This window comes from Parachlamydia sp. (assembly GCF_050255895.1).
GTDB classification, from domain to species: domain Bacteria; phylum Chlamydiota; class Chlamydiia; order Chlamydiales; family Parachlamydiaceae; genus Parachlamydia; species Parachlamydia acanthamoebae.
The window spans coordinates 1-42,584 of the sequence record NZ_JBFWIR010000023.1 but is presented as its reverse complement, the minus strand read 5'-3'; the positions used below and the strand labels follow the sequence as shown (position 1 = coordinate 42,584).

Sequence of the window (42,584 nt, the reverse complement as noted above, 5' to 3'; positions counted from 1 at the left end):
CGATCTAGGAAAAATTCATACAAAATTTAAAATGACAAATGCATCTTTAAATTCGACCAAAACAATATGGCAACGATTCGTTTCTCTATTTTCTTCTTCTGAAGAAGAAAAAGAATTTCACAAAGTATGGAAAGACGTCATCGCCGCCAAAAAGCATGAAGTCAACACTGAACGCAAGTTGTGGTGTCATTTCAAGCTTTCCTCTTCCGAAGCAAAAATTTTTAAGTTTTTTACTTCCACACTCATCATTCCTTTACCTCTGACACGACCAGCATGGACTCAATATATTATTTCCGAAAATAAAGAAAAACTTCGTTCTTCAGAGGGCAAACTCAAAGAAGCCTATTTTCGCACTGTAGGCAACCAACATTTGCCCAGTAGTTTAGAGGGATCAAGTTTAGGTAAAAGTTTGCAAGAAATCAAAAAAGAAATTAAGGAGTTTACCAAATATTTCGGTTCTTCCCTGAACATGGAAGCAAGACAAGAGCTAGAGGATGCACAGCAACACCTGACGTTTGCAATAAAAATAAGCACAGAAATTGATGCCATCAGTCGCTTAGATAGGATTAATAAGTCTTCTGAAAAAAAAGAAGAACTGCGAAACCGTTTGTCAGATATTTCCTATGAAATTCAATCGAAAATAACACTTCTGGAAAAAGGAAAAGAGTTACTTCTCCCTGGGGGATATACCAATATAAAAGAGGTAAATGGAGTTCAAACAATCACAGGTCATGCGGTCAAATACGTCATAAAGAAACAAGAAAATGACAAATTTTCTTTTACGGTGATTAACACAGGAGCTGGAGCTGGTGATTACAGTGGCACATTCTCTTGGCTAAAATATTTGCTCCATGATGGGAAACACAGTGATTATGTCTTTGACGATTTAGCTAAAGATCAATTAAGCACAGCTTTTTTTGTTTCTCTTTTAGAGCAAAATGTTAGCACAAAGGGAAATGACCATTCCATTTCTCATATTTTCAATATCTTAATCTCAGGCCTACTAGAAGGAGATTCCTCAAAAATTAAAGAGGGTAGACGCCATGCTGTTCAAACAAATGGAACGTGCACGCATGATTCTGTATGTTCTTGGCTAGAAACTCAACTAAGCCCCGAATTGTTTGATGCCTTTAACCTTTATATGACTGGATCGGGCTTGTATCGCCTTCAAAAAATCAGAAAACGACACTCAAGTGCTCACACAATTTCTAAAATCACAGGAACGTGGCAAGAAAGGACTTTAAGCGGGCAAGAATTGATTGATGTATTGACAGAGCTGGGAAAAAGCCGGTTTAGTGAACAACGTCTACAACTTCTAGGTCTTGGATCTTCAATTGACAGAAAAATTCTTCTCACCACAGACAAGCAAAAAAAAATGTTAGAGAAAAGAGATCTCCTCCTTGCTAAGCACAATAAAAAAATCTTAAAAAAAGAGCTTCAAATACTAAAAGGGCAAATTGCACAGTTAGAACATCGGGTTCAAGCTGAAGAAAAAGAAAAATCTAAAGCGACGATTCTTTCACGCATTTACACGGCATGTCTTGGTCAATCCTCTACTTTTGTAACCAACCTCAAAAAAGCGAATGAAGATCGAGAGAAAATTGAAAAAAGATTAACTCAATTAAACAATCCAGAAGTTAAACAAAAATTGATACAAAAGATCACAACAATCAATGATGATATTAAAGCTTCAGAACAAGAAAAAAGTCGCTTGGAACAGCAAAAGGTTTATTTATTACAACTTTCTTTTCTGCCACAAATAATTGAGCAACACTTTAATATCGAAGTTTAGGATTTTGAATCTCTAGTTTCATCCTAAAAATCTCCAAAACCTCCAACCTTCCCGAAGGACTTCCTCCCAAGTCTAACGAATAAGCGTCTTAGCTTGCCATTGTCCATTTGCATCGGGATAAAAATGAACGGGAAGACAATTATCGATCATCCAAGTGTGACCTGAAATTTCCATTAGACAACAGATAGCCCAGTGGATTCCTCCATGAGCAACCACTAGAACAGCCCCTTCTTTAGAAAGAGATTGATTGATTCCCCTTAACGCTTGTTCCATAAATCTTTTGACATGTATATGTGGGCTTTCAATTGCCTGATAACGGTTTGTCGTCATATCGTTCCAGATCTGCATAGAGCATTCGCCTAAATTAGGGATTTCGTAGTGCAACGCTTGCAAACGTGAAGAGATGATTTCCTTCGTTTCTTTGGCTCTTTTAAAGGGACTATAACAAACTGATTTAATGGGAAGCTGAGCCACAATCGCTTCGATTGCCTGCGCTTGCTTCAAGCCCATGGCATTTAACGAAACATCTTCATGATCTATTTTAGCATTTGAAATATTATAATCGGTTTGGCCATGTCGAATAAAATAAAACTCTTTTTTAGTAATCATTTATTACATCTCCAAATGTAGATGCCTTTTTGTATGGTAGAAATCCAAGGCTTTCTTCGCTCCCTTCATTAAAGGCAATTTCTCCACATCTTGCTTAGAGACCCATTTATAACGAGTATGCTCACTAGATAGCTGAATAACGGGCTGTTTATCTAAGACAATTTCAAAGAGATGATAAGTATAATCCATTTCAGGCTTGCGTATATAAAGTTGACCAATAGAGCAAAATAAACTCTCACAGCTAACTTGAATGCCTGTTTCTTCAAATAACTCTCTAAACGCACCTTTTACAACGGTTTCATTAAATTCAATTTTTCCAGCTGGAACTCCCCAAAATCCAGGTTCCTGCTTGCCTTGGGCCAACTCCAAAAGTAAAAGCTTATCATCCACAATGACATAAGTTGCTGCGACCTCTACTTTAGGAGAAAAACCTTCCGGCTTCTCTTCGTAAACGTGTGTTTCTAAGTTCATATTGCCCATACTCTTTTTAGCTTTAAGTATTTGCATTATATTAGATGCGTAATTTCATTGGTATGCAAAATTAAATTTTCAATTCCTCGAAAACACACCCCACAAAAAATCGTGAACTTTAAATTCTCGAATCGAGAAAATAAAATGGAAAAGATTGGTTTAATACAAGGTCGGCCTCGCTTTTAGAATTAGTCTTCCAATTCATTTTATGAGCCGCATTCATAGTCAATATGCGGGATTGACTATCCATTTAGCAGATCACTTTCATCAAATTCATTTTAAACTTTATGCAAGGTCCAAAAAGCAAAAAACTCGCTATGAAAATTTTCCAAATCATTCTTAAAATGCGATCTCAAGCTTCATTTGTCAAATCACTAATGGAAATTTTGTTTTTCAAAGTAATGATTGTAGGAAAAATTGGCGACGGAAGATTCTCCCACTCGAACCATTCCCATCCTTCACATTTATCCGGTTCTAACAGTTGAGGCTCTCCACTAAAACTATCCACAAATACGAATAGCGTAATATAATGTTTTTTGCCGGCATCCATGATATTTTCGACCCAGGGACCAATTTTTAAAGAAATAGCCTGTAAGCCAACTTCTTCCATTAACTCTCTAGAAGCACAGCCTTCGACACTTTCTCCAAACTCTAGGTGTCCACCAGGAAAAGCCCATTTTCCTTCCTCATGCGAGTTTTTTCTTTTACCTAACAAAACTTTATTATTTTTAAAAACAACTACAGCCACACCAATTAAAGGACGTTTTTTGAAATTTTGAAGTTCATTAATATCTAAAATTTGCTCATCCACATTGTCCATTGATTCCTCCCTCAACCATTCAAATAAAAAAATACCATTGACATTGCATTTCCTTACTCATAGATTAATTTTTGATCATATTTGCAAATCCCAAATATGATAGCATTTTTCGCTAAGTCGTCATAACAAAACTCCTAACCTTAACAAGGAAGGCAAAGATGGCATCTTCTAACAAACCGACTGTCCTAGTACTTGGTGCTACAGGTCAGTTAGGAAAAATCATTGCTGATGGTCTCAAAAAAAAGGATTCAGTCACACTTTCAGTGGCAACCAGAAAACGAGAACAATTACCAACGCTTAAAGAAAAATACGGACATGCTGTTTATCTAGATTTTGACGATCCGCGAACTTTTCCTGAAGCTCTGAAAGGTGTAGAAAGACTTTTTTTACTCACAGGCTATACTGTTGATATGCTTGTGCAAAGTAAAGCCATTGTAGATGCCGCTAAAAAGGCCCATGTCAAACATATCGTTCATCTAGGTGTATTTACACCTGAAGAAGACTGCTACGATCCTCATTTCGCTTGGCACCAGATGATTGAAGTGTACATTAAGGCAAGCGGGATTTCTTACACGTTTCTGCATCCGAATTGCTTTATGCAAAATCTTTCAGGATTCTATAGCATGGTTAAGAATGGTAAAGTTCGTTTTTATGCCAATGATAAAAAGTTAGGATGGATTGCCTTAGAAGATGTTGCGGAAGCTTCTGTCAAAATTTTAACTGAAGGTCCAGCGAAACACCACGGAAAAGATTATTGGTTTTCAACAGAGTCTTTAAATTTAGACGAAATTGCCTGGATTCTGACAGAAGTCACAGGCAAAAAATTCATTGCTGACTCACAACCACCCGAGCAATTTATCAAAGATTTCAGCGTTAATGTGACCTACGTAGACCCCTATTTTATTGGAGTACAAAAATTTTTCGAGCAAGTTGTGGACGGTAGAATGGCCTATATTGCTGAAGTCCGCGATGATGCCCCTCTACTCATTGGACGCAAAGGAACGACGCTCAAAGAGTGGGCAAAATTGCACAAGGACGAACTGATTGCATTAGCCTAGGCTCAAGAGATCGTTTTTCTTAAAGCAATATACAATTGGAAATTTTCTCTAAAGGCTGAATAATTTAAAAACGTTTTTATTCTCTCAGCTGGTTCCAAATATTTCGCATGTGATTTTGATAGAAAAATTTTTCTATTCCTTTTATCATATACCGAAAGGCCTTTAACCTAAAACAACAATCAACTTAATACCCACAAGAGAAAAATGTCTCATAAAGTTGAAACTTTTCCAAATGACACCCTTTCATATGTAGTTCACGACAAAACAGGCGAAGAGATTCTCATCGAACTAAAACAAATCGATCCGCAATCCACATTTCTTTCAGAACAATTCAATGAATATAGCGAAATTTTGGCCGAAGCTTATATGCCCGTAGAAAAGCAATTTGCTATGCAGTTTCCTGAATCAATCGGTAAAGACATGTTTTTAAATACACTTGAACCACTTTTTAAAAATGGTCTCAGCAACGTCAACTGGAATTTTGCCGAAGAGAAAATAAGAGCAATTTTAAGACTTTTTTTTGCAGAGGGCTTTGCAAAAAGCATGGTCGTAAATAAAGAAGTATGCGCCGCTTATGATCATCTAATTGTAACTGCTAAAAATAAAGAGACAAAAGCACCTCTTGGAATCATCTATTTCTTTATTTCTAAAGAACAACCTCAAAGCAACGTACGAGTTCCTGTTTTTGGAATTGCTCCAAAAAATCAAAATCGGGGCCTAGGTAAATTATTAATGAGTTCGATTTTAAATCAATTTCCTGAAACCAAAAAAATTCTTCTTTCCACTCGCATAACGAATGAAAAGGCCCTCAATGCTTATCGCACATGGGGCTTTGCAGAAACACAAAATATGATGGAATATTGGGTGAATATGGAATGTGAGATAGAAAAATCGCCTGCTCTAAAAAAACTACAGAACCATACCCCGTTTAAAAGATAAATTAAACTTGTTTTGAATTCTCTTTTTCAGAGAAAGCCTGTTTAATTTTTTCTATATTTTCTTCTAAGCTTTGAGCGTGCGTATCAATTTCCAGATCATAAGCGACGTTTTCATGAACTTTAAAATACTGTCCACGAGCCCCTCCCGCAAATCGATTTCCTCGCAAACGTTCACGTTTCTCCAAAATATCTAGAGGAGTAGTCACTCCTACATACAGAACAGGGTAATCTTTGAGAGCTTGCTTCCATTCACCAACTTCAAGAATACCAAATGCCACGTCATCGATAATCAGATTATATTGCTGGGAAACAAGAAGTATGGCGACATCCTTGAGAGTTCTTGAGATCTTATCAGCGAAAGGACCTGCATGAATTTTATAGATGGGATGGCCTGTCGGATCTACGGCAGGCCTCCAAGAAAAACCGAGAGGAGCAGCCCCTCCTTCCCAGTTATTGATCTTTTCTGGCATAAAACCAATCATTTTATCGAGACTGATATGAAGATACGGTTCTATAAATGCATTTTGAAGGGCCTTCGCCACCGTCGTCTTACCAGAACTCGAAGGCCCGTTAAGATAAATAATCTTAGACATGCATGCCCCACATTGTCTTTAGAAAGAGTCTTAATTATTTAATGGTTTTGTCCCATTTAAGAAATTGACCCAAAGAGCAAGATCTTCTTTGCTTGGACTATTTCCAAAATCTTTTTTAGTTGGATAAATAAGATGAAACACGAGAACATTTCCAGCTCTATCATTAAGACCGACATAGGCCATATGCACAACATCTTTTCCAACAATCATTTTAATTGCAACGAGTGGATAATTTCCCCATTGAGAAAAAGCTGCTTCAAATCCTTTTGGGAACTCTTTCTTCATTTGTGCAATCATTTGCTTCATATCAACAGAAAAGGATTTAATTCCATCTTCTTTTGCCACATGAATCACAGGCTTTGTAAGTAATCGTGGATTTTCTACAAAATTTTTACCTAAATCATTTGGCCCTAAAATATACTCATCGCTAGGCATGCCTTCAGACCTAATGGAAACATAATTTTTTGGGAGATAAAGTGCGACTGCAAAAGGTGCTCCAAGATTGGGCAATAAATGTGTATGCAGCGCATTTTGATTATATCCCGCAGCATTTATTTGAAAAGAGCCTGCTAAAAAGATTGTCCACGCTATAGCGAAACATAATTTTTTCATTATATTCTCCCGATGTGTATGCTGATTGAGTGGTCAGAATAATCATTTTTGATACGAAATAAGCAATTCAATTGCTTGAAACACAAATTGTCATATAACAATTTTAATATCCAATCATTTTGTGCTTCTTGATAATTCGTTTTATTTTTAATCATGCATTTTAAAAAAAGGTAAAATGATGGAAGATAGTAAAAGCATCATCAAAACTAAAATTGAAGAAATCGAAAAAGAACAGAATATACACATCCTGTTTGCTTGTGAATCTGGAAGCCGTGCATGGGGCTTTCCATCACCTGATAGCGATTTTGATGTGCGATTCATCTATAAACATCCAAAAACCTGGTACCTGTCTTTACGTGAAGAATCGGATGTCCTGGACTTTCCCATCAATAGTATTCTTGATATTAATGGATGGGATTTAAAAAAAGCACTTCGGCTCCTGATCAAACATAACGCTATTCTCTACGAATGGATTCAATCCCCTATTGTTTATGTCGAAAACACAACATTTAAAAAGGGTTTTGCAGAAATATCCACTTCTTGTTTTTCGCAAATAGCAACCATGCATCATTATCTAAGCTCATCAAAAAAATATTATGAAAAATGCATCAGTGAGAACATGGTTAAGCTAAAGACCTACTTTTACTGTCTGCGGTCAACTTTGGCAGCGCTATGGCTACATCGTTTTAAAACCATTCCCCCAATGGAATTACACAAACTTATGGATGTAATAAATGAAAAAAAGCTTCTAATTGAAAAAATCCATGTTCTTCTTCAACTCAAAGCCACTCAAAATGAATCTTATTTACATCCGCGTGAAACTGACCTAAATCACTTTTTTTATGAAACAATCTCCTTATGTGAATCTACAGCCTCTTCCTTACCAAAAGGCTTTCTTGATTACAAAGTGTTAAATACGTTTTTTCAGAATACAATCGAAGGATAATTGAAAGATGGATCTAAAAGAGCTTAAAGAAAGTAATTGCATTATTTTTGAGTGCATTAGCGGCAGTAAAGCCTATGGGTTATCCACTGAAACTTCTGATGAGGATATTAGAGGAGTTTTTATTTTGCCTCGAGAAAAGTTTTATTCTTTTGACTACCAAGATCAAATCAATGATGAACGTCAGAATATTATCTATTATGAACTTAGAAAATTTCTCGATTTATTAGCAAAAAACAATCCTAGCATGCTGGAATTGCTTAACATTCCAGAAGATTGCATTCTCTTTAAACATCCTTTATATGACAAAATCAAATCTCTAGATTTTCTCTCTCAATTATGCAAGGATACCTTTCTAGGTTACGCTGTAAGCCAGTTCAAAAAAGCTCGAGGTCTCAAGAAAAAAATCCTACACCCTGTTGATAAAAAACATAAAAGTGTTATGGATTTTTGCTATGTTTTAGATAATCAGCATTCTATTCCTTTATTGAACTTCTTAAAAAATCAAAGTCTTTCCCCCCAAAACTGCGGATTATCCGTAATTCCTCATATGCGGGATCTCTATGCCATTTTTTATGACCCAGACAACGGCTACAAAGGGATCATACATCATGAAAATTCAGGCGATGTAGCTCTCAGTACCATTCCAACAGGCGAAATACCTATTGCAACAATGTCATTCAATAAAGATGGGTATAGCACTTATTGCAAAGACTATAAAGAATACTGGGATTGGGTTGAGAATCGCAATGAAGATCGATTTCATAATACCCTTGAACATGGCAAAAACTATGATTCCAAAAATATGATGCACCTATTTCGCTTATTAATGATGACTGAGGAAATAGGGCGTTCTGGAATGCTTGTCGTTCGCCCTCCTGCACGAGAAGAACTTTTAAATATTCGAAAAGGTATTTTAAGCTTCGCTGAACTTGAGGAACAGATGAACGATAAAGTGCAAGAAATCGAAAAGATTTTTCAATGCTCTCTTTTACCTAAAAAACCAAACTTGGAATACATCAATCACTTGTTAGTAGAGATACGTACAGAATTTTATCAATCTTGCGAACAGCAAAGTTTATAACACAAAAAAACACATTTTATAAGTCGGAGAATTTATGAAAAACCTTATTTTTTATTTTTTTATGTTGTTTAACATCTTTCATTTAGAAGCTTATATGGCTCACCGAGAAGCCCCCTTTGAGCAAGAATGGAAAGAAGAAAACTTAAGTCCTTTTGATGAACTCATATTATCTTGGAATGGCATGCGCCCCACCGAAGGAAAATTGCTTTTTTATGTAAGTGCTAAGGTCAATGAATGGTCTCCTTGGCTCTTATACGCCTCATGGGGAAGTGACGGGCAATCAAGCTTTTCAAACTCGGCTCCAGAGAATTTTGTTAAAGTTTACCAGGATACTTTTGAAGTATTGGAAGGGAAAAAAGCCACAGGTTTTAAAATAAAAATAGTTCCTGAAGATTGTGTCTTGTATAACATCCATCATCTCCATGTTTATACAAACGGGAATACCCCACAATTATTACCTGAGCGACTCCCTTCATCAAACTTAATCCATATCGATGTACCAGGGCTTTCACAAATGACAATTAATCATGCTCGACATAATGCTCTTTGCTCCCCAACTTCCACAACTGCTGTCATACGCTACCTTTCGAATAATGATGCTATTGACCCTATTTATTTTGCACAAAACGTGTGGGATCGTGGTTTCGATATTTTTGGAAATTGGGTGTTTAATGTCGCACAGGCCTCTTCTGAATTAGGCTCATCTTGGAGTTGTTGGGTAGAGAGATTGAATGGATTTGATCAGATACATCAACGGTTAATCCAAGGGACCCCCATCATTGTCAGCGTGAGAGGCCCTTTACATGGAAGTGCTCTGAGTTATTCCGCGGGACATTTGATGGTGGTTATCGGATATGATTCTTTAAATCAAAAAGTGATTTGCATGGATCCAGCATTTCCCTCCGATGATCAAACACATGTTTCTTATGATCTCTCAAACTTTATAGAAGCTTGGAGTCGCAGAGGAAAGGTTGCTTATATCTTCAGTAAGAACCTTTAAGATCTATTAGAAATAACTTCTCTCAATCTGCAACTGTTGGTGCTAATTGAGAGAAGCCAAAAAAATGAGTTCTGATATTGAGTTGTCCTGCTAGCAATTATGAAAGATTTTTATTTGATAAATTTAAACAAAAAAACTGATTGGAAGTGAGTTATGACAAAAAATTATAAAGAGATTACAGCAGATATTTCCATGTATTTATCAAAAATGCGTAAAGAAATTCCAGATGTCATGAATGGATTTTCCCATTTAGCCCAAGCTGCAACAAAAGATGGAGCACTTAATAAAAAGACAAAAGAATTAATAGCGCTTGCTCTTGGCATTGCGGCACGTTGCGATGGTTGCATTGGCTTTCACACCCAATCCTTGGTCAGATTGGGAGTAACTCGTGAGGAATTTCTCGAGACATTAAGCATGGCTGTTTACATGGGGGGTGGACCTTCATTAATGTATGCAGCAGAAGCCCTTAAAGCATTTGAAGAATTTAGTATGGTGTAATGCTCGAGAAATTGCTATTTCCTGCGGTTTTGTGTACACTTTGACAATCAGGAATAATCTGCGGTATTTTCTCTTATAGTTAAAAAATAATTTTAAATGCATCAACACACTTAATTTCAGATATTTACATATTAAAATAGAAGAAAGCAGTTTGACAAGATAGATTCTATCGTTTTAGCATATTTATATTGGCCTAACAGCATTGGCCTTGAAAAGGAGGTTTTTATGAACAGGGATGTACTAGAAACTAACTGGGTTCAAGTCCGTGAAATCTTGAGAGAAAAATTCAGCAATTTGTCTGAAGATGACATCAGACAAATTAACGGACGATATGATCAACTTGTCGCTAAGCTACAGCAAAAATATGGCTATTCGAAAGAAGAAGCTGAAGATAGAATCCGATCTTGGAATTTTGATAGGATGGCAGCAGGACCTAGAGATGCTATCCGTGATGAAAAGCTAAGAAGAGAGGATGCAAATACGATCAGAAGAGAAGATACTGCTAGAAGAGAAGATAGAGTCAGAAGAGAAGAAGATAATTCGACTCTTTTCAAATGGCTTCTAGGTTTGGGAATCCCCCTTCTCTTATTGGCTACATACTTTTTAAGTAGTGGCACTAGAACTCCTGAAGTAACAAGAACACCAACGGCTACGCAAGAACAGTTTGTGGTGGAAACACCTGCGGATCGTGCTATTTCGAGTAGCCTGCGTAATGCTTTTCTTTCTCAGCCAAATTTGGCATCTGAACTACAAACCGTTCAAATAACCACACATAATGGTGTTGTTACATTGTCCGGATCGGTATCTAGTAGAGAAATAAGTGATTTTATGACAACTTCAGCTCAAAATGCTTCTGGAGTTAATCAAGTTATCAACAATCTTCAAATCAGATAATTGAACTTGTTAAAGGATCCAAAGGTTATCTTTGGGTCCTTTTAAGGATATGCAATTTAACAAAATCAACATGAATTATCATCTCGTCACTTTTTTTCAACAACACCTTAATCTTCAACATGCCGCTTTCATCCTCATAGATCATGAGGATGCAATGGTTGCAACCGTTTATAAGGTGATGCTTTCTAATGGCACCAAGCTCATTTTAAAAATACATGAACGTTTAAACGATTATTTCAGAGAAATTTATTTTTTGAAATATTTCGCAGATAAATTACCTGTTCCTCGCATTGTCGAAGCCGTACAGCCAGATAGAGGCACCTGTGGAGCTATTTTAATGGAATACCTACCTGGGGCTTTACTTAAAGAAACGAAATTTACAACCAGCCTAGCTTACGAATTGGGCTCTCAGCTTGCATGTATTCACCTCAATCGGATCCCTACCTACGGTGATCCAATTCAACGAGATCATTTGAGTAACAATCCACGCGCCTATTTTACATTCAAATTTAAAGAGGGTTTAGATGAATGTAGAAACCATCTGCCTAAAAAACTCATTGAACAATGCCAATCCTATTATGATGCACATCTCGATCTCTTAAATTCTGTAGACGGTCCTTGCATGGTCCATCGTGATTTTCGTCCAGGGAATCTAATTATTTATAATGGCAAACTGCAAGGAATTATCGATTGGGCTGGAGCACGCGCAAGTTTTGCAGAGGAAGATTTTTGCCTTCTAGAGCATGGAGGATGGCCAAATAACCCAAATTGCAAAAAATCTTTTTTAGAGGGTTATGCAAGCATACGCCCTATTCCTGATTACAAAGATCTCATGCCATTTTTACGCGTGAATATAGCGATTGCAACGATTGGCTTTACAGTCAAACGCGGAACTTGGAAAAACACTCACAAGCGCATATACAAGTTTAATCGACACTTTCTCGAAGTTTTTCTTCAAAACGTCTCTTTTTTCTCAAAATAACAATCTCAGGAGCATTCACCAACTACCAGAGTTTTGGTAAATCCCTGAATCATTCATTGAGACCATGCAACAACACAGTGAAAAGCTCTTTTAATATCAAAACATACACAGAAGTCTCTTGTAATGAATCAATTTTTTTGTTAGGAATAAAACGATTACTTTTTTTAAAACTTAGCTAGATGATTGCTTGCAGTGATGCTCTCAATGGAGATTCAATGGCTTTTTCAAAGGTACTTTACTTCATGACGATGTTTTTCACAACCACCTCAATGATTGCAGAAAGCAAAACACCCAAAATTGCTGTTGTAGGAGCTGGATTGGCAGGATTGACAACCGCATATCGTTTGCAACAAAAAGGCATGGATGTTGATGTTTATGAAGCTCGCAGCCGAGTTGGTGGAAGAATTCTCACTGCAAAGGTTAGAGGCCACATTGCGGAATTAGGTGGACAAAACATCACAGACGGTGGAGAAGCAAAGAATATGCGCCGTTTAATTGAAGAATTGGATCTTGAATTAATAAGTGATACAGTTTCTCTAAATTATGCCTATTACACAGGAAAAGAACTCATATTTGCAGAACAACTTTTAAGAAACAATCCATTTGATCCAGAAAACCTCAGAATAAAACTAAATAAGCTTATGCAAGAATCGACGACAATGCGTGATGTATTGCGTGGAATCCTTGAAGAAGAAAATCCCCTTTATAAAACTTTAGCTGTCAGATTAGCGGGTTATGAGGGGGCCACAATCGAAAAACTTTCCCCTATATATACAGAGACATTGTATCATATGCTTCTTGGTGGCTTGTCAGCAGTTCATCAAGGGGCTGGGACAGAAACCTATATTGATCTTTTGAGCATTAAAGGTGGAAATGCATTACTTCCAGAAAAACTTGCCCAAAAACTAGAAGGCAAACTCCATCTCAATACCCCTCTAAAAAGAGTCTCAAAGAACTTAGACCATACCTTTGCTTTAACATTTCAGGATGATCGAATCGTAACAGCAGATATTCTTGTATTAGCAATCCCCTGTTCAGTCTATCAAGAGATCATTTTTGACCAAAATATTCTACCCCTAACTAGACTTCAAGACATACAAAAGGTGCAATATGGCACGAATGCCAAAATCTTGATCCCTTTTTCCGCTCCCCCTCCAGCAAGAATAGGATTCTTTAATGACCGTCTGGGCTGCTTCTTCGATGTAAATTGCAATATTCTCACCTTGTATTACACTGACATTACAAGTCGATTCTCAGCTGAAACTATTATGGAGACCTATCAACAAGATAGGCCTATGTTAGAAATAGGGTTTGGAAATGCTTTACCACCTTTTTCTACTCCGGTATTAGCAGAAGATCAATCTTTTGCTTCCTATGAAAACCCTGTGGGCTATAGTTGGCCAAATGATCCCTATGCAAAAGGTTCCTATTCTTACATTGCTCCAGGCCAAGAAGCCCAATTGACTACAATAAAAGAAGAGCAAGGCGAAAAAGTTAAGGTACTTTTTGCTCCCATCAACCAACAACTTTATTTTGCTGGCGAGCATACCTCCATTTTACTGGAAGCTCCTGGAACAATGGAAGCTGCCTGTGAATCAGGAGAACGCACATCGCGTATGATTATAAATTCCGTCAATCTTTGAACTATTAGTTTTGCTTCCAAACTTTCAACTGTGCCAAAATTGACGAAACCTCATCCAAAATTAGTTCCTGCATTTGATCGACTTCTCTAAGTTTAAATATTATTTATTGAGTTTATAATCGATGAGCATGTACAAAGCACTTTTCTGCCCATCCGTTAGCTCATTACTATCCAAAAGAGGCATAAGATATTGTAAACCTGAAATAATCCTTTCCTCGCCTTTTTCATTTTCAGTTGAAGGATATTCAATGGATTGCAATTTGGTTTCCACGATTTCCTCAACTTGCTCCAAATCAAATTCTGAGGGATCTACTGAAGTCAATATGCTTCGATAGATTTCTAATTGTTCACGTAAAGCATTGAATGCATTTTTTGTGTCTGACAATTTTTCGGTATCTAACAAATCTTGCATTGTGCATGCAAAGGGAACTTTGGAATAGCTCGATTTGCTGTTTCGGCGCCTCTTCCTTGCCCACATTTCTCGGTCCGATTGTAATGCCATGACAATGAGGAAAAGACGTGGATCTATCTGCTTTTGATTAAACAAAGCAGGATTTTCAATTGTTACCGTCCAATTCTCTTTCCAACGGAAGAAAGGTCTGTATAGTGTTACCATGGAAATATCGGTCACAGGGTCTTTTAAAGTATAGCGTGTTCCCCAAAAATTCAATTTAGCAATAGCAAGTATTTCTCTTGTCGGAGAAATGATGTCAAATGTAGGAAAAAAAGTAAAAATTCGTTCTTCGACTATCCCAAGGGGATTATCCATGGCATCAATTACATCGAATACCGCTCCCCATGACAGCCAACGAGCTTTTGCTCTTGACTCAAGTTGATCATAAATATCCCGGAATTCATATTCGATCATCCAAGAAATAAACTTGCGATGGATGTAGCCCAATCTATATTCTTTTGTCTCAATATCAAAATCGGATGTCCATGAAAACCATCGCTGATTAACAGTAAATTGCTCAGGTAAAGGATCGGGAAGTTGTGCGGATAATGAGGCTCTTAAAAGCCCAAAAGATGCCAATGTAAAAATAATATGTTTCAACATTTTCTATTCGCTTTAAATTTTTGTATAAATCTTTAAAAGATGCCTTGCAGATTATAATGATGGGAAATAATTGTAAATGCTCACGCAATCTCAGAAATCAATTGATCCATGTAACCCTGTTGAAATTTAATTCAACTTTCCAAAAACACTTGGCAAGCAGGAACTCTGATTTCAGTTGGAAGCTTCAACACAATTGATTGATCAATGATTTTTTGCTCTTGATCTGCTACCCGTTGATGATCGTCTGCTATTTTAGATCTCTGAGATCTTAAATCATCCACACGCTTGATATAAACAGTTCATTCAGCCAAAAGTTTAAGTATTTCATGATTAATCCGATCCATCTCCACTCAAATGTAAGCGATATTACAACAATTTTGTTTGGCGATTTCATAAAAAGCACTCAATATATCTAGCCCTAGATCGCGTTGGCCAAACTCCCAAAAATAGCTTGTTTAATACCAAGAATTTTCATGGAAAAGATATCTAAAGATAAGGTTTTGATTGTTTCCTTTGAGAAGGATTGTCTACGATCTGTAAACATTCTCAAAGCTTCTCGCATAGACATAATCCCTATCCCCGAACTTTTGATTGGGAAAAATCAAAAACTGATTTAAGCTATTGCCAAATCTTATTAGAGATAAAACTTAAAATCGAAGTGAAAGGGGTTAATTATGGCATTAGTCGAAAAAATCAATGATGGCATCAAAGAAGCAATGAAAAGCCGAGATCAAATTAGACTCGATACCTTGCGAATGCTAAAATCAAAAATATTAGCTGTGGATGCTCGCTGCAACCTCCCAGACGCAGAAGTTTTAAAGCTATTTAAGACTTACTTTGGCAGCCTAAAAGAAGCCCTGGAACAAGCTCAAACTTTTAATCGACCGGACATCGCAGAGAAATTAAAAAGTGAGCTGGAAATTGTGCAAGAATTTTTACCTAAAGCTCTTTCTCCTGAAGAAACCAAAAAAATCGTCATTCAAGCCATCGCGGATTCTGGAGCCAAAACAAAGAAGGATTTTGGATTGGTGATGAAGAGCATTATGAAACTTAACAATTCGGTTGACGGCAAACTGGCCAAAGACTTGGCAAATCAATTATTGTCCGATTAGGCAAAGAGGAAAAACTATTGGTTCGGGGAAAGGCCATGCTGATTCCCGAACCTCGAAATTAACATAGCGCAAAATCACCAACCTGTATTTGGGAAAACAATTAACTGTAAATACTTTAATTTTTTTTTATTTATGCCCATTCCTTTTAAGTAATGGTGCACCTAAATTTTCTTGGAAAACCACCTAAATACTAATCTAAGGGCTAATTTTAGCAATGCCGGGAAACTAGAATTGGATGAATAGCTTTTTAGTCCTTCCTCATCTTGGTTGATATCCGGATAAATTTCACTGTGGGTGCCTTTTAGATAAGTATTGGCCACAAGAGCAGGATATAACTATGATCGGGTCCGGCAAGATAAAATATATTCAGGTCGTACTTATGGTCCAGTTCAAATGCACATAGATAAAGTTTTGGCCCGGTGTCATTCCCCAATATCCGACTACCAGAGGGTTTCACTTGCGACAGTTTCTGTGGTTCCTTCAATGACAGATTGTTCAGTATTGTGTTCTAAGCTTCCCCATTACGTCATTAAAGCAAGTGTTTTTCGGAAACGAGTCAGGGATATCGAAAACAAGATAGCCCCAATTACAGCCAGAGAAAGAAGCTGTGGCCAAACAATCGATAGACCAGCTCCTCGATACAACACAGCCTGCGCGAACATCACAAAATGCGTGTTGGGGGCCACCAACATAATGTTCTGAATCCATCCAGGCATGCTTTCACGAGGAGTGACAGCACCAGAAAGGATCTCCAAAGGCAAAAGGACAAGTATCACAAGTAGGGAGAACTGAGGCATGGAGCGAGCCATCGTGCCAAGAAAAATGCCCAGAGAGGTAGTGGCAAACAAATGCATAAATGTCCCTGTTAGGAATAATAGATAGGAACCTTTAACGGGCATTCCAATCAGCATTTGTATAATTAGCACTAATGAGACGAATGAAGTGATCATAACGACTAGCGCCATGGACCATATTTTGCTAAGCATAATTTCGAATGGGGTAACGGGCATCACTAACAGGTGCTCCACAGTCCCGTGTTCTCTTTCCCTGATCAAAGCTGCTCCAGTCAAAATAGCCGAAAGCAAAGTAATGTTGCTTATAAGCTCCATCACTCCACCAAACCAACTTTCCGTCAAATTGGGATTGAAAAATATCCTAAAGGGTACATCTACTTGAAATGATTTGTTGATCCGGTGCCCTTGTAAAAAGGCCATGACCTCGGTCATTATAATCTGTTCGACCTGTTCATTGCCTATTAAAGCTTGGTTTACTCGAGTCGCATCAATGTTTAGCTGAACTATAGGTTTTCTTCCCCCAAGCACATCTTGCTCAAATTTGGTTGGAATGACGATCGAAAAAGTATCAAAACCGGAATTCATCCGTTCCTCAACTTCATTAAGAGTGATTAGCGTCGGTGTGCTGAAATAAGGGAGATAAAACGCATCAATAATCCTTTTTGATAGTTGGGAATGGTCTTCGTCAACGATTGAGATAGGAGCTTTGTGAAGTGTTTCAGGCAAGGACATGGCAACAATGTATATGGAGACACTGAAAGCATACAAAATCAGCACCATCAAAATAGGATCTCGACCTAGGCTGATCAACTCCTTAAGTCCAAGATAAAATATATTTACCACTCGCATAGTCAGCGCTCCTGTTTTCTCAATAATGCTATTGTCAATCCCAATAAAATGGGAATAGTCACTATGAGCGGAATGAACCACACCTGGAGATCATGAAAGCCAAGTCCTTTCGAAAAGGTACCTCTAGCAATGGTTAAATAATAACTTGTTGGAAATATATGTCCGATGAAATAGGCTCCCCCATCCAAAGATGAAATTGGATCGAGAATCCCCGAAAAATGGAGCGTTGGAACCATGGTTATGATAGCCGTTCCGACAATTGCGGCTACCTGGCTGTTAGTGAAGGTGGAAAATAGCAATCCTATGCTAGTGGATATAATCACATAAAGGAATGTTGCGGCTGCAAGGGTTAAAAAACTTCCCTCAAGCGGCACATCAAAAATGAGAAGGGCCACTCCAACCAAAAGAATAAAGTTTATCAGGGCCAGAATTACATAGGCGGTTTGCTTGCCAATTAAAAACTCGAGACGTGTTACTGGAGTGGTATAGAAGTTAATAATGGAGCCGAGCTCTTTCTCTCTCACCACAGAAAGCGAGCTGAGAATTGCAGGAATCATGATCAAGAGAAGCGAAATGACACCCGGAACCATCGCCGGAACACTTTTAACATCGGGGTTATAAAGGAAACGCGTTTCAATGGATATCAGCTCTCGTGGAGTATGGATTTCAAGCCACTTCCTCGCCGAGTTTTGTAGCCAATGCAAATGCATTCCCTCCACATAGCCACGGATAATTTCCGCACGCCTTGGCATCGCCCCATCAATCCAAGTCCCAATACTTACCTGTCTGCCGCGCTGCACGTCACGTGCAAAACCGGGAGGGATTTCTATGGCCAAGCTAATTTCACCATTGCGCAGGCGCCGATCCATATCTTCATAGTCTTTAATGGGCGCACGTCTGATAAAGTATCGCGACCCCGCTATATTATAAGCATAATCGCGGCTAATAAACGTCTGGTCTCTGTCCAACACAGCAAAAGAAAGGTTCTCTACATCTATAGTGATTCCGTACCCAAATGCCAGCATTAAGATAAAACTTCCAATTATTGAAAGGGATAAGCGGGTAGGATCACGATAAAGTTCCAATGACTCTCGTAGAAGATAGCTAGTCATTCGCCGAATGTTAAAAAAACTTGAGTTTGTTTTGTTAGGCTGGGCTTTTTGTGCAACGGCCCCAAGGGTAGGGGTCGAAAAACTTGCCTCTTCTTCTTTAGATTCCGCTCTGCCGGCACCCGCATCCTCAAGATACTTGATGAAAGTTTCCTCTAATGATTTCGCTTTGCGCTGTTCAACTAAAGAAGCCGGGGGACCGCATGCCAGCACCTTTCCTGCATGCATCAAAGAAATTCTATCACAACGCTCAGCTTCATTCATAAAGTGCGTGGAAATGAAAATGGTCACTCTATCATTCCGGGCAAGATCAATCATGATTTGCCAAAAAGCATCGCGCGCGATAGGATCTACGCCTGAGGTGGGCTCGTCTAAAATCAGTATTTCCGGACCGTGAATCATCGCGACTGCTAATGATAGCCTTTGACGGATTCCTAAAGGGAGAGATTCTGGAAGGCTATTAATTTCTCCCTCGAGCCCGAACCGAGAGATGGTTTTTTGCACTTTTTCTGAGATCTGTTCTTTGGGTGTATTGAAAAGATGTGCATGAAGAACGAGATTTTGTTTTACAGTAAGTTCGGTATAAAGGGAGAAAGCCTGAGACATATAGCCGACGCGTTTTCGAGTCTCCAGGTCATTTGGATTGAGGATTTTGCCGAATAACTTGGCTTCGCCTTCAGTCGGAGGTAGAAGTCCAGTCAGCATTTTCATAGTCGTTGTCTTCCCACAGCCATTAGAACCAAGGAATCCAAAAATCTCCCCACGTCCTATTTTGAAACTTACATGATCAACGGCCGTGAAATCACCAAACTGCATGGTTAAATTCGTGGCTTCAATGGCTATTTCCGAAACGTCTTCCACTTTGCGGGGAATTATAACTACTGGTTTGTAATCTTTAAGCTGAGTTTCAGGAAGCATGGTGATAAATGCTTTCTCCAGGTTTGTAGAATTTGTCTTCGCCAAAAAATCTACAACTTTTCCTGTAAAAAGTATGCGCCCGGCGTTCATGGCCACAAGCCAGTTAAAACGCACTGCTTCTTCCATGTATGCAGTCGCAACAAGCACACTCATATTCGGATTAACTGCACGGATACGATCTATAAGCTCCCAGAAAAATCTACGGGAGAGAGGATCGACACCTGTCGTAGGTTCATCGAGGATCAATAAGTCAGGATCATGGATCAATGCACAACAGACTCCTAGTTTTTGCTTCATACCGCCAGAGAGTTTACTGGCTGGTCGATCTTTAAAGGAAAACAACCCTGTCGCACGCAAAAGCTCATCGATGCGCTGTTTTCGCTCACGATAGCCTAGTCCAAATAGGCGGCCGAAAAAATCGACATTTTCAAAAACAGAAAGAGTCGGATAGAGGTTTTTGCCAAGCCCTTGAGGCATATAGGCTATCTTGGGGCAGAGCGCCTCACGATATTTCTTGTCTGACATATCTCCATCAAAAACCATTACCTTGCCTGTTTGGATTTCTCGTGAGCCAGCTATGAGAGACAAAAGGCTCGATTTTCCTACGCCATCCGGTCCTATCATTCCAACAGTGCATCCAGCCGGAATATCAAGATCAACAGCATCTAACGCAATGACATTTCCATACCGCAAAGTGACCCCATTAATGCGCACAACGGGCTCTATAGAAGGCGATTTTGTTTGGGGTTGAACGCTCATATATTTACCTGAAAATAAGTTGGCCTTGGTTTTTATTTATCTGCAGATCGTCCGGCCATGGCTTTTCAGGGTCTAGCCTAAGGTACGCTACGCCTGGCAATCCGGTTTTAATCTGAGCGATATTCTCTTTGAGAAAATCTTTCGGTATCTGAGCTTTGATGCGAAACATTAATTTTTCTCTTTCTGTCGCTGTTTCTACTGTTTTTGGAGTAAACTGAGCGACATCAGAGATAAACGAGACGTATGCTGGAATGACATAATACGGAGCAGCATCGAGTATTAATCTCACTTCTTGCCCAATAGATACCTTTCCCGCATAAGCCGTTGAAAGAAAGAAAGTCATATAGACATCGCTTAGATCAACCAGGCTCAATACAGCACCACCAGCTGGGACAACTTCTCCTGCCTGTGCTACACGATACTGCACTCGTCCATCGCGAGGAGTTTTCAAAGCGCTGTCTTTTATATCCGCCTCTATTTTCGCTACGGATCCCTCATTAGCCTCAACAGACGATTTGGCTCCAGTCACCTCTTCTTGTGCGGTTACGATGGCCGCATCATCAGCTTCAACTTGGGCAATAGCCGCGTTTTTAGCAGCAACCGCACTTTTAAAGGACGCATAATCATCATCGGCGGTCTGTTGCGAAGTCGCCCCTTCTAGAACCAACTTTGAAGAACGTGCCAACCTTTTCTCTGAGACTTCTAATTCAGCTTCGCGTTGCTTCAATACCGCCTCTGCAGCAGCTTTTTCACTCTTTTTTTGAATAAGTCTGCTTTGGTTAATAGCAACATCACTTCTCGCCGCAAGCAGCCTACCTTTGGCTTCTCGAAGCTGTGCCTCCAGGACATCAGGGTCCATATAAGCCAAAACCTGCCCTGCCTTGACATAGTCCCCTTCTTCCACAAGAAGCTCCTTAATTTGACCGGCTATCCGAGGCGCAAGATTAATTTCTGTGGCCTCAATCCTCCCATTTCCACTGATAATGTCCTTTTTTTTGTGTTGCATATAGCTTTGCCATAAGACGAAAGCTAGGATTCCGATAATAAGCAGCCCTAGAGCACCCATTAACCACATTTTCTTATCTTTTATCATGATATTCCTTATTAAAATGTCCTAGCAACAAGCCGGTAGATGAATTCATATTTATCTACTATAGCCACCACCAAGTGCGATAAATAAGTTGATTCCACTGGCAAGAAAAGCACGTCGTGTTTGCACAAGATCTTGTTCAGCAGAAAACCTGTCCCGCTCAGCATCCAGAAATTCAAGATAGGGAGAAGTTCCATGTTCGTATCTAATCCATGCCAAACGTGCGCGCTCACGTTGAGAAGCTAAAGCCTCGGTTTGAATAACACTCTGTTCTGCTAACCATGCGCGTTCAGTCAGAGCATCGGCAACTTCGCGAAAAGCAACTTGAATCGTATGTTCATATTGGCTGACAGCTATATTCTGGCGTGCTTTTGCCAATCCTAGATCCGATAAATTTTTTCCCCAATCGAATATCGGAACTGAGATACTTGGAAAGTAAAACCAAAATTTGCTTCCCGGGTGAAACAGATTTTTAAGTTCGCTGCTGGCTGAACCATAGGCTCCCGTCAGTGAAATCGCAGGAAAAAAGGCTGCTCTGGCGGCGCCAATGTTGGCATAGGCTGCCATCAATCTATGTTCAGCAGCAAGCACATCGGGACGATTGTATAGTAATTCGGAAGGCAGCCCTGGGCAAATCTCCTTTATAAAATAAGCTTCGATTTGGGACAGTAAATGATTATCGAGGGTTATAGGTGTGCCAACGAGAAGCGTCATAGCGTTCCAATTCAACTCACGCCTACGTTCAAGTACAGTTAAATCGGCCTTTGCCTGCTGCAAAAGCGTTTCAGCCTGAATGGCTTCATACTTTGATGATGAGCCTTCTTCAAAGCGCCGTTTCATTAAATGGTATGACTTTTGACGGCTTTCAACAGTTTTTTTGGCAATACTAACCAGCTCGTTTAGTTCGCGTTCCATTAAATATGTGTTGGCAATTTGTCCAATCAGGCTTATGAAAGTGGCATGTTCTGCCTCTTCGGTAGCTAGATATTCTTCTAATGCGGCATCTTTCAGACTTCGAAGGCGCCCCCAAAAATCAAGCTCCCATGCATTAATACTAAGAGCAGCCAAATAAGCGGAACTGAAAATTGCGGGGTTGCTTGGTGTTGATGGTGTCGTTGGAGAGGAGAATGTTGAAAGTGCACTTGATAATAAATCACCAGGCAATCGAGTTCGAAGACCAGGGACAATTCCATCGACGGTAGGAAACAGATCCGCCCAGCTATGGCCATACACTGCTCTTGCTTCGTATATTCGTCCTATGGCTATTCTCAAGTCCCGATTATTATCCAGCCCCAGCGCGATCAGTTGTTGGAGAGCCGGATCGGTAAAAAAGTCTTGCCAGCAAAGCTGCCGGATGTTCGAGCAGTTCTGTGTACATTCTTCTCTGGGATATGTCTCTGCGGTAGGCAAGGGAGGTCTTTCATAGACAGGAATAAACGAACAACCGGATAGCATTACCGATAGGTAGCAGAATAAGCATTTTCTGGATAAAGTCTTTATACTTTTCAATAACATTTATTCTCTCAGTCAAATGAAAAATGGCCAAACGCCTTATGTTTGCACCTCTTGTTTTCAATACTCGTTCTAGAGCTTTTAAAAGGTAGAACGACTAGCATTTGAATCCATGATCAATGCATGAGACCTACCGATATCCCATATCATGAAAAAAATGGAGTAAATCACAACCATTTTTTTTAATCCAGAAAATTGAACAAAGAGAAGCAGGGCTTACAGGTAGTTAAACACGATGCTGGCGAGAGCCTCCTATACAAAATAAATAGGCCGCGGTGTAATTTATTTTCAATATGTAAGCCTTCCTTTTTTGGTATTCTGAAAATGCTATTTCGCAATGGCATTCAATTCAACCTACACATGAGAAAGATCGACCTCCCCCAAATATATTCGAAGACTAGAAGGTATTATTAAAGAGATTGTAAGAGATTCTCTAAAAAAGCCATCGTAAAACTTTTAAGCGTAGCTAAAACACTATTTAGGTAAAAAAATGAGTCTGTGGAAAATCGCACATCAAAAAGAATGATGAAAGAACAATATTTATATAAAAGAAGATCAAAATAACTGTAAAGTTGCCCTACGAGCTACTTCGATTCGCAATAACCCTGTATTCATGAGCAGCAACCTTGCAAAACGATATGTTTTCCATAAGTTTAGAACTTATTTTTGACGATATGCAAGTAATGGCGTTAGAATCTCACCATTGTGTTCATACTTGCCCCATAACTGGCAGCATCAAATAACCGCAGCATCATTGCAAGATTCCGAGCATGCGGAGAAATGTTGGCATCGAATACACACACCGTATTTTTTCTGATGGACTTTCAACGGTTCTTCATTTGAAGCGTCAGTTAAGTGGCAGATTCTCCTTGCACATACAATGATTTAAATGGATTAAGAATTCGGTTTATTTATGCCTAGATTTTCCCGAATGTATTCTTCGGGAGTTTCAATAATTCTTGTTATGAATGTTGCCAGACTCTTTTGAGAAATCACCGAGCCTTTCTCCGGTTCGCCTTTTCGGGTTATTTCGTAATCCACTTCATCGGCGATAGTAAACCAGGTTGGCCTTAAAATCGTGTATTCAAGGTCTGATGCTTCTATCGTATCGGCAGCTTTTCGGTAAGGCGTTAAAATGGGACTTACAGGCTCATTGTAAATATTTATTGAACTGATAAATATGAGTTTTTTAACGCCTATTTCATGCATTGCTTTAACAACGTTTTTTGCCATCTGTTCCAGATCTCCCGCGAGATTTGCATATACAATATCCTGTCCCGCTATTGCTTCTTTTAGTTGATCAAAATCGAGAACATCCCCCTCAATAATACGACAGTTGGAAACATTTTTATTTCTTAACCTATTTTTGTTGCGTAAAAATAAGGTAAGGTTAATTTCATTCTTTTTTACTAAAATATCAAAGACATCTTTTGCGATATTTCCACTGGCGCCTAGAATAATTATATTTTTCATTTCTTCTGTAGGTTATTTGAATTATTTTTTTAACGATGCCATATCAATAACAAAACGATAATGCACATCCCCTTTTATCAATCGATCAAATGCCTCGTTAACTTGCTGAATACTGATTAATTCAATATCGGCAGTGATGTTGTGTTCTGCACAAAAATCCAGCATTTCCTGCGTTTCGGGAATACCTCCAATGTTAGAACCTGCAAAACTTTTTCTTCCTTTAACAAGGTTGAAAGCTCCTACCGGCAATGGGTCTACTGGTAGTCCAACCAATACTAAAGCACCATCAACTTTTAGCATGTCCAAATAATTATTTACATTGTGTTTTGCAGATACGGTATCCAGAATTATATCCAATTTAGATTGCTGTCTCATTTGTTTAACATCAGTGGATAATAACACTTCATCTGCTCCTAATCGCTTGGCATCCTCTACTTTCGAAAGGGAAGTACTGAATACGACTACATGAGCACCCATTGCTTTGGCAATTTTAATCGCTAAATGCCCCAAACCTCCAAGGCCAATAACGCCTACTTTTTTCCCAGGACCAGCCTTCCAATGCTTTAAAGGTGAATAGACCGTAATTCCCGCACAAAGCAAGGGTGCAGCAGAAGCTAAATCAAGTTTTTCAGGAACACGTAAAACATAATATTCGTCCACCACAATACTTTCTGAAAAGCCTCCATAAGTGCGCCCTCCCATGTACTTATCAGGAGAATTAAACACAATGGTGCTACCTGGCTCGCAAAATTGTTCTAATCCTTCTTTGCAATATTCACATTTTCGACAGGAATCTGCAATACAGCCGACTGCAGCTAGATCACCTGGTTTGAATTTAGTCACTTGGTTACCAATCTTTGTTACCCTACCTACAATTTCATGTCCTGGAACAATCGGGTAAACTGTTCCACCCCATTCGTTTCGGGCTGCGTGTAGATCAGAGTGGCAAATACCACAGTAAAGGATGTCTATTTCCACATCGTGAGGCATTATCGCTCTGCGTTGAATATTGACCTGTTTTAATGGTGCATCGGCAGCCTCTGTGCCAAAGGCTTTAACTTTAAATGATTCCATCGCTTGACTCTTGGTTAGATTTTAATTTCAATAATTTATTGTTCTGATTAACTAGTTATCACTTCATTTAAGCATTTTATTGCATTCAAAGTTCTAGGGTATCCTACATAAGGCAGTAATTGCGTGATCACACTTAGTAAAGTTTCTTTATCGTTACCAACATTGACATTACCTTGAATATGTCCTTTTATTTGCGGCTCGGTTCCACCCAATGCTATAAGCATAGAAAGCGTTAAAAGCTCTCTTGTTTTTGTGTCCAGCCCTTTTCTGGTATAGTAATCACCAAAACAATTGGCCGACAGATATTTTTGGATGTGTATTTGATCCCCTGGTGATTCCTGATACATTTTATCAATCGTTTCCTTGAAGATCACCTTTTGTACTGCCAATCCTTTTTCATACCGGTTTTCGAGTGTGGTTGTAGATTGACCTTCTAATGGGAGTTTTATTCCTCTGCTTTGCAATACTTCATTTCCAGCGTGGATAAAATCTAAAACTTTTGAAATCCCTACATAAGGCACTGACTGGTAAATAATTTCCTTAATTTCAATAGGGGTTATACCCACATTAAGAGCACCACCAATCATTGCTTTGAATTCAGTTAAAGCCTGGCTTCCAATGGTTGATGCCAAAATCATCATTACTCTTGTTTTTGCATCCAAGCTCCCGTAGCTAATCACCTCATCAAAAGCAAAATTGTCAAATAATTCGATTAGCTCAGGATCTGTTACTTGTAGCATTGACTCATGTTTTGGAAGTAATTCCTCATGGTTTCTGATCGCGGCTTCGGTCAAATTAATCTTTGCAGGCTCATATCTTGCAGACTGAATGCTGTTATATTCCTCATCGGTTACGGGCTCCAGCCACTTAACTGCACCTTCTGCACTATTATTGGTTATAGCAATATGAGTGAAACGACTATCATTTGCCGCGCCGTGCCAATGCTCCACGTTTGACGGAATAATGACTACATCCCCTCTCATAAGCACTCTTGCAGGCTTGTTCCTTTCCTGATAATAGCCTTTTCCATCGGTAACAAGCAAGATTTGCCCTTTCGCATGTGTATGCCAGTTGTTTCTACTCCTTGGCTCAAATACGACATTACCTATTGTATAAGTTCCTGTTTCATCTTGAGGAACTAAGATTTTCACCCATGCAGTTCCTGTAAAATAGTCTGTCGAAGCTTTTTCACCTCTGGGAAAAATGGTATTTTGATTTTCCAATGTGCTCATAACCGCCTTTTTATTTCTTATAATCCCGTTCTTTTTTCCAATTCTTCTGGATAGCGACTACCCTCCACTTTGATTGTTTCAAGTGTGGAATTAATGTCTTGCAATTCTCGGGAAGTCAATTTAATACCGACTGCTCCGATGTTTTCTTCCAGGCGGCTTAGTTTCGTGGTTCCGGGAATAGGCACGATCCATGGTTTTTGAGCTAAAATCCAAGCAAGTGCGATCTGGGCAGGCGTTGCATTTTTTTGTTCCGCTATCTTTCCAAGCAAGTCGATCAAAACCTGATTGGCTTTTAAGGCCTCGGGTGTAAAGCGGGGTACAATGCTTCGAAAATCCGATTTATCGAATTTTGCATTTTTATCAATTTTTCCTGTAAGAAATCCCTTGCCCAAAGGGCTGAACGGAACCAAGCCGATGCCGAGTTCTTCAAGCGTAGGCAATAACTCGTCTTCCGGTCGTCTCCACCAAAGAGAGTATTCGCTTTGAATAGCGGTAAGGGGCTGGACAGCATTTGCACGGCGAATAGTCTGTACGCCCGCTTCTGAAAGACCCCAGTATTTGATCTTCCCTTCGCTAATTAAGTCTTTCATAACTCCAGCAACATCTTCAATGGGTACTTGTGTATCCACACGGTGTTGATAATATAAATCAATCACGTCGGTACCTAAACGTTTCAACGAGCCTTCTACAGATTGTCTAATGCGATTGGGGTGGCTGTCTTGCACCTGTTTTCCATCCTGCAATTTAATGCCAAACTTGGTGGCAATTTTCACCTTATCCCGGTATGGCTTCAATGCTTCACCTACAATTTCTTCGTTGGTATATGGACCATATATCTCAGCCGTATCAAAAAAAGTAACGCCGCGTTCCACGGCAGCTTGAACCAGTGAAATTGCGGCTTGTTTATCCAAGATATGGCTGTATGCATAGTTTAGTCCCATGCAACCAAACCCAATGGCTGATACTTCAAGATTGCTTTTTCCGAGTAGTCTCTTTTTCATTGTTATCCCTCCTTCTCCACTTAAAAGCCTAGCATTTGCAATGCCTTCGCTTATCACTTAAGCTAGAATCAGCACTTTTTGTAAACTTAATTTTTAAATTTACTATATTCTGCGTTCCTTACTCTTTGTAAGAAAAAGAACCTGGTGTAAATAATCACAATGCCTTAAGCAACTGGGAGAAAAGAATAAAGAGAGGTGGCACCACGATATCAACGAGAGCCGCCTATACAAAATAGGCAAAAAGAATGATGAGAGAACAATATTTACAAAGATAAGAATGGCGACAAGTATTGCTTGTGAAGCTTTTAGATTCATTTTCTAAAAAAAAGACTTCCGGAGAAGCATAGGGAGGTGGACGCATTCAGAACTTTTAATTTGACTACTTTATCGCTTAACTTACCGCCTAATTGCGGATTCAATCTATAGGAAATTGTTATAAACCAAGCCGATAAAATTTTTCATCACAATCCATAGGTTGGCAGTATGAAGGCATGCCATTCCTTGCAATTTCACGAAATCCATGCTTTTCATAAAAACGATGCGCAGCTCGAAAAGCAAGAGTCGTTCCTAAATAAATTGCATTAACGTCGCGCTCTTTAGACCATGTTAAAACTGTATCGAGCATTTTTTTGCAAATCCCCGTTGACTTCGATATTCTTTATTAAGAAAAACGTCTCTTAGCTCAAATGCACTGTGATCAATATCGATCACTGCAATAGTTCCAATGACCTTTCCATAAAAAAAAGAGCTACCCAATAGTTGCCCCTATTTTTTTGAAAAGACTGAGAAAATTGATTGAAGTTCTTTTTGTTGTCCTTCTTCAATTGGAAAGTTGAATTCTCCTATTTGAATTCGTTCTATCAAATCAATAACTTCAGATTGGCATTTAGGTTCGAAAGACTGAATTGCAAAAGACATGTTGATAACTTATTTAACGGTGTTTGACTCATTCTAAGTAATCATTGACCACTTCCATACAAATACCTGGCAGCTTTCCTAAAATTCAATTGCACTAGATGGATTTCATAGCTATTTACTTTAACCTCTTTAAGAGATTGAACAGCATTTGTTCCCGCACCCGTAGTTTTGAAAGCAAAGCTTTTATTGGCATCAAGTAATTCTTTATGTCTGGTGTTAGACCTGACACCAGAACTCCTGCGATGCTCGATTAGCTGTATCCTCAGTTCTGAGATGCTATACATAGATATCGAAAAAAATCCCTATTTCACACATTCGTAGAGAATCATTTGGGCATTTTCATCGGCTTGTGTGCGTGTGTAAGGAATGAATTTGTTTTTTATCTTAAATCCTATGCCTTCAAGAATTTCATCTAACTCGTTATGGACATATAGATGCAAACGAAATTCTTCTACTTCTGTTTGAACAATTCGATTGTTTTCCCACAGCTCTTTTCGGCATAAACGCGTTTCAATGTTTGTTACAGTATCAAAATGAAAAATTCGATTATGTAAAAAGAGAGAACCGTCATCTTTTTTTATCCAACGCCCTGACCAAATTCCTTGGGGTTCTCTAACTGCTTTTAATGTCTCGATTTCAAAGATGAATTTTCCATCATTGGCGAGACACTCAAAAATTTTTCTCAAAGCTTGTTGAACATCCACAAGATCTACCAGAAGACAAAATGAAGCGCTTGGTATAAAAATAAGCTTATAGGATATGTTGGAAGAAAATGTTTCAAACGAAGCTTCAACTAATTGTGGATTGATTTTTTTTTCAAAACACTTATTTCTGCATACTTCCAGCATATGCGGTGAATTGTCAAATCCAGTTACATCATATCCTTCTTCGATTAGTGGAATCAAAAAGCGCCCCGCACCACACATCGGTTCAAGAATTGATCCGTTAGCTTCTGCTGCGCATGCTAAGTAGTATCTTAGGGCATCTAGTGGTGCGTGAGGATTATCTAATACATAAAATTCCGTGCATAACTCTCTATATGACTCAGATTGTTTATTCATACCATCCCTCCGATTATTGATGAGGAAGATTACATTAAAATTCCTATTTTTGCATTTCAAAAAATGTATAAAATTGGCAAAATTTATTACTCAAATAATTTGATTTTTTTTGAAACCGTTTAAAGTATTATGAATAGCTTTTGCTTATAGGAAATATCTTAGAATGGATTACCATCAAAAAATAGTTTCATGTTTTATGGGCGAATTTTATTTTCTATCTAATTTTTATCCTGCAAAGGTCGAATTTGAGGGGATCACCTATCCATCGGTTGAACATGCGTATCAATCAGCAAAAACCCTAGACATTTCTATTCGCAAACAGATCGCGGTTCTCTTTACGCCATTAAGAGCAAAGAATGCTGGAAGAGGGCTGACTATTCGCAATGATTGGGATCAAATTAAATTAGAAGTGATGGAACAATGTGTACGATACAAATTCACTCATCATGCATTCCTAGGAAATAAATTGCTCTCAACCGGTAATGCATTAATCGAAGAAGGGAACGATTGGGAAGATTATTTTTGGGGAATTTGCGATGGAAGAGGCGAAAATCATCTCGGTAAAATCCTCATTAAAATCCGTTCAGAATTACGCTCCAAGTTATCCCCCTAAATCTTAGCTATAAATTAAAATGGTTTACCGGCGATGAATCAGCATTTGGGAATCGATGAAAGTGATTTCAAAGGGTTGTTGACCCTGTAGCAGAGATTTTTAAGAAGCAGAGAGTTTTGAATGGGGACAGTTGGATGATTTCAGAATTTTTGATTGGAAAAAGCTCCTAGCAAATCACCCTAAGCTATTTGTTCGAAGAAGGATATTTTATGCATACGGAAAAAAAAGAAACTGGCCAATAATGCTGCTATATGAAAAATTTTTCATAGTGATGCTTTTAATTTACGTCCCTCTCTAAGTAATGTGTTGGCAATGTTCATTAAAAATGAATGTGAACTGTCAGAATAATCGACAAATTGCTTAATCAAAAATTCGTGACTTTGGTGATCATCGATCATCTCAGCAGATGGATTTGAAGCAAAACATATGTAAAAAGCATTTATAATGATCGTAGAATATGCAATGAGCTTGGATTGATGGAATTTTTGCCAATCAGTGATTTCAATTTCTCTGCCAAGGTAGGTTTGCAGTAAAAGTTCTTCTAATTCGTGGGTGTATGCTGTAAACATCGAAAATAAAGCTAGATCATAAAATGGATCATGGTAGTTTACGTCACCCCAATCGATGAATTTCGCTTGTCCATTGATAATGAATATATTACGAGCATTAAGATCAGAATGTGTATTCACTTTTTCGATCGACAGCTTGTTCAACTCCACATAAGCATCACTCATCATATTGATCGCTTCATCAAACTCAGGTTTTTTGCCTGCTTTATGGACCAAAAAATAATAAGCGTCTTTGTAAAGTGCAAGGCAATCGTAATGGATCCATTCTTGAGTTGGCGTTGAATGCAAGATTTTAATTGCCTTTGCAATGCTGACACAGGCTTCTCGAGTACGCACCTGGTCAAACGTGATCGTTCCCCTTTCAAAGAATTCCATGAGGACAAAGCTTTTGTCCTTAGCTACGTAAAAGATTGTAGGACCGATCCCAAGCTGACTTGCGAGATTTAGCATATACAGCTCAGAGTCTATTTTCGAATTCTCTGTCAGCTCGTAAAGGCGCAGAACGTATTTTTGGTTGTTTAGAGTGACAATATACTTTTCATCTGTAGAGAATCCTCCAAGCAACAATTTTGCAGTAATCTCACTTTGTTCAATTTTCGGAAAGCATTCCTGTAGGGCATTTTCTAAAGTTGTCGCGCAAAGATTCGCGGCTAAACACAAAAAAAGTAAAACACTTCTAATAACTTTCATAAGTATTACCAAAATTTCCTTTCAAAGGTTAAAAACAAAAAATATTTTATAAGAGACTTATATTTATAACAGTAGATTTAACCATTTAGAACTCCCTTGGTAGGATCTAAATTTTTCTGCTAATTTAGTGGAAATCGTCGATCAGATGGATCGACATGAAAAAGCCGATGAAAATTTCTATGTAACGGCTAATCTAGTGAGGAATTTGGCAACGCGTGCAAGAAAGATTTTTGAGAGTTCTGAAGTAGATGAAAAGCAACAACTATTGAATTTTGTATTTTAGAACTTAAAATTAGACGGGAATAACTTACAATCCTACGTGAACCATCTCACTTATATACAAGTGAATAACAGTTTAGAGAGATGGGGGCGGATGGATGCTTTCAGAACTTTTGACTGGCCCGCTTTGAAAATTCCCCACTTTACTGCGTTTGAAAAATTAAGAAATGTACTTTAAGATTTTTTATTTGAATTTATCAATACTGCACAAACAATGCTAAATGCAACACCTGCTAAAGCAAAGCAGACGTATTTAACATAAGAATGGGAGTTATGGTTTATTAAAGTTTTAATCGTGTTTATTTCATCCATTACAGATTCCCGAGATGAATCAAAGCAGTGATTAAAATTTTCTCTCTTCATCTTACTTAGGGTCCTATGGGTTTCTAAAACGTATTCTCGTGCATAATAAGCCTGTCTTTCAGGACGTTTTAGATTTATAGTTCTTTCGGCATCTCGTTTTAATAAAACTTCAAGAGGCGGAAGCACCATAAAATAAAACTCACCTTTTTGCTTTTCTCTCCACGGAATTTGCGCGTCTATAATAATTTTACCTTTAATGGATTGAATTCTTTCTTCTAGAGTTCGATCTGCTGTCGACTCAGTGCATACATTTTGTTCAATCAGATCGTCTCGATCGATATACGTCCACTCACTTCCTAGATTCTTTTGAAGAGCTTGACCCAAAGTCGATTTCCCACTGCATGAGGGACCAAATACAAAGATAATATTAGACATTTTTATCACCTGATTGAATTTATATGAGTTAATCCTAAAATTTTAAGATCTAAAGTCTATCACACTTAGAGATAGATGTGTTATATGAAGAGTAATTTTAAAAACGTAAAATGGGTTGCACTGCAAAAGTATGAAAGTTGTAAGCGATATTCTTAGTAAACGCCTATATAGGCTTGAGGATCCTTTTTCTCGTGATTGGATCGCTGATTTCTCTAGCTTTATGGAGTTTATCCATGACAATCCTTCTAATATACAAATTCTCAAATCAATAAACGAGCAAAAGGACGATGCACATATTCCTCTAAGTCAAAATCTAGAAGACTTATTAAAAGAAGGCACAAGATGTCTCAAAGCTATTCAAAAAACTATTGGCAGAAAACATGAGGCGAGTCATTCAATTGATGAACTTTTAAAAACTGAAATAGATCTCGAAAAAATACAAAATCCATTTTTTGAATTAGAATCTGTCTACCATAAATATTATGCAGACTTCGTTTCTCTTTTCCGAATCTTAGCTCAAGAAGATATAAACACCTTCATTTCAAATTATTGCATTCTCAGTTGCATGTAGTTGCAAGATACTGTTCACTTGAATATCGACCTCACTTTTTCTCCTTATCTCCAAAAATGCAAACAGGATATTGAAATTCTTTCAGGTCAACGAACAACTTCTGTATGGGGCAAATGGGATGTACTTTTGAAATGGGCTGAGTGGACAAAGAATGGCATATCTCCGATAAATGATGCATTTGAACGCAACCTATCACACCTATTTACAGGACTGAAAATTGCTGAAACAGTTCAACGTTGTGGTTTGTTCTTTTTACAACGTCTCGCGGGTATGAAAACAGTAATTTCTGATTCAGAGGTATGTTTAAAGGCTATGGAGTTGTATTTAGATAAGCAAGACCAATATTGGATTATTGCTCACATTGCAGGTAAGGTAATGATAGGCAGCCCTTCTTCATTAAAAAACTTCAACGAGATAAACGACCCCATAAACTTTTAAAATTATTGGTAGATACAGAATCCTATTCTCCTATGGACTTCAACCCTCCCTCTCACACTCTTGGTGAGCTGGAAATCAAAAATGAGTTGAAAAGATTGTTTTTCCCTAATGACAAGTTTGCTGGTTCTGTTGTTCACCTCAGCGAAATTGATTATTCAATCAATGCTGCGAACATTCTAGAACATCTTTCATCTATCAGAAATTCAAAAAAACAGCTTCCTTCTTTTGATTTACGACAGTACATCAAATCCTCAGCTTGTTTCTGCTAAGAATTTTCCGGCGTTTTTCCGACAGAATACCCACCCGTTAATGCATCTTCTCTCGAGATCCTTTTCTGGAATTCCGACACCTTCCGGTTTCGTTCTTTATTCTCTAGATTTTTCTAAAATTAAGGCATGGAAGAAAGCAATTTTAAAGTTCACATGCCGTCAAAGAAGAATCTCTCTGCTGACTCATTAGCAGTGGCTAATTCCTGCCGTCTTGGAGCTTTTTTTAATCTTCTTTTCCAAATAGACAAACGTAACCATCCGGAGCTTTATGAGCATAACCAAAGTGGAGCTTCTCCCAATCAAGCCACAAAATGGCCTGATGGCATTTGCAAATGTGGAGATTGATAATATCAGTTCGATTGGCGTCCACAAAAGGCGCGATGGCACTGGCTATAGAATCACTTATCCTACTCGAAAAGTTGGCGAACAGAATCTCACAATTTTCCATCCTACCGAGCCTTGTTTAAGCAAGGCAATTGAGCAGGCTATTTGCAATAAAGCCGAGGAGATGTTTGGAGAACATTCAATCACGTAATTTTAAATAGGTAAAAATATGTATGAATCAAATTGTCTTCGACATATGAGCCAAAATGAGATCCCTTTCCAAGGTCCCCTGATCTGTGATGGAAATATCCATCGTTTTTCTCGAGACGCCAAAAAAAATCAACCCGATGAGTGGTATGTAGCTCATTTAGGTTTTCTCTCTTCTAGTCAGCCCTATCTTTGCTGCTCTTATGGTTCTTGGAGTGATGGTTGCAAGTTTGAATACAAATCGTGGGAAGATTCTAATAAAGTCTACTCTTCAGCGGATCGCAAAGAACTGCAATCGAAGATTGAAGAGAACAGACGTTTAACTTTGATAGAACAGCAAAAAAGACATGAAGAGGCTGCTAAAAAGGCAAAGACAATTTGGGACTCTGCTTCCTCATTTGGAAGACATCTCTACCTTGAAGAAAAAAAAGTAGAGGCTTATGGAATTCGGTTTAATGAAACCTATTCGCTCTTTATTCCAGTAAAGAATATAGAGGGAGACATCCTCAGCCTTCAATTCATCTATCAAGAAAACGGTAAGTTTTTAAAGCGATTCTTGCCAGGCGGAGAGAAACAAGGCCATTTTCATCTGATTGGCCAAATTCACGAAGAGAGCCTTATCTGCATTGCCGAAGGCTATGCGACTGGAGCAAGTTGGCATGAAGCCACCTCTCACCCTACGGTAATTGCCTTTGATTCTGGCAATCTTTTCTCTGTAACTCAAGCTATTCGCTCTCGTTATCCCTCACATCGAATCCTAATTGTTGGGGATGACGATGTTAATGCCAAAATGAATGTAGGGAGACAAAAAGCTACAGAAGCGGCTGAGACTCACAATTGTCTTTGCATTTTTCCTGAATTTAAGAACCAGCGTTGTGGAAAACTTTTTACTGATTTTAATGATCTACATGTATCTCACGGTCTTGCAGAGATTCGAATTCAATTAGAGTCACTAGTGTCAAAACAAGAGACTATTAGCAAACATTTATCCTTTAAAGACATCGATCTGTTAATCGATCAAACCAGCTCATTTGAAGATTTGACTGGGTATGTTTGGAAAGCATTTTTAGCAAATAAGAAGCATCTCAAAGGTTCTGAAATTAAACGTTTGAGTAAAAAAATCGCCAACAAAGCAGGAATCTCGGTCAAAGATCTTGAAGATGAAGAAGAAAGAAAAGAAATCAATCACCGCTCCATTGCCTTATCAGTTATTGATTCATTTGGTCATGGCAATCTAGTAGAGCACTTAGGAAAAATTTGGAAATGGAATGAAACGGGGCTTTGAGAGCAAGTAGAAGACCGTCTGATGAAAAGAAAAATCCACGAATTGATGGATGACAAAAAGATCACCAAGTTTTCAGTGGAGTCTGTACTGGACATTACCAAGACCGAAATTTTTATGGCAAAGCACCAGTTTGATATCGATACGCGAGCCATTAATTGTTTGAATGGAGAGCTGCACTTAAAGGAGGGAACATGGCATTTACAGCCTCATGATAAACACAACTATCGAACGACTCAAATTCCTATTGCTTATGATCCCCAAGCTACAGCTCCTCGATTTGAGCAATTTTTAGAAGAAATCTTCCAAGGGGATGAAGATACTGAGGAAAGGAAGATTACTGTTTGTGAATTATTGGGCTATTCACTGTTAACCTCCTGTGAATTTGAGAAGTTTGTCATTCTATTGGGCAATGGATCCAATGGCAAATCCGTACTGCTTCATGTTGTTGAGTATTTAGTTGGTACATCTCACGTCTCGGCAGTTCAGCCCCTGCCAATTTGATAATCGATTCCAGCGTGCTCACTTATTTGGCAAGCTGGTCAATATTGTAACCGAGATTGCTGAAGGTGCCGAAATTGCTGAAGGTGCCGAAATTGCTGATGCAGCTTTGAAGGCAATAGTCTCTGGAGAGCGCACTACAGCAGAACATAAACATAAAAACCCTTTCGATTTCCATCCTTATTCTACTTGTTGGTTTGGAGCCAACCACATGCCTCATTGCCGTGATTTTTCCGATGCCATTTTTCGAAGAGCTATCATTCTCTCTTTCAATCAAAAATTTGAGGGGCCTGGTCGAGATGTGCACCTACGTCAGAAGCTCCAGATGGAAATTTCGGGCATATTGAATTTAGCTTTAGAAGGAATAGCTGGAGTTTTTGAAAGAGGAGAATTCACCTATTGCCCATCTAGTGAAGCGGCTAAAAGGAATTGGCGATTTGAATGCGATCAAGTGGAGCAGTTTGTAACCGATGCGTGTGAAATAGCTTCTAGTCTTAGATCGAGCAGCTTAGATATCTTTAAATCTTATACAGATTGGGCCAAAGAGATGGGAGTAAAGCGCATACTTGGGCACAACGGCTTAACGCAACGATTGCAAAAGTTAGGAGTAGAAACCAGTAGAGGAACCAACGGAAAGAGAATGTTGTCAGGTATATCTATTAAATCGATCTCTCTGAATGACATAGGTGACGCAAGTGACGCTTAATTTTCACATTTATTTTATCAAAAACAAACGCATGGCTAAAAAAATGGGAGCATACAAAAAATGATCAAAAACAATTTAGAAAATAGCGTCACCTGTGTCACTCGCAACACTCTTCTTCAAAGGATGCATCACAGAAGACTGAGTTTACACAGTGAAATAAAGATTAATTCAGCACCATTTCCTCTAGCCATAAATAAAGAACCCACTGAGCTGCAATTACCTCAATTGGTTATCGACTGGTTCTCCATCTCTTTAAATGAAGGCTATATACAACCCAGTCAGCCTGGCGTAGGAAGGTTAGAAGGCTGGCCTATGCGTCCCTATTTTAAAAATTCTCTCTATGTTGATTTCGAATGTTGGTGTTTAAAATCAGGTATTCAAACCTATTTGATTCCATCAAAGGAATTGTTTTATCAAGCAACCGATACAATCTTTGAATTAACAGCAGATAACAAATACCAATTTCCAGATCTGACGATCTGCCTACAAATATTTTTAAAATTACTTAAGGAGGTTAAGTTTGACCAGTTATAAACAAATCGTTTCTAATCAACGCAACGCTCTTAAATCAACAGGACCACGCACAGAAACAGGCAAGGCGCTCATCGCCCAAAATGCCTTAAAGCATGGAGTATTCAGCAAGCAAATTGTCCTTGAAGAAGAGTCTGAAAAATGGAGTTTTATGCTGAGTTTCAACCGCAGGGGTTTCTCGAACAACTATTTTGGGAAAGAGCATTAACAGCAGCATGGAGACTATCCCGCGTAATGCAAATGGAATCAATGTTGATGAACTATGTAAGCAAGCGCTCTTTTTTAGGCCAGGGATTGACTGAAGTATTGGTAGAGGAACCCATGGTAACGAGCTAGCTTTGCTATCTCGATATGAGATTTCTTTGGAAAGGATTCTTTTTCGGTCTTTAGCTGAATTAAAAGCATTGCAATCGGCAAGAAGATGCGATCAAGAACTAGAAATTGGCTTTGTTCCGCAAAATTGTACCGAAGAACCTGAAGAAAACTGATATAGTAATTCCTCAATTAAAGATGTAACAAGAGTTTAAAAATGAAAGCGATGCTACTTGCTCGAGTCTCGAGTAAAGAACAAGAAGAAGGTCAATCAATACCAGCTCAGGAACGGCGTTTACGAGAATATGCTGAAAGAAAAGGACTTACCATTGACCAAGTTTTTAAAATCACAGAATCATCTACTAAAGACACTCGAAAAGAATTTGAAAAAATTCTTGTGCAAATCCGTAAATCTAAAGAGAGAATCGCATTAGTAGCTGACACAATGAAAGGGAATAAAGTTGCAAGGTCTCAGATCGATTCTATTCTTAAAAACCCATTCTATTGCGGAAAGATGCGAACCAAGTATGGTTTGGCAGAACATCACTACAAGCCCCTTATTTCTCCTTCACTTTTTCAACAAGCACAGGATGTATCAGCCGTATATCATAAGAAGCCTCACAAAAAGATTTCCGAGCCCTTTATTCTTAGAGGCATGATTTCTTGCGCTCATTGTGGATGTACCGTAACCCCAAAGATTCATAAAAAGCGTTATATTTACTATAGCTGTACGAATGCTAAGGGAATATGCAAGAAAGCCTATATCCGTGAAGAGCCTTTAGTCGAATCTCTATCTCAATATTTTGACCATATCGCCTTAAGTGAAGAGCAAATTACCGATGTGACGAGCTATTTAAAGAAAATTCATGAATCCGAAAGCCTTTTTCATACTGAAAGCCTCATGACTCTGAGAAAAGAGCAAGATCGCATCCAAAAACGAGTCAGCCAAATGTATGACGATAAGCTCGATGGACTGATCGATGAGAAGATGTATCTAGAAAAAGTGAGAGATTACAAAGCTCGTCAGGCTGAAATCGTTGAGCGGATGGCCCGTCATGAAAAAGCAGATCAAAACTTCTACGTAACGGCCAATATGGCGATGAATTTAGCGGCTCGTGCTAGGGAGATCTTCCAGAGTTCTGAAGTAGAGGAAAAACGTCAACTTTTGAATCTCGTGTTTCAGAACTTGAAATTAGAAGGGAAAAACATGTCTATAGATACTTGTGAACCATTTACTACCCTAGTAGACTATAAGCAGTGTCCAAAAGGATGGGGGCGGCTGGACTCGAACCAGCGAAGCCCGAAGGCGAGGGAGTTACAGTCCCTTGCAATTGCCGCTATGCGACACCCCCTAAGAGGATGCTGGCAGTAGGAATTGAACCCACAACCGTCCGATTACAAGTCGGGTGCTCTACCAATTGAGCTATGCCAGCGATGTGAATGCCAGATTCTAGCAAAAGCTCCTTTTTCTGTTCAACACAAAAAAACAAATAATCCTATCTCATTGATAATGATATAAATACAACACTAAATTGGTTCTGATTCTAACACAATAACATCCCACAAAGCATCCATTTTGGCCTGTTGTTCCACGCTTAAATCGTAAATCACCATAAAACAATCGTCATTGTCAGCAAAAGCCCCTTTTGTCCAATTTGTCGACCCATTAACCAAAATTTTATGGTCAATGTAAGCAAATTTGTGATGTAGCATAGGCCCCGGAAGGCTCAGTGACGCAGGAATCTTCTCCTGCTTCAACAATTTAACAATCGCCGCTCCCGCCCCCTTCCCTGCTTTAGCATCAATGACCACTTCGACATGCACTCCCCTTTTAAATGCATGGATAACAGCTAATGCAAGTTCTCGATGTGTCCATGTATACATGGCAATGCGAATATCTTTCTGAGCCTGATTAATCAATTGGATGAGATGTTTATCGGCCTCAGGATTGTCTGGCAAAAACCAAAATTCGACACGCTGCTTGCCAACCGCGAATGTCTGTTTAGGAATCGCTTTTCTATGTGCATTTGGGGAGAATTCATCCACCTTTCGAAGAATAAGTCCCGCAAATTCAGGGTGCACCATTCCCACCACAAGATTTCCATACATTCTGAGGGAATCTGTCGTCATATTCGAAGATCCAATCCAAATCTGTTCTTCATCTATCAACAAAATCTTCTGATGCATAAGTTTCTTGCTTTCGATTTTCACCATCTCCACATGGGGACCCAGTTGATACATGATCGAATTTCTCACACCCACATCACAGAAAATTTTAACACGCACACCTTCATTCGCTTTTTTTTGGAGTGCGTGTAATATTTTTTGATCCTGGAGGGAATAGATAATTAAGACGATCGATTTTTTGGCTTGAGAAATGGCTGTACAAAAGGTAAGTTGTAAATCGTCTCGAACTTGATTGGCGTAAATTTTGACATTTTGGCCTGGTTCTGGTAAATCAACAGAAAGAAGCTTCTGTTCGATTTTAAAGAGGCCATAAGCTGTAAAGCTGAAGGCTAAAATCCAAAAAATCTTTTTTATCCATTCCAGATTGAAGCCAGAGCCATCACCCCTTTTCATATCGACGAAACTGCAGTGTTTAATTCCACTAAAGCTTGTTTAAGACCCGTATACCGTTTTTTGATTTCATCATTGCGCACAGCGATGGATAAAGCTTTTTTTGTCCCGACCAAAACGACAAGTTTTTTTCCTCGCGTCACAGCTGTATAAAGAAGATTTCGATATAAAAGCTTAAAATGACTGGTATGCACAGGGATCACCACACAGGGACATTCACTTCCTTGATATTTATGTATGGAAACGGCATAAGCTAAAACAATTTCATCTAATTCGGAAAATTCATAACAAATCTCACGCTCTTCAACTTTTACTACAACTTGTTGTTCGACATGGTCAATATCCACAATGCGTCCAATATCCCCATTAAAGACTTCCTTTGAGTAATTATTGCGAATTTGCATCACCTTATCATTGACCATTAGCTTACGACCCTGACGCATTAAAGGAGTCTGATTTGGATTTAAGATTTCTTGTAGAACGGCATTTAAATTGTCGATGCCTATATTCCCTTTTTTCATAGGGGCTAAAACTTGAATATCATCCGAGGGATGAAAATCATATTTTTTGGGCAGACGTTGAGAGACTAAGGCCACAATTTGTTTTAAAACATCTTCTGTTTCCTGTGCTTCTACAAAGAAAAAATCACTTTGACTGAGATTGCGAATATCGGGGAACATTCCGCGGTTAATTCGATGCGCATTTGTAATAATAAAGGATCCCGCAGCCTGTCGAAAAATTTCATTAAGCGTGGTTACACTCACCACTTGGGAAGCAATTAAGTCTTGCAATACGTTCCCTGGTCCCACGCTCGGCAGCTGATTAATATCTCCCACAAAAATCACACGAGCGTTGTCAGGAATCGCTTTAAGCAAGCTGTACATCAAAAAGGTATCAATCATGCTAGATTCATCGATGATCAATAAGTCACACACCAGGGGAGAAGAACGATTACGCTTAAATCCTTTTCCTTTGAAATCATATTCAAGCAAGCTATGGATGGTTGAAGCCTTTTTGCCTGTAATTTCACTCATGCGCTTAGCTGCCCTGCCTGTGGGAGCAGCCAGAAGAATTTTAGAAGTCAATTTTTCCGTGATACCTAGGATAGCTTTTGTAATGGTGCTTTTTCCTGTTCCTGGTCCACCTGTAATAATATGCATCTTTTGGAATAAAGCTTGAGCAACAGCTTCCTTCTGATTGACTGCTAGATCGATGCAATGCTCCGCTTGAATCCACTGTAAGGCTTTATCGACATCAACGTCTCTCAAAACAACCGGAGCAGACAACAATCGTTGAATCTCGCGCGCAATCCCCACTTCAGCAACAAATAAAGGTTTTAACCAAATAAATTGTAAAGGTTCTCCAGCATGAATCAATTTAAAATGCTCAACACGTCCCTGCTCTTTTAATACAGAAATTCTTTCGGAGATCTTCTCCTGCTCTATTTCCAATACTTTATTGGCTTCTTCAATAAATAGATCGACCGGATAGCAGACATTCCCGTCGCTGGCAAGCTCAGAAAGAACAAATTCGACGCCTGCATCTGTACGAATGCTCGACTTGGAATCAATCCCTAGTTTTTGAGCAATTAAGTCGGCGGTTTTAAAGCCAATTCCAAAAATGTCTCGAGCAAGATGAAAAGGATTCTCTTTAACTTTTGCAATGCTGTGGGTGCCATAGGCTTTGAAAATTTTTTGAGCATAAGTGGGACTTACGCCATGAGCTTGCAAAAAAATCATGACATCCCGAATGGATTTTTGCTCCGCCCAGCATGTTTTAATTGTTTCTATCCGCTTCGCACCAAGCCCCGGTATTTCTGAAAGCCTGTTCGGGAAACGGTCGATCATGTCTAACGTTTCAGTCCCAAATTTCTCCACAATCCGAGCAGCATATTTTGGACCAATCCCTTTAATCAACCCCGAACCCAAGTATTTTGTAATACCTAAAATATCCGCAGGAGCTTCTACTTGATAACGCTCAACTTCAAATTGATTGCCATGGATTAAATGCCTTTTCAATTGCCCCCAGCAACGAAATGTCTCTCCTGGTTGTAGGGCTGGCATAATGCCCACGACACAAACT

The 42,584-nt window shown here is 38.8% G+C and carries 43 protein-coding genes, 2 tRNA genes and 1 pseudogene; 22 read left to right on the top strand and 24 right to left on the bottom strand.

The features are described from left to right. The coding region (locus AB7E63_RS05645) for a hypothetical protein (protein WP_428418927.1) at window positions 1–1,792 on the top strand (1,792 nt) is incomplete at its 5' end. Window positions 1,793–1,864: 72 nt separating this feature from the next. Here AB7E63_RS05645 and AB7E63_RS05640 read toward each other — a convergent pair. The 3 genes from AB7E63_RS05640 to AB7E63_RS05630 all read right to left on the bottom strand — a co-directional run bounded on the left by AB7E63_RS05640 (window position 1,865) and on the right by AB7E63_RS05630 (window position 3,692). Next, window positions 1,865–2,401 (bottom strand): histidine phosphatase family protein, encoded by a 537-nt coding sequence (locus tag AB7E63_RS05640; protein WP_006341100.1) that lies wholly within the window; start codon window positions 2,399–2,401, stop codon window positions 1,865–1,867. A gap of 3 nt (window positions 2,402–2,404) precedes the next feature. Then, window positions 2,405–2,872, bottom strand: a complete 468-nt coding sequence (locus AB7E63_RS05635) for an NUDIX hydrolase (protein ID WP_006341101.1) — start codon at window positions 2,870–2,872, stop codon at window positions 2,405–2,407. 352 nt (window positions 2,873–3,224) lie between these two features. Then, window positions 3,225–3,692, bottom strand: a complete 468-nt coding sequence (locus AB7E63_RS05630) for a nucleotide triphosphate diphosphatase NUDT15 (RefSeq protein WP_013925157.1) — start codon at window positions 3,690–3,692, stop codon at window positions 3,225–3,227. A 158-nt stretch (window positions 3,693–3,850) separates the two neighbouring features. On the opposite strand from AB7E63_RS05630, the gene AB7E63_RS05625 reads away from it, so the two are divergent. Together AB7E63_RS05625 and AB7E63_RS05620 are read left to right on the top strand one after the other, a co-directional pair. Continuing rightward, the gene (locus tag AB7E63_RS05625) at window positions 3,851–4,750 is read left to right on the top strand and encodes an NmrA family NAD(P)-binding protein (protein ID WP_006341105.1); all 900 of its coding nucleotides are present in this window, start codon (window positions 3,851–3,853) and stop codon (window positions 4,748–4,750) included. Between the two features lie 204 nt (window positions 4,751–4,954). Next, window positions 4,955–5,689 carry a GNAT family N-acetyltransferase gene (locus AB7E63_RS05620; protein WP_013925158.1) on the top strand — a complete coding sequence of 245 codons (735 nt, stop codon included), beginning with the start codon at window positions 4,955–4,957 and terminating at the stop codon, window positions 5,687–5,689. Window position 5,690: 1 nt separating this feature from the next. Here AB7E63_RS05620 and AB7E63_RS05615 read toward each other — a convergent pair whose 3' ends face one another. Together AB7E63_RS05615 and AB7E63_RS05610 are read right to left on the bottom strand one after the other, a co-directional pair. Next, window positions 5,691–6,281: a chloramphenicol phosphotransferase CPT family protein gene (locus AB7E63_RS05615; RefSeq protein ID WP_013925159.1), complete on the bottom strand. Its 591-nt coding sequence runs from the start codon at window positions 6,279–6,281 to the stop codon at window positions 5,691–5,693. Between the two features lie 30 nt (window positions 6,282–6,311). Next, on the bottom strand, window positions 6,312–6,893 hold the full coding sequence (locus AB7E63_RS05610) for a hypothetical protein (RefSeq protein ID WP_006341109.1): 582 nt from the start codon (window positions 6,891–6,893) through the stop codon (window positions 6,312–6,314). 175 nt (window positions 6,894–7,068) lie between these two features. Between AB7E63_RS05610 and AB7E63_RS05605 the strand changes: the two genes are divergently transcribed. The 7 genes from AB7E63_RS05605 (at window position 7,069) to AB7E63_RS05575 (ending at window position 13,937) form a co-directional block, all read left to right on the top strand. Further along, the gene (locus tag AB7E63_RS05605) at window positions 7,069–7,839 is read left to right on the top strand and encodes a nucleotidyltransferase domain-containing protein (RefSeq protein WP_050899072.1); all 771 of its coding nucleotides are present in this window, start codon (window positions 7,069–7,071) and stop codon (window positions 7,837–7,839) included. Between the two features lie 7 nt (window positions 7,840–7,846). After that, on the top strand, window positions 7,847–8,920 hold the full coding sequence (locus AB7E63_RS05600; RefSeq protein ID WP_013925161.1) for a DNA polymerase beta superfamily protein: 1,074 nt from the start codon (window positions 7,847–7,849) through the stop codon (window positions 8,918–8,920). 34 nt (window positions 8,921–8,954) lie between these two features. Continuing rightward, entirely contained in the window at window positions 8,955–9,920 is a 966-nt protein-coding gene (locus AB7E63_RS05595) for a C39 family peptidase (protein WP_006341112.1), read from the top strand. A 153-nt stretch (window positions 9,921–10,073) separates the two neighbouring features. Further along, entirely contained in the window at window positions 10,074–10,418 is a 345-nt protein-coding gene (locus AB7E63_RS05590; RefSeq protein ID WP_006341113.1) for a carboxymuconolactone decarboxylase family protein, read from the top strand. A 225-nt stretch (window positions 10,419–10,643) separates the two neighbouring features. After that, entirely contained in the window at window positions 10,644–11,312 is a 669-nt protein-coding gene (locus AB7E63_RS05585; RefSeq protein ID WP_006341114.1) for a BON domain-containing protein, read from the top strand. A gap of 70 nt (window positions 11,313–11,382) precedes the next feature. After that, a complete protein-coding gene (locus tag AB7E63_RS05580; protein ID WP_050784563.1) occupies window positions 11,383–12,294 on the top strand; it encodes a phosphotransferase enzyme family protein in 912 nt (303 codons plus the stop codon). A 215-nt stretch (window positions 12,295–12,509) separates the two neighbouring features. Beyond that, on the top strand, window positions 12,510–13,937 hold the full coding sequence (locus tag AB7E63_RS05575; RefSeq protein ID WP_193374845.1) for a flavin monoamine oxidase family protein: 1,428 nt from the start codon (window positions 12,510–12,512) through the stop codon (window positions 13,935–13,937). Window positions 13,938–14,036: 99 nt separating this feature from the next. Here the strand turns inward: AB7E63_RS05575 and AB7E63_RS05570 are convergent, their stop codons facing one another. Continuing rightward, entirely contained in the window at window positions 14,037–14,993 is a 957-nt protein-coding gene (locus tag AB7E63_RS05570) for a hypothetical protein (protein WP_006341117.1), read from the bottom strand. A 674-nt stretch (window positions 14,994–15,667) separates the two neighbouring features. Between AB7E63_RS05570 and AB7E63_RS05565 the strand changes: the two genes are divergently transcribed. After that, on the top strand, window positions 15,668–16,105 hold the full coding sequence (locus AB7E63_RS05565) for a GatB/YqeY domain-containing protein (protein WP_006341120.1): 438 nt from the start codon (window positions 15,668–15,670) through the stop codon (window positions 16,103–16,105). A 161-nt stretch (window positions 16,106–16,266) separates the two neighbouring features. Here the strand turns inward: AB7E63_RS05565 and AB7E63_RS05560 are convergent, their stop codons facing one another. From AB7E63_RS05560 to AB7E63_RS05505, 12 genes are all read right to left on the bottom strand, one after another. Further along, window positions 16,267–16,425: a hypothetical protein gene (locus tag AB7E63_RS05560; RefSeq protein WP_202811643.1), complete on the bottom strand. Its 159-nt coding sequence runs from the start codon at window positions 16,423–16,425 to the stop codon at window positions 16,267–16,269. A gap of 201 nt (window positions 16,426–16,626) precedes the next feature. Next, window positions 16,627–17,748: an ABC transporter permease gene (locus tag AB7E63_RS05555; RefSeq protein WP_013925168.1), complete on the bottom strand. Its 1,122-nt coding sequence runs from the start codon at window positions 17,746–17,748 to the stop codon at window positions 16,627–16,629. Window positions 17,749–17,750: 2 nt separating this feature from the next. Then, window positions 17,751–20,534: a ribosome-associated ATPase/putative transporter RbbA gene (rbbA, locus tag AB7E63_RS05550; RefSeq protein ID WP_013925169.1), complete on the bottom strand. Its 2,784-nt coding sequence runs from the start codon at window positions 20,532–20,534 to the stop codon at window positions 17,751–17,753. Window positions 20,535–20,538: 4 nt separating this feature from the next. Then, on the bottom strand, window positions 20,539–21,627 hold the full coding sequence (locus AB7E63_RS05545; RefSeq protein ID WP_006341123.1) for an HlyD family secretion protein: 1,089 nt from the start codon (window positions 21,625–21,627) through the stop codon (window positions 20,539–20,541). 51 nt (window positions 21,628–21,678) lie between these two features. Further along, window positions 21,679–23,139: an efflux transporter outer membrane subunit gene (locus AB7E63_RS05540; protein WP_144016274.1), complete on the bottom strand. Its 1,461-nt coding sequence runs from the start codon at window positions 23,137–23,139 to the stop codon at window positions 21,679–21,681. Between the two features lie 891 nt (window positions 23,140–24,030). Next, on the bottom strand, window positions 24,031–24,609 hold the full coding sequence (locus AB7E63_RS05535; RefSeq protein WP_039377151.1) for an NAD(P)H-binding protein: 579 nt from the start codon (window positions 24,607–24,609) through the stop codon (window positions 24,031–24,033). A gap of 21 nt (window positions 24,610–24,630) precedes the next feature. After that, window positions 24,631–25,683, bottom strand: coding sequence for an NAD(P)-dependent alcohol dehydrogenase (locus AB7E63_RS05530; RefSeq protein WP_013925170.1), 1,053 nt, complete (start codon window positions 25,681–25,683; stop codon window positions 24,631–24,633). A gap of 47 nt (window positions 25,684–25,730) precedes the next feature. Then, window positions 25,731–26,915 (bottom strand): cupin domain-containing carboxymuconolactone decarboxylase family protein, encoded by a 1,185-nt coding sequence (locus AB7E63_RS05525; RefSeq protein WP_006341127.1) that lies wholly within the window; start codon window positions 26,913–26,915, stop codon window positions 25,731–25,733. Window positions 26,916–26,932: 17 nt separating this feature from the next. Then, window positions 26,933–27,916, bottom strand: a complete 984-nt coding sequence (locus tag AB7E63_RS05520; protein WP_013925171.1) for an aldo/keto reductase — start codon at window positions 27,914–27,916, stop codon at window positions 26,933–26,935. Window positions 27,917–28,349: 433 nt separating this feature from the next. Continuing rightward, on the bottom strand, window positions 28,350–28,553 hold the full coding sequence (locus tag AB7E63_RS05515) for a GNAT family N-acetyltransferase (RefSeq protein ID WP_284452961.1): 204 nt from the start codon (window positions 28,551–28,553) through the stop codon (window positions 28,350–28,352). Window positions 28,554–28,875: 322 nt separating this feature from the next. Continuing rightward, window positions 28,876–29,118, bottom strand: coding sequence for a hypothetical protein (locus AB7E63_RS05510; RefSeq protein ID WP_013925174.1), 243 nt, complete (start codon window positions 29,116–29,118; stop codon window positions 28,876–28,878). Window positions 29,119–29,136: 18 nt separating this feature from the next. Next, a complete protein-coding gene (locus AB7E63_RS05505) occupies window positions 29,137–29,895 on the bottom strand; it encodes a class I SAM-dependent methyltransferase (RefSeq protein WP_013925175.1) in 759 nt (252 codons plus the stop codon). 163 nt (window positions 29,896–30,058) lie between these two features. Between AB7E63_RS05505 and AB7E63_RS05500 the strand changes: the two genes are divergently transcribed. Further along, window positions 30,059–30,508, top strand: coding sequence for an NADAR family protein (locus AB7E63_RS05500; protein WP_036746146.1), 450 nt, complete (start codon window positions 30,059–30,061; stop codon window positions 30,506–30,508). 263 nt (window positions 30,509–30,771) lie between these two features. Here the strand turns inward: AB7E63_RS05500 and AB7E63_RS05495 are convergent, their stop codons facing one another. Together AB7E63_RS05495 and AB7E63_RS05490 are read right to left on the bottom strand one after the other, a co-directional pair. Beyond that, the gene (locus AB7E63_RS05495; protein ID WP_006341136.1) at window positions 30,772–31,767 is read right to left on the bottom strand and encodes a phosphotransferase; all 996 of its coding nucleotides are present in this window, start codon (window positions 31,765–31,767) and stop codon (window positions 30,772–30,774) included. Between the two features lie 453 nt (window positions 31,768–32,220). Beyond that, window positions 32,221–32,784 (bottom strand): phosphotransferase-like protein, encoded by a 564-nt coding sequence (locus tag AB7E63_RS05490; RefSeq protein ID WP_006341139.1) that lies wholly within the window; start codon window positions 32,782–32,784, stop codon window positions 32,221–32,223. A 130-nt stretch (window positions 32,785–32,914) separates the two neighbouring features. Between AB7E63_RS05490 and AB7E63_RS05485 the strand changes: the two genes are divergently transcribed. The 10 genes and pseudogenes from AB7E63_RS05485 to AB7E63_RS05440 all read left to right on the top strand — a co-directional run. Then, on the top strand, window positions 32,915–33,355 hold the full coding sequence (locus tag AB7E63_RS05485; RefSeq protein ID WP_013925178.1) for a hypothetical protein: 441 nt from the start codon (window positions 32,915–32,917) through the stop codon (window positions 33,353–33,355). 18 nt (window positions 33,356–33,373) lie between these two features. Beyond that, window positions 33,374–33,793, top strand: coding sequence for a hypothetical protein (locus AB7E63_RS05480; RefSeq protein ID WP_232503190.1), 420 nt, complete (start codon window positions 33,374–33,376; stop codon window positions 33,791–33,793). A 537-nt stretch (window positions 33,794–34,330) separates the two neighbouring features. Beyond that, the gene (locus AB7E63_RS05475; RefSeq protein ID WP_013925180.1) at window positions 34,331–34,597 is read left to right on the top strand and encodes a septation protein SpoVG family protein; all 267 of its coding nucleotides are present in this window, start codon (window positions 34,331–34,333) and stop codon (window positions 34,595–34,597) included. 18 nt (window positions 34,598–34,615) lie between these two features. After that, on the top strand, window positions 34,616–35,878 hold the full coding sequence (locus tag AB7E63_RS05470; protein ID WP_013925181.1) for a toprim domain-containing protein: 1,263 nt from the start codon (window positions 34,616–34,618) through the stop codon (window positions 35,876–35,878). 21 nt (window positions 35,879–35,899) lie between these two features. Continuing rightward, a complete protein-coding gene (locus AB7E63_RS05465; RefSeq protein WP_006341241.1) occupies window positions 35,900–36,379 on the top strand; it encodes a hypothetical protein in 480 nt (159 codons plus the stop codon). Further along, complete coding sequence (locus tag AB7E63_RS05460; protein ID WP_006341242.1) at window positions 36,336–37,082, top strand: DNA primase family protein; 747 nt, start codon at window positions 36,336–36,338, stop codon at window positions 37,080–37,082. Before AB7E63_RS05465 ends, AB7E63_RS05460 begins: the two co-directional genes overlap by 44 nt. A gap of 60 nt (window positions 37,083–37,142) precedes the next feature. Beyond that, on the top strand, window positions 37,143–37,616 hold the full coding sequence (locus AB7E63_RS05455; protein WP_006341243.1) for a hypothetical protein: 474 nt from the start codon (window positions 37,143–37,145) through the stop codon (window positions 37,614–37,616). Then, window positions 37,603–37,821 (top strand): hypothetical protein, encoded by a 219-nt coding sequence (locus tag AB7E63_RS05450; RefSeq protein ID WP_006341244.1) that lies wholly within the window; start codon window positions 37,603–37,605, stop codon window positions 37,819–37,821. The genes AB7E63_RS05455 and AB7E63_RS05450 overlap by 14 nt, the downstream gene beginning before the upstream one ends. 154 nt (window positions 37,822–37,975) lie before the next feature. Then, complete coding sequence (locus AB7E63_RS05445; protein ID WP_006341245.1) at window positions 37,976–38,101, top strand: hypothetical protein; 126 nt, start codon at window positions 37,976–37,978, stop codon at window positions 38,099–38,101. 41 nt (window positions 38,102–38,142) lie between these two features. Continuing rightward, window positions 38,143–38,694: pseudogene (locus AB7E63_RS05440) on the top strand (recombinase family protein); the annotation flags it as partial. Between the two features lie 501 nt (window positions 38,695–39,195). Here AB7E63_RS05440 and AB7E63_RS05435 read toward each other — a convergent pair. The 4 genes from AB7E63_RS05435 to recD2 form a co-directional block, all read right to left on the bottom strand. Further along, window positions 39,196–39,277 (bottom strand) — tRNA-Tyr (locus AB7E63_RS05435). A gap of 8 nt (window positions 39,278–39,285) precedes the next feature. Next, window positions 39,286–39,358: transfer RNA gene (locus AB7E63_RS05430), tRNA-Thr, on the bottom strand. Window positions 39,359–39,452: 94 nt separating this feature from the next. Beyond that, window positions 39,453–40,505 carry a phospholipase D-like domain-containing protein gene (locus AB7E63_RS05425; protein WP_039377157.1) on the bottom strand — a complete coding sequence of 351 codons (1,053 nt, stop codon included), beginning with the start codon at window positions 40,503–40,505 and terminating at the stop codon, window positions 39,453–39,455. Beyond that, a partial coding sequence (recD2, locus tag AB7E63_RS05420; protein WP_428418917.1) for an SF1B family DNA helicase RecD2 occupies window positions 40,502–42,584 on the bottom strand: 2,083 nt, incomplete at its 5' end. The genes AB7E63_RS05425 and recD2, both read right to left, overlap by 4 nt.

What these genes read in the sequence shown, in the direction of transcription:
- AB7E63_RS05640 (WP_006341100.1), bottom strand. Translation starts at nt 2,401, where the DNA reads ATGATTACTAAAAAAGAGTTTTATTTTATTCGACATGGCCAAACCGAT.
- AB7E63_RS05635 (WP_006341101.1), bottom strand. Translation starts at nt 2,872, where the DNA reads ATGAACTTAGAAACACACGTTTACGAAGAGAAGCCGGAAGGTTTTTCT.
- AB7E63_RS05630 (WP_013925157.1), bottom strand. Translation starts at nt 3,692, where the DNA reads ATGGACAATGTGGATGAGCAAATTTTAGATATTAATGAACTTCAAAAT.
- AB7E63_RS05625 (WP_006341105.1), top strand. Translation starts at nt 3,851, where the DNA reads ATGGCATCTTCTAACAAACCGACTGTCCTAGTACTTGGTGCTACAGGT.
- AB7E63_RS05620 (WP_013925158.1), top strand. Translation starts at nt 4,955, where the DNA reads ATGTCTCATAAAGTTGAAACTTTTCCAAATGACACCCTTTCATATGTA.
- AB7E63_RS05615 (WP_013925159.1), bottom strand. Translation starts at nt 6,281, where the DNA reads ATGTCTAAGATTATTTATCTTAACGGGCCTTCGAGTTCTGGTAAGACG.
- AB7E63_RS05610 (WP_006341109.1), bottom strand. Translation starts at nt 6,893, where the DNA reads ATGAAAAAATTATGTTTCGCTATAGCGTGGACAATCTTTTTAGCAGGC.
- AB7E63_RS05605 (WP_050899072.1), top strand. Translation starts at nt 7,069, where the DNA reads ATGATGGAAGATAGTAAAAGCATCATCAAAACTAAAATTGAAGAAATC.
- AB7E63_RS05600 (WP_013925161.1), top strand. Translation starts at nt 7,847, where the DNA reads ATGGATCTAAAAGAGCTTAAAGAAAGTAATTGCATTATTTTTGAGTGC.
- AB7E63_RS05595 (WP_006341112.1), top strand. Translation starts at nt 8,955, where the DNA reads ATGAAAAACCTTATTTTTTATTTTTTTATGTTGTTTAACATCTTTCAT.
- AB7E63_RS05590 (WP_006341113.1), top strand. Translation starts at nt 10,074, where the DNA reads ATGACAAAAAATTATAAAGAGATTACAGCAGATATTTCCATGTATTTA.
- AB7E63_RS05585 (WP_006341114.1), top strand. Translation starts at nt 10,644, where the DNA reads ATGAACAGGGATGTACTAGAAACTAACTGGGTTCAAGTCCGTGAAATC.
- AB7E63_RS05580 (WP_050784563.1), top strand. Translation starts at nt 11,383, where the DNA reads ATGAATTATCATCTCGTCACTTTTTTTCAACAACACCTTAATCTTCAA.
- AB7E63_RS05575 (WP_193374845.1), top strand. Translation starts at nt 12,510, where the DNA reads ATGGCTTTTTCAAAGGTACTTTACTTCATGACGATGTTTTTCACAACC.
- AB7E63_RS05570 (WP_006341117.1), bottom strand. Translation starts at nt 14,993, where the DNA reads ATGTTGAAACATATTATTTTTACATTGGCATCTTTTGGGCTTTTAAGA.
- AB7E63_RS05565 (WP_006341120.1), top strand. Translation starts at nt 15,668, where the DNA reads ATGGCATTAGTCGAAAAAATCAATGATGGCATCAAAGAAGCAATGAAA.
- AB7E63_RS05555 (WP_013925168.1), bottom strand. Translation starts at nt 17,748, where the DNA reads ATGCGAGTGGTAAATATATTTTATCTTGGACTTAAGGAGTTGATCAGC.
- rbbA (WP_013925169.1), bottom strand. Translation starts at nt 20,534, where the DNA reads ATGAGCGTTCAACCCCAAACAAAATCGCCTTCTATAGAGCCCGTTGTG.
- AB7E63_RS05545 (WP_006341123.1), bottom strand. Translation starts at nt 21,627, where the DNA reads ATGATAAAAGATAAGAAAATGTGGTTAATGGGTGCTCTAGGGCTGCTT.
- AB7E63_RS05540 (WP_144016274.1), bottom strand. Translation starts at nt 23,139, where the DNA reads ATGTTATTGAAAAGTATAAAGACTTTATCCAGAAAATGCTTATTCTGC.
- AB7E63_RS05535 (WP_039377151.1), bottom strand. Translation starts at nt 24,609, where the DNA reads ATGAAAAATATAATTATTCTAGGCGCCAGTGGAAATATCGCAAAAGAT.
- AB7E63_RS05530 (WP_013925170.1), bottom strand. Translation starts at nt 25,683, where the DNA reads ATGGAATCATTTAAAGTTAAAGCCTTTGGCACAGAGGCTGCCGATGCA.
- AB7E63_RS05525 (WP_006341127.1), bottom strand. Translation starts at nt 26,915, where the DNA reads ATGAGCACATTGGAAAATCAAAATACCATTTTTCCCAGAGGTGAAAAA.
- AB7E63_RS05520 (WP_013925171.1), bottom strand. Translation starts at nt 27,916, where the DNA reads ATGAAAAAGAGACTACTCGGAAAAAGCAATCTTGAAGTATCAGCCATT.
- AB7E63_RS05510 (WP_013925174.1), bottom strand. Translation starts at nt 29,118, where the DNA reads ATGTATAGCATCTCAGAACTGAGGATACAGCTAATCGAGCATCGCAGG.
- AB7E63_RS05505 (WP_013925175.1), bottom strand. Translation starts at nt 29,895, where the DNA reads ATGAATAAACAATCTGAGTCATATAGAGAGTTATGCACGGAATTTTAT.
- AB7E63_RS05500 (WP_036746146.1), top strand. Translation starts at nt 30,059, where the DNA reads ATGGATTACCATCAAAAAATAGTTTCATGTTTTATGGGCGAATTTTAT.
- AB7E63_RS05495 (WP_006341136.1), bottom strand. Translation starts at nt 31,767, where the DNA reads ATGAAAGTTATTAGAAGTGTTTTACTTTTTTTGTGTTTAGCCGCGAAT.
- AB7E63_RS05490 (WP_006341139.1), bottom strand. Translation starts at nt 32,784, where the DNA reads ATGTCTAATATTATCTTTGTATTTGGTCCCTCATGCAGTGGGAAATCG.
- AB7E63_RS05485 (WP_013925178.1), top strand. Translation starts at nt 32,915, where the DNA reads ATGAAAGTTGTAAGCGATATTCTTAGTAAACGCCTATATAGGCTTGAG.
- AB7E63_RS05475 (WP_013925180.1), top strand. Translation starts at nt 34,331, where the DNA reads ATGAGCATAACCAAAGTGGAGCTTCTCCCAATCAAGCCACAAAATGGC.
- AB7E63_RS05470 (WP_013925181.1), top strand. Translation starts at nt 34,616, where the DNA reads ATGTATGAATCAAATTGTCTTCGACATATGAGCCAAAATGAGATCCCT.
- AB7E63_RS05465 (WP_006341241.1), top strand. Translation starts at nt 35,900, where the DNA reads ATGAAAAGAAAAATCCACGAATTGATGGATGACAAAAAGATCACCAAG.
- AB7E63_RS05455 (WP_006341243.1), top strand. Translation starts at nt 37,143, where the DNA reads ATGATCAAAAACAATTTAGAAAATAGCGTCACCTGTGTCACTCGCAAC.
- AB7E63_RS05425 (WP_039377157.1), bottom strand. Translation starts at nt 40,505, where the DNA reads ATGAAAAGGGGTGATGGCTCTGGCTTCAATCTGGAATGGATAAAAAAG.